Annotated in this window: 35 protein-coding genes and 2 pseudogenes (2 of these 37 running past the window's edge); 8 read left to right on the plus strand and 29 right to left on the minus strand. The window is 37.9% G+C overall.

Annotated features, from left to right (window positions below; genetic code table 11):
• From M3610_RS08405 to M3610_RS08425, 5 genes are all read right to left on the minus strand, one after another.
• Nucleotides 1-69, minus strand: partial view of an ATP-dependent helicase ComFA gene (locus tag M3610_RS08405; protein ID WP_251458238.1) — the 5' portion only. 1,419 nt of this gene lie to the left of the window's left edge; 69 of the gene's 1,488 nt are visible here — the first part of the coding sequence; it begins with the start codon at nucleotides 67-69; the stop codon falls past the left edge of the window.
• A complete protein-coding gene (locus tag M3610_RS08410) occupies nucleotides 39-1,046 on the minus strand; it encodes a nuclease-related domain-containing protein (RefSeq protein ID WP_251458375.1) in 1,008 nt (335 codons plus the stop codon). The genes M3610_RS08405 and M3610_RS08410 overlap by 31 nt, the downstream gene beginning before the upstream one ends.
• A 365-nt stretch (nucleotides 1,047-1,411) precedes the next feature.
• The gene (locus tag M3610_RS08415) at nucleotides 1,412-2,260 is read right to left on the minus strand and encodes a DegV family protein (protein WP_251458240.1); all 849 of its coding nucleotides are present in this window, start codon (nucleotides 2,258-2,260) and stop codon (nucleotides 1,412-1,414) included.
• A gap of 121 nt (nucleotides 2,261-2,381) precedes the next feature.
• Nucleotides 2,382-3,068, minus strand: a complete 687-nt coding sequence (locus tag M3610_RS08420; protein WP_251458243.1) for a response regulator — start codon at nucleotides 3,066-3,068, stop codon at nucleotides 2,382-2,384.
• A gap of 64 nt (nucleotides 3,069-3,132) precedes the next feature.
• On the minus strand, nucleotides 3,133-4,275 hold the full coding sequence (locus M3610_RS08425; RefSeq protein WP_251458245.1) for a sensor histidine kinase: 1,143 nt from the start codon (nucleotides 4,273-4,275) through the stop codon (nucleotides 3,133-3,135).
• 324 nt (nucleotides 4,276-4,599) lie between these two features.
• Between M3610_RS08425 and M3610_RS08430 the strand changes: the two genes are divergently transcribed.
• Complete coding sequence (locus M3610_RS08430; protein ID WP_098576376.1) at nucleotides 4,600-5,232, plus strand: YigZ family protein; 633 nt, start codon at nucleotides 4,600-4,602, stop codon at nucleotides 5,230-5,232.
• 144 nt (nucleotides 5,233-5,376) lie between these two features.
• Entirely contained in the window at nucleotides 5,377-6,381 is a 1,005-nt protein-coding gene (locus tag M3610_RS08435) for an LCP family protein (protein WP_251458247.1), read from the plus strand.
• Between the two features lie 120 nt (nucleotides 6,382-6,501).
• On the opposite strand, the gene M3610_RS08440 is transcribed toward M3610_RS08435, so the two are convergent.
• From M3610_RS08440 to M3610_RS08490, 11 genes and pseudogenes are all read right to left on the minus strand, one after another.
• Nucleotides 6,502-7,551, minus strand: coding sequence for a glycosyltransferase family 4 protein (locus tag M3610_RS08440; protein WP_098576374.1), 1,050 nt, complete (start codon nucleotides 7,549-7,551; stop codon nucleotides 6,502-6,504).
• Between the two features lie 227 nt (nucleotides 7,552-7,778).
• Entirely contained in the window at nucleotides 7,779-8,525 is a 747-nt protein-coding gene (locus tag M3610_RS08445; protein ID WP_098576373.1) for a WecB/TagA/CpsF family glycosyltransferase, read from the minus strand.
• Nucleotides 8,526-8,609: 84 nt separating this feature from the next.
• A pseudogene (gene tagH, locus M3610_RS08450) lies at nucleotides 8,610-9,395 on the minus strand (teichoic acids export ABC transporter ATP-binding subunit TagH); the annotation flags it as partial.
• A gap of 17 nt (nucleotides 9,396-9,412) precedes the next feature.
• Nucleotides 9,413-10,243, minus strand: a complete 831-nt coding sequence (locus M3610_RS08455; RefSeq protein WP_251458250.1) for an ABC transporter permease — start codon at nucleotides 10,241-10,243, stop codon at nucleotides 9,413-9,415.
• Between the two features lie 152 nt (nucleotides 10,244-10,395).
• Nucleotides 10,396-10,551, minus strand: coding sequence for a hypothetical protein (locus M3610_RS08460; RefSeq protein WP_251458252.1), 156 nt, complete (start codon nucleotides 10,549-10,551; stop codon nucleotides 10,396-10,398).
• A gap of 4 nt (nucleotides 10,552-10,555) precedes the next feature.
• Nucleotides 10,556-11,764 carry a CDP-glycerol glycerophosphotransferase family protein gene (locus M3610_RS08465; protein ID WP_251458254.1) on the minus strand — a complete coding sequence of 403 codons (1,209 nt, stop codon included), beginning with the start codon at nucleotides 11,762-11,764 and terminating at the stop codon, nucleotides 10,556-10,558.
• Nucleotides 11,745-12,143 (minus strand): glycerol-3-phosphate cytidylyltransferase, encoded by a 399-nt coding sequence (gene tagD, locus M3610_RS08470; protein WP_098576370.1) that lies wholly within the window; start codon nucleotides 12,141-12,143, stop codon nucleotides 11,745-11,747. The genes M3610_RS08465 and tagD overlap by 20 nt, the downstream gene beginning before the upstream one ends.
• 216 nt (nucleotides 12,144-12,359) lie before the next feature.
• On the minus strand, nucleotides 12,360-14,684 hold the full coding sequence (locus M3610_RS08475) for an SH3 domain-containing protein (protein ID WP_251458255.1): 2,325 nt from the start codon (nucleotides 14,682-14,684) through the stop codon (nucleotides 12,360-12,362).
• A 322-nt stretch (nucleotides 14,685-15,006) separates the two neighbouring features.
• A pseudogene (locus tag M3610_RS08480) lies at nucleotides 15,007-16,182 on the minus strand (CDP-glycerol glycerophosphotransferase family protein); the annotation flags it as partial.
• Nucleotides 16,183-16,263: 81 nt separating this feature from the next.
• Nucleotides 16,264-17,148: a UTP--glucose-1-phosphate uridylyltransferase GalU gene (gene galU / locus M3610_RS08485; RefSeq protein ID WP_251458257.1), complete on the minus strand. Its 885-nt coding sequence runs from the start codon at nucleotides 17,146-17,148 to the stop codon at nucleotides 16,264-16,266.
• Between the two features lie 53 nt (nucleotides 17,149-17,201).
• A complete protein-coding gene (locus tag M3610_RS08490) occupies nucleotides 17,202-20,327 on the minus strand; it encodes a CDP-glycerol glycerophosphotransferase family protein (protein ID WP_251458261.1) in 3,126 nt (1,041 codons plus the stop codon).
• 314 nt (nucleotides 20,328-20,641) lie between these two features.
• Between M3610_RS08490 and M3610_RS08495 the strand changes: the two genes are divergently transcribed.
• Nucleotides 20,642-21,979, plus strand: a complete 1,338-nt coding sequence (locus M3610_RS08495) for a glycosyltransferase family 2 protein (RefSeq protein WP_251458264.1) — start codon at nucleotides 20,642-20,644, stop codon at nucleotides 21,977-21,979.
• 44 nt (nucleotides 21,980-22,023) lie between these two features.
• Here the strand turns inward: M3610_RS08495 and M3610_RS08500 are convergent, their stop codons facing one another.
• The 6 genes from M3610_RS08500 to M3610_RS08525 form a co-directional block, all read right to left on the minus strand.
• The gene (locus tag M3610_RS08500) at nucleotides 22,024-24,384 is read right to left on the minus strand and encodes a glucosaminidase domain-containing protein (RefSeq protein WP_251458268.1); all 2,361 of its coding nucleotides are present in this window, start codon (nucleotides 24,382-24,384) and stop codon (nucleotides 22,024-22,026) included.
• Between the two features lie 314 nt (nucleotides 24,385-24,698).
• Nucleotides 24,699-27,404, minus strand: coding sequence for a bifunctional glycosyltransferase/CDP-glycerol:glycerophosphate glycerophosphotransferase (locus tag M3610_RS08505; RefSeq protein WP_251458271.1), 2,706 nt, complete (start codon nucleotides 27,402-27,404; stop codon nucleotides 24,699-24,701).
• Nucleotides 27,405-27,452: 48 nt separating this feature from the next.
• On the minus strand, nucleotides 27,453-28,655 hold the full coding sequence (locus M3610_RS08510; protein WP_251458274.1) for a DHHW family protein: 1,203 nt from the start codon (nucleotides 28,653-28,655) through the stop codon (nucleotides 27,453-27,455).
• A gap of 17 nt (nucleotides 28,656-28,672) precedes the next feature.
• Nucleotides 28,673-30,091 (minus strand): MBOAT family O-acyltransferase, encoded by a 1,419-nt coding sequence (locus tag M3610_RS08515; protein ID WP_251458277.1) that lies wholly within the window; start codon nucleotides 30,089-30,091, stop codon nucleotides 28,673-28,675.
• A 5-nt stretch (nucleotides 30,092-30,096) separates the two neighbouring features.
• Nucleotides 30,097-32,271: a bifunctional glycosyltransferase/CDP-glycerol:glycerophosphate glycerophosphotransferase gene (locus M3610_RS08520; RefSeq protein ID WP_251458280.1), complete on the minus strand. Its 2,175-nt coding sequence runs from the start codon at nucleotides 32,269-32,271 to the stop codon at nucleotides 30,097-30,099.
• A gap of 412 nt (nucleotides 32,272-32,683) precedes the next feature.
• The gene (locus tag M3610_RS08525; RefSeq protein WP_251458282.1) at nucleotides 32,684-33,400 is read right to left on the minus strand and encodes a polysaccharide deacetylase family protein; all 717 of its coding nucleotides are present in this window, start codon (nucleotides 33,398-33,400) and stop codon (nucleotides 32,684-32,686) included.
• Between the two features lie 171 nt (nucleotides 33,401-33,571).
• Here M3610_RS08525 and M3610_RS08530 point away from each other — a divergent pair, with 171 nt between their 5' ends.
• A complete protein-coding gene (locus M3610_RS08530) occupies nucleotides 33,572-34,696 on the plus strand; it encodes an acyltransferase family protein (protein ID WP_251458285.1) in 1,125 nt (374 codons plus the stop codon).
• Here M3610_RS08530 and M3610_RS08535 read toward each other — a convergent pair.
• The 3 genes from M3610_RS08535 to M3610_RS08545 form a co-directional block, all read right to left on the minus strand.
• Nucleotides 34,693-35,646 carry a C39 family peptidase gene (locus M3610_RS08535; protein ID WP_251458288.1) on the minus strand — a complete coding sequence of 318 codons (954 nt, stop codon included), beginning with the start codon at nucleotides 35,644-35,646 and terminating at the stop codon, nucleotides 34,693-34,695. The genes M3610_RS08530 and M3610_RS08535 overlap by 4 nt on opposite strands.
• A gap of 71 nt (nucleotides 35,647-35,717) precedes the next feature.
• Complete coding sequence (locus M3610_RS08540) at nucleotides 35,718-36,989, minus strand: serine hydrolase (RefSeq protein WP_251458293.1); 1,272 nt, start codon at nucleotides 36,987-36,989, stop codon at nucleotides 35,718-35,720.
• A 213-nt stretch (nucleotides 36,990-37,202) separates the two neighbouring features.
• Nucleotides 37,203-43,034, minus strand: coding sequence for a DUF4350 domain-containing protein (locus tag M3610_RS08545; RefSeq protein ID WP_251458296.1), 5,832 nt, complete (start codon nucleotides 43,032-43,034; stop codon nucleotides 37,203-37,205).
• A 274-nt stretch (nucleotides 43,035-43,308) separates the two neighbouring features.
• Here M3610_RS08545 and M3610_RS28315 point away from each other — a divergent pair, with 274 nt between their 5' ends.
• On the plus strand, nucleotides 43,309-44,523 hold the full coding sequence (locus M3610_RS28315; protein WP_251458299.1) for a HupE/UreJ family protein: 1,215 nt from the start codon (nucleotides 43,309-43,311) through the stop codon (nucleotides 44,521-44,523).
• A 58-nt stretch (nucleotides 44,524-44,581) separates the two neighbouring features.
• On the opposite strand, the gene M3610_RS08555 is transcribed toward M3610_RS28315, so the two are convergent.
• Nucleotides 44,582-49,489, minus strand: a complete 4,908-nt coding sequence (locus M3610_RS08555) for a bifunctional 2',3'-cyclic-nucleotide 2'-phosphodiesterase/3'-nucleotidase (RefSeq protein WP_251458302.1) — start codon at nucleotides 49,487-49,489, stop codon at nucleotides 44,582-44,584.
• A 302-nt stretch (nucleotides 49,490-49,791) separates the two neighbouring features.
• On the opposite strand from M3610_RS08555, the gene tagU reads away from it, so the two are divergent.
• Nucleotides 49,792-50,715 carry a polyisoprenyl-teichoic acid--peptidoglycan teichoic acid transferase TagU gene (gene tagU / locus M3610_RS08560; RefSeq protein ID WP_251458305.1) on the plus strand — a complete coding sequence of 308 codons (924 nt, stop codon included), beginning with the start codon at nucleotides 49,792-49,794 and terminating at the stop codon, nucleotides 50,713-50,715.
• A 42-nt stretch (nucleotides 50,716-50,757) separates the two neighbouring features.
• Here the strand turns inward: tagU and M3610_RS08565 are convergent, their stop codons facing one another.
• Nucleotides 50,758-53,748, minus strand: a complete 2,991-nt coding sequence (locus tag M3610_RS08565; RefSeq protein ID WP_251458308.1) for a S8 family serine peptidase — start codon at nucleotides 53,746-53,748, stop codon at nucleotides 50,758-50,760.
• A 350-nt stretch (nucleotides 53,749-54,098) separates the two neighbouring features.
• On the opposite strand from M3610_RS08565, the gene M3610_RS08570 reads away from it, so the two are divergent.
• The gene (locus M3610_RS08570; RefSeq protein WP_251458311.1) at nucleotides 54,099-54,671 is read left to right on the plus strand and encodes a 3D domain-containing protein; all 573 of its coding nucleotides are present in this window, start codon (nucleotides 54,099-54,101) and stop codon (nucleotides 54,669-54,671) included.
• A gap of 137 nt (nucleotides 54,672-54,808) precedes the next feature.
• On the opposite strand, the gene M3610_RS08575 is transcribed toward M3610_RS08570, so the two are convergent.
• Nucleotides 54,809-56,197 (minus strand): L,D-transpeptidase family protein, encoded by a 1,389-nt coding sequence (locus M3610_RS08575; protein ID WP_251458314.1) that lies wholly within the window; start codon nucleotides 56,195-56,197, stop codon nucleotides 54,809-54,811.
• Nucleotides 56,198-56,518: 321 nt separating this feature from the next.
• Between M3610_RS08575 and M3610_RS08580 the strand changes: the two genes are divergently transcribed.
• Complete coding sequence (locus M3610_RS08580) at nucleotides 56,519-57,130, plus strand: hypothetical protein (RefSeq protein ID WP_251458317.1); 612 nt, start codon at nucleotides 56,519-56,521, stop codon at nucleotides 57,128-57,130.
• Between the two features lie 39 nt (nucleotides 57,131-57,169).
• On the opposite strand, the gene M3610_RS08585 is transcribed toward M3610_RS08580, so the two are convergent.
• Nucleotides 57,170-57,671 carry the 3' portion of a CPBP family intramembrane glutamic endopeptidase gene (locus M3610_RS08585; protein WP_251458320.1) on the minus strand. 431 nt of this gene lie beyond the right edge of the window, so the window shows 502 of its 933 coding nt (coding positions 432-933); the start codon falls outside the window, past its right edge — the gene reads right to left on this strand; it ends in the stop codon at nucleotides 57,170-57,172.

A 57,671-nucleotide genomic window follows, 5' to 3' on the forward strand; every position in this document is an offset into this window, starting at 1 on the left:
AGAGATTGGGAATGAGTCTTCTTGTATGGCCGCTGGTATTAATAGGTTGTTTTTAATGATAAAACGCACGGGGGCACCTTCTCTGGATTGAGATAATAAAGACGATCTTTTGTTTTCCCTGACTTTTTTAGATCCAGTTTATGAAGTAGTTTTTGTGTGGTATGAATGGTTGGGAGATGCAGGAAGCCTCTTGCCTCTTGGTTGGTGATTGTTGGCTTGTAGAGGTAGAAATAGTGACTGAGGGTTCTTAGAATGACATCCTTCGAGATCATATGACAGGCAGGGCAGATCCAAACCCCTCTTTTGTAATTCATCGGAATATAATTGCATTCGTTATTCGGACAGCAAACACCACTGCGTATATCCTTTTCTGTTAGATTGTATTCTTTTAGAATGTCAATTGGTTTTAGGCTGTGTTGGCTTAGAAGCAGGTTGCCGATTTGGGACATGGTCTCAATATCGATTCGTTCATGCTTATATCGTTGGTCCATGCCATCAATCTTATTAAAGATGTCTCTTCCTTTGCATATTTTGGAAAAATCCATTTTGTCTTCAGAGTTCGTTTTCAAAATAGTACTTGTGCTTTTGAAAAAAATTAGAGTATCAACAGGGAGTAAATGGCAATGGTTTTTGATCATCCAATTCCTTAGGAGTGATTGAAGTCGTTGACATTGAACACGCGGGTCCTCAAAGGATTCTTCTGTTCCATCTTCATTTTTCCGGATGAGTTGTTTAAAGGTATTATCGAATGTCAATGTGCCTGCTATATTTTTGGCTTCAATAATCAGGATGGATTTTTGCGAAAGTAGAAGGGTATCGATCTGGAAGTGTATGCTGTTGTATTGGAGTTGGAGGTCATGGAAGATGAGGTATATATCTTGTGGAAGTTCTTTAACGTAGTTTGCTAAGGCAACTTCGCCCCAGTAACCAGCCCATCGTTTGGCTAGGTCCTTTTCAATTTCTTGATATTTTCTATGGCCGATAATGAGACGTAGTTTTAGGATTTCTGTTAAAAATAGTCTTTGGGGTGGGGTTAAATCTTTCATGATCAAGTTAATCGTCAGCTCCCTTACCTTTTTTGAGAAATTTCTACAAAGTTTGTATTATTTCCTGCTTAATCATGGGAATTTTTTATGGCTATGTGTCAGATTGATGTCTTTTCTATTGTGGCTGGAAGGATTTCGCCAGATTGGACCTGGATTTCGCCGACTATTGGTGTTATTTCGCCAAACTGGGGGTGAATTTCGCCGTCCCCCGAGCTTATTTCGCCGAATCCTCAATTAATTTCGCCATACCTCATTTTAATACTTTTCAAAACCCATTCCTCCACCACCCCCAAAATTAAAAAACCATTCCGGCCCAAAGGACGGAATGGCAACTAACTTACTAACTTACTAATTTACTAACTTGCTTACCTATCTAATTTTTTCATCCAGCCCAGGCCCATGGCTCCTTCGCCGAGATGGGTACCGATGACGGCGCCGAAGTAACTGATTGTAAATTCGACATTAGGATACGCGGCTGCCAGCTCGTCGCGCCATTCCCTGGCTTCTTCCTCACGATTGGCGTGGATAATGACGGCTTGATAGCTGTTACCACTGGACGCATCCTCATCAAGAAGGTCAACGATTCGTTTCATCGCTTTCTTACGGGTGCGGATTTTTTCAAATGGAACAATGACTTTGTTTTCAAAATGAAGCAGTGGTTTCACTTGAAGAATGCTGCCGATAAAGGCCTGGGCACTCGAGAGACGCCCCCCTCGTTGCAAATGAGCTAAATCGTCCACCATGAAATAGGCACGGGCCGTCATTTTTAATGCTTCTAAATGAGCTACAATCGTTCCTGGATCCTCGCCCTCAGAAGCCAATTTTGCTGCCTCTATTGCATAAAACCCCTGCACCATGCAGCTGATTTCAGAGTCATAGGGGTGCACTGCAATGCCCTCTACCATCGAACTGGCCGCGACTGCCCCTTGAAAGGTGCCGCTGATACCACTGGAAAGATGGATGCTAATGACCGCATCATACTCCTTTGCAAGGCTCTCAAAAAGCTCAACAAACTGGCCGATGGGTGGCTGGGAAGTGGTTGGCAGCTCTTTCATCTTAACCTCTTCGTAAAACTGCCTCCAAGTAATATCCACTTCTTCGTGGTAAACCTCGTTACCAAAGATGACATGTAACGGGATCATATGTATATTCCATTTATCGCGTAGATCCTTTGGGATGTACGCAGTACTATCCGTGACGACGGCTGTCTTCATAAAAAATACCATCCTTATCTTTTTAACTCTATATGGTATTTTATATGAAATTTGGAGAAATTGCATTAATTCCCCAAATAAAAAAGGACATGCTCTTCAGCATGCCCCAAACTAACTCTACTTACTTAACCTCGACCCAGCCATTCTTAATGGCGACAACAACAGCTTGGGTGCGGTCATTGACGTTCATTTTTTGTAAAATGTTGGAGACGTGGTTTTTAACTGTTTTTTCACTGATGAATAAAGCTTCGCCAATACCACGGTTGCTTTTACCATCGGCAAGCATTTGAAGTACTTCACATTCACGGCGTGTCAATAAATGCAATGGACGGCGAATTTCCATTGTTTGGAGGTAAGCCCCGCCACTGCGGGCGACACCCGCTGCCAGCTTGCGGTACTCGTTTACTAAATTATGAGTAACCTTCGGATGTAAATACGATCCGCCGTCAGCGACAACTTTGACCGCTTCAATTAAGGCATCTGCATCCATCTCTTTTAATAAGTAACCAATGGCCCCGGTTTGTAAGGCATGGGTCACATAGTTCTCATCATCGTGAATGGATAAGATAATAATCTTCGTGTCAGGGTATTTGTCGACCAATTCACGCGTAGCTTCGACACCATTCACTTGTGGCATATTGATATCCATAATCACCACATCAGGTTGGAATTCTTCTACTAATCTTAACGCTTCGCTGCCATCCTCACCTTCTGCGACAACTTGGAACGATTTTTCAAACTCTAGTATTCTTTTAACGCCTTCTCTAAATAGTTGGTGATCGTCTATAATGACAATTTTCGTAGTCAATTTTAACGCCTCCTAAGCCTTCTAATTTCGAAATTTTCTCCATTGACGGTAGGTTCATAGTTTTCTAGTTAATTAGTGGGACTCGAATCAGCACAGCGGTCCCCTTACCTATTTTTGAATCAAAGGTAAGCTCACCTTCAAGCAGGTCAACCCGCTCTCGCATTCCAATCATGCCAAATGACTCAGGTTTCTTTTCTGTGATATCAAAACCGATACCATTGTCCTTAATTAAGACGGTAATGGATGCATTGGTTATTTCTAACCGTACTTTGATTTCACAGGCATTCGCATGTTTTAATGCATTTTGCACTGATTCCTGTATCATCCGAAAGAGCGCGACTTCATACTTAGTCGGAAGCCTGCGTTCTAGTCCGATATTCACAAAATCAATTTTTGATTGGTTATGATATTCTTCGATGGTTCGCAAGTATTTTCTGAGGGTAGGGACGAGACCTAAATCATCTAATGCCATCGGACGAAGGTCATAGATAATTCGCCGGACTTCATAAAGTGCCGAACGAACCATTTTTTTAAAGCTACTAACCTCAGAAAAAGCCTCATCCGCGCCTTTTTCCCTATAGACACGTTCAATTAAATCCGAACGCATAATTACATTGGCAAGCATTTGGGCGGGGCCATCGTGAATATCCCTTGAAAGCCGTTTGCGTTCCTCTTCTTGTGCTTCAATGATCTTTAATCCAAAATCTTGCTTGGCTTTGGCATGTTCAAGTACCTCGCCAACCTGCTTCAGATCACTGGTCAAGTAATTCATTACGACTGAAATTTGCGATATCAACTGGTCGGCACGATCAATCGTTTCGTCCAACCCTACTAGACGATTTTCAAGGTCGGATCTTTTATCCAAAAGCTGCTTTTTGTATTGCCAATTAATAGATAGGTCCATTTGCAGTTGATGGGCTTTTTCATAGGCATCACGGACCTCTTCTTCAGAGTAATTTTTAAAATTCATACTGACTTCTGACAGTATGCTCCGCGCTTCAAGGACCTGTTTTTCAAGTTCCTCGCCTTCATTTGTGAGTTTTACCATCATCTGCTTAATATTATCTAATTCATTGATCATATTTTCATAATCCTGACGGCATTGTTCACCGATCCGGAAGATGTCAGTTTTACTGCAAGTAACGGTTTCAATCATTTCTTCACGAATTTCATCAATTGATTTCATATTGATTTGCTTAATCTTCATACCCATTCCTCCGATAAGAAAAGCAATAATCGCTTGGACGCTATCATTAAACAATATTTTAATTTCAAACAAATGATTTCATTATCTTTGGATTTTTACCTACATTCCTTGTAACATATAATACAATGGTTTGAATCAATTTGCTATTCTTAACATACACGTTACCATTAATTTCAGTAAATAGTAGTAGTATAATAGGAGTGGCACTATTTCCCCATAACACAGGTATTTACTACTTTTATCTGTTTTATTATAACATGTATATTTTACTGCCATATTAAAGTTATATTACACCATTATGAAATTTAGGAAGGAGCTCACTGAATGCTGCCTCGATATCATACAGTCAAAAAAGCTGGTGAACATGAAATTATTATTCAAAAATCACGATTTATTGCCCACGTCAAAAGAACGGAAACTGAATTGGAAGCACAAGAATTCATTCAAGCCTTGAAAAAAAAGTATTGGGATGCCACCCATAACTGTTCTGCCTATCTCATTGGTGAGAATGATCAAATTCAAAAAGCCAATGATGATGGAGAACCAAGCGGTACAGCTGGCGTGCCGATTCTTGAGGTTTTGAAAAAAAGAAAACTAAAGGATACTGCCGTGGTCGTTACCCGTTATTTTGGCGGCATCAAATTAGGGGCCGGCGGTCTAATCCGCGCTTATGGGAAATCTACATCGGAAGGACTAGATGCTGTCGGAATCGTCGAAAGAAAGTTGATGCAGGTCTTCCATATTACAATTGATTATTCTTGGCTTGGAAAGATTGAAAACGAATTAAGATCGTCCATTTATATTCTAAAGAATATTCAATACCAAGAAAATGTCGAATTTGAAGTATTTGTGGAAGAGGAACAGCAGCAGACATTTATAGAATGGATCACTGAATTAACAAATGGACAAGCCGAAATGGCAAAAGGAGAAATGACCTATCTGGAAACCGATATTTAGGCTTTCTCTGCTTTCACTTTGTCCAAATGAAGGAAATTTAAATTTACAAAAAATTTCATTTTACCAATCTCTATAAATATTATAAAATAGAATAGATTTTCAACAAAAGCTGACATTTTTCTACTTTATACTAGGAGGCAATCTATGTCTATCAATAGACAGGTTTATAAGAATAAGAAAAAAGGTAAGAAAAAACGAAAACGAATTTTGTTATGGATTATCATGCCGATTCTATTATTGATTGTCGGTGCAACAGCATACGGTGGATTTCTATATAACAAAGCAGAATCTGTTATGAATAAATCCTATAAGCCGATTGAACGCGATAGCAAGCAGGCGAAGAATGTGGAACTTGAAAATACGTCAATCCTATTTATTGGTGTCGATGATAGTGAAAAAAGAAAGGGAAGCGGCAGTTCTCGTTCCGATGCGTTAATGCTGGCTACTTTTAACAAAGAAGATAAATCTATTAAACTATTAAGTATCCCACGTGATTCCTATGTTCATATTCCCGAGAAGGATATTTATACAAAAATTAATCACGCTCACGCGTACGGCGGCGTAAAACTGACGCTTGAAACAGTCGAAGAATTACTTGATGTTCCTGTCGATTATTATGTAAAAATGAACTTTAACGCGTTTATTGATGTCATTGATGCTCTTGATGGTGTCAAAGTAGACGTCCCATTCACCTTCTCTGAACAGGATTCCAAGGACCATGCCAAAGCTATTACCTTGAAAAAAGGTTTACAAGAACTAGATGGTGAAGAAGCTCTGGCATTTGCACGGACCAGAAAAATTGATAATGATATTCAAAGAGGTCTTCGCCAGCAGCAAATCTTTAAGGCGATTCTCGCCAAAGGTGCTTCCATTAAGTCCATTACCAATTACACCGATGTCATGGAAGCGGTCGGGAAAAACATGTCGACAGACTTAACGTTTGATCAAATGAAATCATTTATCAGCTATGTCCAGGCTGGATCTGGAATTGATGTTGAATCGATGTCACTAAAAGGATCTGACTCCTATATTGATCGTGTTTATTATTATCAACTTGACGAAGCAGCTTTAGAAGAAACAAAATCTAAACTGAAAGCACATCTAAACTCAACGGCAACAGCAAGTACAACAGAAACAGAAACAGAATAAACCAAAGAACCCGGATCTTTAAAGAATCCGGGTTCTATTTTTTGCATAACTTTCGAGAAAAAGAAAACAATAAAAGGGTAATCCAGTTGAGATTTACCATTTTTAACTATTCTATTAGATTTATCTGTTTTTGTTCAGTAACCCCATAATACGGAGAAGCGGCCGATAATTTTTATTAATTAATCCAATCGTTTCAACGAATAGTTCAATCGCTAGCACAATAATGGTCATGATTAAGATTGAACCCCAAACGGTTGTGATGGTAAAAATAAAGGCTGCAAGGCCAAACATGGCGCTCATTGCATAAATTAACAGAACCGTTTCACGATGTGTAAACCCTAGTTCTAGTAAGCAATGGTGTAAATGGGATTTGTCTGGAGCTGCTAATGATTTCTTGTTGTAAATTCGACGAATGATAGCAAAGAATGTATCTGAAATGGGAACACCTAAAATAATGATTGGAACAACAAACGAGATTAATGTTACATTTTTAAAACCGAGCAATGAAAGGACCGAGATCATATATCCAAGAAAAAGAGCACCAGAATCACCCATAAAAATTTTAGCTGGATGAAAATTATAAATCAAAAATCCTAACGTGCTTGCTAGAAGGATTGTCCCCATTGCGACTACATAGCCATTCCCCATCACAATCGCCATTCCAGAAATAGTGATAAAGGCGATTGAGGATACACCAGCGGCCAAACCATCCAAACCATCAATCAAATTGATGGCATTCGTAACACCAACAATCCAAATGACAGTAATCGGGATACTGAAGATCCCAAATTCTAAGTAGCCGTTAAACGGTAAGTTAATAAATTCAACTTCCACGCCGCCCCACATAACAACAATCAGAGCTGCAATGATTTGTAAAGCAAATTTTACTTTGGCTGATAATTCATAGATATCATCTAACATACCAGTAGCCAATATAATGACTCCCCCAGCAATAATGGCTGCATGGTAGGGGCTATATGGTTGGAGAATTAGTATACCGAAAAGGAAACTAATATAAATCGCTAACCCGCCTAAACGCGGCATAATTTTAGAATGTACTTTGCGTTGATTAGGACTGTCCGTTGCTCCTAATTTAAAAGCCAATTTTTTCACAATTGGAGTAATTAAAATGGAGCATAAAAAACATAATATTAAGGTCAGATATAACATGAAGACCCTCCCTATTAGTATAATGCCCCATTAATAAATTTTAGAAACAGGCACATATTTCTAAGTACACTACAACGAACATATTATAGCACACCCAATTTTACTTTGGTATAAGTTAATAAATTGTCGAAAAATTACGACTATAACAAAATAATTAGACCTATTAATGCCAATATATTCTCTTATAATGTAAGACATAAGAATGCTACAAAAAGTTACATTTTTTATTAACCTTCAGTTCTTTTTCTCGTTAATTTTACTTTAAAAATTTGTGATAAAAATTTAGGGATGGCAAGCATTCTTCTCCACCTTGAAGGCTGAGTAATCAAACGATAAAACCATTCGAGGTTTATTTTCTGCCAGATTCGCGGGGCCCGTTGGACTTCGCCAGCGAGCACGTCGATGCTTCCCCCCACCCCCATAAATAATCCCTTTGAAAAATGCGGAAGATTTTCTTTAATCCATTTTTCTTGTCTAGGAAAACCCAAAGCAACAAAAATAATATCCGGACCTTTGGCTTTAATCTCAGAGGTTATTGTGTTTTTCTGCCAATCAAAAAAACCATGATGGCTGCCTGCAATATGTATCTGGTTAAATTGCCTTTGGATAGTTGCTACAGCTTTTTGATTTGTTTCTTCCTTTCCACCCAAGAGGTAGATGCTCCATTTGTTCTTATTCGCCTCCTCTAGAAGTCGAATAGTTAAGTCATATCCAGTGACACGCTCATAAATAGGTTGATTCAATATTTTCGAAGCAATAATAATCCCAGCACCATCAGGGACAATCATATCAGCGGATTGAACAATCGTCAGATACTCTGGATGATCATTTGCATACATAACAATTTCTGGATTTGCCGTTACGATGAAGTACTTTTTTTGGTCGTGAATGGCTTTAATAAGTATTTCCACTACTTCATTAAATCTTTTATTTAAAAAGTTAATCCCTAATATATTAACCAAATTAGTTTTCATATTTAGAATCCTCTTAACATTTTTCCTCAAAATTATTTATGTAAGAAAACTCGCCCACTGGCGAGTTATTTAAATTGTAGCTAAGCCTCTTTGTTTTTCCATTACTGCTTCACGGAATTTTTTCTGTTCCACATCAGTCATTGATTTATATTTCTTTAAGAAGGTTTCGTATTTTGGAATAACCTCTTTAACAGGACCAAATTCTTTTATTTCGCCGTACTCAAGCCAAACTGCCTTTTCACAAAATTCCTTTATCTGTCTCATGGAGTGACTAACAAAGAAAATCGTTTTTCCCTTTTCTTTAAAGTCAAACATCTTTTTCTTGGATTTTTCTGCAAAAACCTGATCTCCTACTGACAAAGCTTCATCAACGATGAGAATATCAGGGTTCACGGTAACAGAGATTGCAAAACCAAGACGAGATTTCATCCCGCTTGAGTACTTCTTAACCGGCTGGTCAATAAATTTGCCTATATCGGCAAAATCAATGATTTCCTGTTCCATATCTTTAATCTCTTTCTTTTTGAAACCAAGCATTAAACATTTTAATTCTATATTTTCCCTGCCTGTTAATTGATTATCAAGCCCCGAGGAAATGGCAATAATTGAGGTTGTACCTTTTGTGATGACCTCGCCGGAAGTAGGGGGAATTACCCCTGCAATAATATTAGACAAAGTCGACTTACCAGAACCATTAACCCCAACAAGACCAATTACATCACCGCGATTGGCAGTAAAGGATATATCCTGAAGTGCATAAAAATCCTCCCCATACCCCCCTGGTAAAATTACGTCGAGAAGTTTTTCTTTTGGTGACCTATGCATCTTATACTTTTTAAAAACATTTTTGACATTTACTGTTTCATTCATTTGGATTCACCACCTATTTACAAGTAATCCACAAAGCGATTTCTAAATTTTAAATGCAAGACAGCTCCAATCATGAATAATCCAATGACAGTTATCCAGAAATATAAAGTATATTCCGGGTATTCAAGCGGATACCACGTTGTACCAAGTAAGGCTGCCCTGTAGCCCTCTACAATATAGTATAAAGGATTTATTTTTAATAAAAAGGCATAATCAATTCCATTTATCACTAAATCATCAACATGCCATAAAAAAGGAGTAACATACAACAGCATTTTTAATATGGACTGGACCACCTGCTGTACATCCCTGACAATTGTTGAGAGAGTGGATGTCACTAGTGCAAGTCCTAATAAAAATAGTAAGGTTGCCAGCATAAAATATGGTAATTGAACAAAATATACCGTTAGTTTAAAATCGGTAAATTGTAAAAAAATAGTAACTACAACCACTAACATTAGGTGGGTATAAAAATTTGCCATAATCACAAATGATGGAATGGCACTCATGGGAAAACTCATTTTCGAGATCAATTGTATTCTAGAATAGATAGACCTAGAAGAAGCAGAAATAGCTGGATTCACAAAGAACCAGACAATCATTCCTGTGACCATCCAAATAAAAAACGGAACATCGATACCATTTTCCATCGGAACCTCTCGGCCTTTCCGAATTCCGGCTCCAAATACAAACCAATATATGGTCAACTGAATCATTGGATTCAGTATTTCCCAAAATCTGCCGAGATAATTATTCGTATTCGCACTCTTTAGTTCAAAGGCAGATAACCTCAGGATCAGGTAAAAGGAACTGATTTGTTCCTTTACAATAGCAATCATCGATTTCATGAAAATTGTCCTTCCTATAGCTAATAATAACCTTGTTCATTATACATTAATTTCTCCAAAGGGACATAATAAAAACAAAGCTTCGACATGAAAATATCGAAGCTTGTCATATTTATTAAATTGGCTGTGTTAAATTTGTCTGTTGATTTCCGTTACAGGCACATCGCTTTCCGCGGGCGTGCCGGGGAGCCTCCTCGTCGCTTTGCTCCTGCGGGGTCTCCCCTGCCCCGTACTCCCGCAGGAGTCTTCGTGCCTTCCACTGCAATCAACAGATTGCCAAAATCGACATTATTCTTTAACACAGCCATTAAATTAATACCCAGTACTCTTTGCCTTAAAACTCTCTTCAGCAAATATGTACTGCACAAGGTTTTGGCTTGAACAGCCTTTAGAATATTGGTTCCATTTTTCTGCATAATATTCGACAAGGCTAAGGTCGAAGCGGTTGTTTTGAATAAGGTCAATAATTGATTGGGTATCTTTGACAAGCGGTCCTGGTAAGTTGTCTTCAAATCCTTCCATTAGACCACGATGTTCTTTATACTCATCTAAATCGTAGGCGAAAAAGATGATCGGTTTATGTAAGATTGAAAAATCGTAGGGAATCGACGAATAATCAGTAATCAAATAATCAGCGGCAACCAGTAGTTCATTAATATCATACTGACTTGAGGAAAGGTCAACAACGAAATCTGAGTATCGCAGGACATACTCATCCTTGTGAACAATTGCCGGATGTAACCTGAGAATTAACCGATAGTCTTGTCCTAACTCATGTGCCATTTTTTCAACCTCTAAGACAAGGTTAAAGTGTTCTAACTCATGGTCTCGATAAGTAGGAGCATAGAGAATAATTTTTTTAGCTCTCAAGCTAGGATGTTGATGTAGTAAGGTGTCGATTGCCTTTCGTTTTGCCTCTTCATTATAGAAGAAATCAGTTCTTGGGACGCCTGTCGGCAGGATATTCTCCTTTTTGAGGTTAAAAGACTTCATAAAAATCTCTGTCATCACATCCGAGCCGGCTATTACTCGATCAAATTTCCTGTATACCTGTAAAAAACGCTCTCTCGCACGATCGGTTCTCGTTTTAATCGATTCATCTTCCAGACCGAACTTTTTCATCGCCCCCGAGGCATGCCATAACTGAATACACTTGACTTCTTTTTTAAAGGTTACGGCAGCTAGAAAGCCAAAGTAGTTATCAATAAAAATATGGCGGGAAGTGGCTATATGAAATACCGCTTTCAGCCAATTCATGATATGTTTCGCTTCAAAGAGAATAGTTGTGGCCTCTTGAACATCCTTAAATTTAGGGAACACCTTTTGTTCGCAGAGAAACACCACATCAGTTAAAATGTGCTGCCTGCGAATTTCTTCATACACATACTGGGTGTTATCACCAAAACTAACCACAAACGTGGTTTTGTTTCTTAGCGGCCACAGACTAAATATGGAAAACAGGCACTTAAAGACAAATAAATAAAAACAAATGGCTAGTTCCCTAACCATTTGTGACAGCATTTAAATCTTCTTTTATTTGTGAAGTAGAAATCCCGATTGTTCTTGGCAGGTAAACCACTTCACAATATTCTTTAAGAAAGTCAAATTTGCCTTTCCAATCATCACCCATCACAAAAACATCAATTTCATGTTTGATCACGTCTTGAATTTTTTGGTCCCAAGTATTTTCAGGAATCACTTCATCCACAAAACGAATGGATTCTAAAATTAACTTTCTGTTTTCAAAGCTGTGGTAAGCTTGTTTATTCTTGCCTTTATTGAATTCATCTGTGGATAGACCAACAACTAAATAATCTCCTAAGTCTTTGGCACGGCTAAGTAAATTTATATGACCAAAATGTAATAAATCAAATGTTCCATATGTTAACACTTTTTTCATAAGAGTAACTCCTCCTGCTATTAGTATTCGGAAAACGCGGCAATATTTATTCAAAATCAAAAATTATTTTTCATTTTTAATGTAGTTGACTTCACCAAATCATTATAAGACTATCAAACTTAAAATTCAAATAAGAACTGAATAATTTCCATCAAAATACCATTAATTACTTAAGTTTATTGAAAAAGCTGACTTGGTGAACAAGTCAGCCCCTAACTATTTCAGTTCTTGAGTAATATACATTTTACTAACCCAGCCTTTGCTTCCATTGGCTGTTTTCACTTGATACCATGTTTTCGTCCCATCCATCGTTACTGTGCCATCTGCTTTCATGATAAGAGAAACATAATCATTTAACGGCAGCTTTCCTAGCGAGGAATTGGATGTGGATGGCCCGGTTCGGATATTTAACTCCGAAACTGTCACTCTCCCTAGATTTTGAACAGATATGTAGTTTTTATAGTTGCTGAAGTCTACATCATTGGTCCAGTATTCTTTATTGTCCACTTTCACCCGCAGCCAAAAGTCATTAGTTTTTTCCAGGACAGTAAAGGAGGTTCCTCTTTTCATCGTTTTCACTGCATCATATACGCCCTTTTTACTATTTAGAACAATTTGTTTATTTGCAGGGATGGTAGCAATGGCGACGATATCAGCGGGAAACTTATCTCCGCCAGCAGGAATTAACGGCCTTTGAGGGATATTGGCATCGGGATCTGCCTTTGCATAATAGGCTTTATCATAGGAAAGAATCTTTTCCATATGCTGGCTGATTGCTTTACCCCAATACGGATCAGTAGCATAAAAGAAGTTCATGCCCTCACTACTAGCATCAATTCTTGCATTCGTTAATGATGTGGTACCAAAACCCAGATATGCCCCTTGAAACTTCCAATTAGCTGGATTTAAGTACGTAGATTTCATTTCACGGGCAATAAAGTCAATACACAACTCTACACTAGCAAAACGATAGGCAGCTACAAATGGCGCTGCATCATAGGCACCAAAGCCAAATAAGTTGTTCTTGGTAATCGAAATGCTAGAGGTTCCATAGGCACTCTCATGAATGGCATGGGCTGCCAAGTAAATTGGATTGACCCCATACTTTCGCCCGGCATCAATAAATACCTGTCCTTTATTCGTCAAAATACTCGGCTTCCCCGTATTTTTTACATAGCCAGCAATATAATTATTAATCTGACTTGCGTTAACAGGAGATTGAGTCCTTAAATCAATAAACTGATAGGTATCCCTCGTGCCCATTGGATCACCCGTTATCACCTGTTGAAGGTACGTGCCAAAAACATAGCCGCTTTTCCCGGCATAGCTGACCTTATACCAGCCATTAGACGTCTTGCTGGTTGGAATAATGATTGTTCCTTTAGGAATCGAGGTTAAAATGGCAGCTGTTGTCGCCGCAGCTTGTCTAACATTTAATTGATCCATAACCGCATAAGTTGTCTTCGTTATGGCTTGCTCGGCAATGGTATCGGTTGGAGGAATGTTTTCCCCATCGTTGTCAGTTCCTCCCTTGTCGGGTGTCTCGGCAGGCTTAGCATATTTCGAAATATCGCCGCCATAGACATAGCCAGATTTCCCGTTATAGGAGACTTTATACCAATCTCCGATTCTTTGCTTAGAAGAAATAATTGCTTGTTTTGGTATTTTTACTAGTTTTGTATAGGTTTTTCCATAGGATGCGTACAAATAGGTATCTAGTTTGGCTTGATAGTCCGCGGCCGCAAAGGATGTTATCGTGGCCTTGCTTACATCCCCGCTATAAACATAAAGTGTTTTTCCATTATAAGAGACCCGATACCAGACCTGGCCGACGCTATTTACTACTTGATAAGCAGAATAAAGTCCGTTTCCGCTTGCGAGGCTGTATACCGCACTCTTCTTTGTATCTGGAGTAGAGTATAGCTTTACGGTTTTTTTTGTAAAATAATAGCCTCCGCTTATTGCACTATATTTATAGTATTCCTTTAAAAAAGTTCCTTTTACCCATCCAGTAGTTGTTACATTTTTACCTTTAGAGGAATAGGTGTAGGTCACCTTATACCAATCCGTTATTTTCTCCGCGCTTGTGATGGTCTTGCCCTTTGGAATTAAAAGCAATGTTTTATATCTCGTGCTGGCTCCTGAGCGGATGTTAACATTATCGGTGGTCTGATACGTTGTTTTTGCAAATTTAACCGTTTTTGGTGCTGTAGAAATTTTCTTGATATAGGAGGCGCTAACCCAACCTATTTGGACGACTTTCTTCCCTTTTAGGGTATATTGGTACGAAACCTTTACCCAGGTGCCTTTTTGTTCAGTGGCAGTGATCGTTTTTGATTTAGGGACCTGAAGGATTGCTTTATATTTTGTCGAAGGACCCGTTCGCAAATTAACATTGTCAGTCGTTTGGTAACTGATATTTGCTAATTTTATAGTGCTGGCGGCATAGGCAAGTTGCACCTTTGATGGAATAATTGGGGTGACAACCTCTCCTACTAATAAACTAGTAGATAAGAGAAGAACTTTCCCGATATTTCTCATTGACACACCTCCCTGTCGGATTTTGAATGCTGCATTTACGATTTTTCTACAAAAATATAAAAAAACTCAAATTATGCCGAAAGTTGCATCCTCCCATTAAATCTGGGAAAATATAACGTTATCAAATTCTATTATCGCTGATATCCTCTTAATTTTAAATAGTTTCCAATAAATACTTGTTGCAATCTGAAAAAATAGGTCAATTTACTCATGAGAATTAGGGAAATTCTTCGGAGAATTTGTCACCAATCACTGCTCTATGTGGGATAAAATGACAAAAACACCCAAATTTCTACCTTGGGTGTTTTCGATCCGTTTATTTTCAATTCTTTAAAATGACTTCATTGACCACTCTTTCTGCCGCATGCCCATCTTCTAGGTAACAAAACTGTTGATAAAAATCATTCATCCGTTCATTTGAAACCGTAGGATTGACTTGGTCTTTAATAGCAGCAATCACTTCTTCAGTTGTTTCGACGAGCGGTCCTGGTGCTTTTTCTTCAAAATTAAAGTAAAAACCTCTTATATCGTCCTTATATTCCTCAAGATCGTAGGTAAAGAATATCATCGGCCGTTTCAAATTCGCATAATCAAAAAATACAGACGAATAATCCGTAATCAGTAAATCACTGATTAAATATAGTTCTCGGATGTCCTCATGCTTGGAAAAATCCCAAGCAAAGCCTTTATACGCCTCCAAGTCAAAGTTTTCAGCGACTAGATAATGCATCCGGAGAATGATAATATATTCATCCCCGAGGTCTTGTTTAAGTTTTTCCAAATCCAACTGCAAATCAAGCTTATATTTACCTTCTTGATGAAATTGATTGTCGCGCCACGTCGGCGCATAAAGGATCACCTTTTTATCCTCAGGAAGCTGATGCTTCTGCTTAAATTCCTTGGCACGATCGTCACGATCATCTTTATAAAAAATATCATTTCGTGGATAACCCGATTCAATCATTTCTTTATCGAATTTAAAGGCACGCTTAAATATTTCTGTTGAATACCGATTGGGAGAAATTAAATAATCCCAGTTCCGTGATTCAAGATAAAATTCTTGCTTATACTGCTCCGTCGTTGTCCCTGCCATGAGCACTTCTTTCATATCATGGGCCAGCTTTTTCAAGGGGGTCCCATGCCATGTTTGCAAGTAAATGGTCTGCTTTGGCTTCGGAATCCACAGGGGCATCCGGCTATTCGTTACCCAAAACCTTGCCCTCGCCATCAAAAACAGCCATTTTACCGAAAAGCGTCGGGCATACGGAATTCCTTTCTCAACAAAGCCTTTTTCAAACCGGGGATCGACACTCCAAATAAGTTCATATTCAGGATGATTTCTTTGCAGGTATTCGTAAATCGCCCGAGGATTACAACTGTATTGCTTGCCAAGAAAGCTTTCAAACATAATTAATTTTTTCTGTGGCGGGAAAAGTGAAACCAACTGAAATAACCATTTGTATCCTGCTATTACTAACTTTTTCACGGATGATACCAATAAAACCGCGCTCCTAACCGTTGAAGAAGAAACACTGAAAGGGCTGCATAAAAAAAAGCAGCCTCGTGTTTACTCAAAAAACTATTTATTCATTTTCACTTCTTGATTAACCAGTTTCACTAGGTACTCAAGCAATTGCTCCCTTAGTTCCTCTCTGCTTAAAGCCATTTCAATCGTTGTCTTAATAAAACCAAATTTCTCACCCACGTCATAGCGGATTCCTTCAAAGTCATAGGCAAAAACATCCTGGATACTATTCAAGCGTTGAATCGCATCTGTCAGTTGAATTTCACCGCCTGATCCTGTTTCTTGATTTTCAAGGAGATCAAAAATCTCAGGTGTTAAAATATATCTTCCCAAAATGGCAAGATTTGATGGCGCTAACTCGACGGGCGGCTTTTCAACAAAATTTCTTACCTCATACATGCGTCCATCTTGCCGGCTGGGATCAATAATCCCGTAGCGGTTTGTTTCTTCCATTGGAACGGGCTGCACCCCAATAACAGAAGAACCTACTTTATCATATATGTTCATTAACTGTTTTAATGAAGGCACCTTTGCTTGGACAATATCATCCCCTAATAACACCGCAAATGGCTCATTGCCAATGAACTTTCTCGCACACCAAATCGCATGACCTAACCCTCTTGGCTCTTTTTGTCTTATGTAATGTATATCAACATTCCCGGGCTTACGAACTTCTTCGAGGAGCTCGAACTTCTCTTTACGAGCTAAATTTTCTTCCAGTTCAAATGCGCTGTCAAAGTGATCTTCGATGGCTCTTTTCCCTTTACCGGTTACGATGATAATATCTTCAATTCCTGATTCGATTGCTTCTTCCACAATATATTGAATCGTTGGTTTATCAACGATTGGCAGCATTTCCTTCGGCATTGCTTTCGTAGCAGGTAAAAACCTTGTGCCCAATCCCGCTGCTGGAATAATCGCCTTTTTGACTTTACTCATTTTTATGTCTCCTTATTTCGTATTCAAATTATGATCCATTCTAAATTTCTGCATCAATCTAATATTTGATAAAACGATGCCATTGCCTTTTTATTGTATTCTTCTGGAATAAATTCATCAAGCTTAATATCCAGCTCATTTCCCGCCAATTGAGTGAGACCTTTTTCCAGCCCTTCAATGCTATTTTCAACTAATAACCCATACCGCCCATTTTCCAATACATTTCGATTCGCAACAATATCTGTCGCAATGATTTTCATCCCATGGGTCATCGCCTCTAGTAACACCATTGGCTGGCCCTCATAATGGGAGGAAAGAACAAAACAATCGCATTTCTTCATTAATATAAATGGGTTCTCTAATTGGCCCATCAAGTATACAGAATCTGATAGCTCCAATTCCGCAATCAAATTCTCCAAGTCATTCCTTAACGGACCTTCACCTAGAATAAACAACTTTGAATTGGGGAATTTCTGCTGAAATTGACTGAAGGCCTTAATCAAGTTATCCTGGCCTTTTTCAGGAGATAATCGTCCCATCGTAATGAAATTATAATTTTCTGCAAGCGGCTGAGGAGGGATCACTGTTTCTTCAATCGTTTCAAGTTTTTCTTCTATTTTAGTTGGAACCACTAGTTTGTATTTTTTCGAATGGAGCATTTTATACAACGGAGGATGGATCTTGGAATGAAGTTGCTTCCTTCCATCATATTCCCGAACAATCGTCAATGCCGACGAATCAATCCAGCCAATCATGGTTCCCTTGATAGAAAGCCGGCTATAGATTCCTTGCTGTGTTCTTGCTTCTTCATCTACATCGACTAATCGACCTTTATAATCCTTGCCAGAAGCGACTTTCTCTGTTCCTTCTAGATTATAGGGCATACTCCAAATGTCATATCTATTTCCATGAGAAATAATCGCTAATTTCTGCACGGGCGTATGGAATAAGACACGATCTGGAAGCAATTCAAAACAGCCTTGGTCAAGCCAGCCAACGATCCGGTCATCGATACTAAATTTATAATAATTAGTAGACTTTGTTTGCACCTCTCGTAAAATGGCGACTTCCTCGTTTAGGTATTTCAGAGCTGGTGCCACTTCAGCTGCTCCGCTTACGACAGGTGGTCTGTTCCAGATTACCTCGCTTTTTGGATTCGTGATCCTTGCACTTGCTTTAAAGACCGTATTACTGATGATTTGGTCTTCAGCGATAACCTCATTGATTATCGATTTCGTTATACTTTCTGTCCATTCTTCATTCCCTAGTCTCAGAATTTTCTCTGGATTAATCGAGTTCATGACAAAATCAAATTTAAATTCCTCAGCAAATTCCGCTAAATTACTTCTGTTTAGCTCCATTGTTGCTGGTGATACACTTACCAGTTTGTCAAACCGATCATAGACGGAAAAGAGACCCCGTAAATTTATTCGATGGGGACGACGCCCATTAATGACCTTTTCACTATCCGAACGGATGTCATTATGCATATAACAGATTTTTTTCTTTGCATCGGAAGCAAGCAAATATTTGGCCCAATACAAGCTGTAACCACTAAAATCGATGGCATAATCAAATTGTGCCCGACCTGATAATCTGTTGTATTCCCGCTTATAGGCGTTCTCTGGGTAAAGTTTTTTGGTCACTTTACTATGTGCTCCTCGATTATGAACAAATTTATCCCGATACACTTCAAAAAGACTATGTACTTCTAATCCATTTCGAAACAAGAACCTAGCATTCTTATTTACCTTTGCGATATTATTTAAGGTTTCTTTCGATTTTGGTGATTTCATGAAAATACTAACATCAAACTTACTAAAGTCAATATTGTCGACTAGATTGATAAAGGATGAGGTAATGCCATTGTTTTGCAACCCGCCCGGATAAATAAGGATTTTCTTTTTTTCCCGGTCCAATTGATTAATGATATTGATTGGAGTCTTTTCCTGGTTAAAGACGTATTGGACGATTCTAGCCGTCACCTTTCCATCATCATGTGATGTGAATTTGTTTTTTGCTGCCTGATAGACAGAGCGATAGCTATCACTTATTTTTTTAATATCTTGAACGGCGTCAGCTACTTCTTCGATGGTAAAGAGCGTAGGTCCTGGTAGTTCATCCTCGGATAAATACATACCTCTTTCTTCCTGGTAATCGTCATAATCCCAAATATAGAATAATATTGGTTTTTCAGTTACAAGGTAATCAAAAAAGATACTCGAGTAATCGGTGATTAAAAGATCCACAGTACTTAACAGCTCGTTAGTATCTACAAAGTCCGGAACTAAGATCTCTTTAATTTCAGTAAATTTCTTCGCTTGATTATACAAAAAGGGATGAACTTTGATTAAAAGGTTATACTCGTTTCCTACCTTTTGCCTCAAATAGGTCATTTCACTAATGATTTGGAACATATCATTTTTTGCTTTTGATACATTTGTCCCTTTCCATGTAGGTGCATACAGAATCGTCTGTTTATTTTTATCGATTTCTAGCCCTAATCGAGTGAGTAAAGAATGAAATCTATCTGCATCAGTATGATAGGTTAGATCTATTCTTGGATAGCCTTCTTGAATAATTTCTCCATTATATAGTCCGTTTAGTTTATAACTTTTAAGAAACATTTTGGTTGTATGGTCATTGGGACTTAAGAGATAATCCGCACTAAGAAAATTCCTCACTACATTCTGCGAGTGGGCTGGATTTCCAGGGATATCAAATCCCATTCTTTTTAACGGAGTCCCATGCCAGGTATTAATATAGACTTGCTCTTTTTTGGGAATAAAAAAAGGCTGAAAGGTAGAATTATTAATCAAGTACTTGCTCGTGGCTAACCACTTAAGATATTCCTTTGAATTCCGTTTCACAAATATCACATTTTTCAAGTCTTTATAGTTGGCGATCACGCTTTCTAACTCTTTCTCATGATGGATTGACCAAATATGTTTGAAATGCTGAAATTCGGGGTGATGTAAGAGGTATTTAAAAATAGCATATGGGCTATCGGTTACACTTTTTCCGTCCCTGCTTTCATAAAGTATAGTATGGTCCCTCACCTTTGATTTTTCATAAAATCTTCTATACTGAAAATTTCTGCGATGATTGGCCTTTCTAACATAATTATAGAGGGGTCCGAAAATAAATTTAATTCTTCTTTTTAAAACCTTTTTATTCATGAACATCTACAGCTCCCTTACCAGTTCACTTTCTTCTAATTTTTTATTAGTTATTCTTACCATTTTTGATGCATTATATGTACGGAGCTGACCATCTACTTTTTCTAAACGACAAAAAAGCAAATGGATATCAGGATTTCCCGGTCATCCATTTGCTTGATAAAGAACTTCCAATATTGTTCGTAGTGTAATAATAACTAGCAGTTGTTGCGAGATTGTTGAATTCTGATTACAAGGAATATTGTACTCATCCAGACACTCTACTATAATGAATACAATACCTACCACAAATACAGTTAAGGGGCAGTTACCGCATGCTTTTTTCGATGATCATTCCTGTCTATAATGCAGAGAAATATGTACAAGAAGCGATTGAAAGCCTTATCCATCAAACAGTTGACTTTAAACAAAATGTCGAAATAATTCTTGTTGATGACGGAAGTACCGATCAATCAAAAGATATCTGTCAAAACTACGTCAACCAATATCCTAGTAATATTAAATATGTTTACCGTGAAAATGCCGGTCCTGGCAGTGCAAGGAATACCGGCTTTGATCATGTATCACCACATTCAGATTATATTGGTTTTCTAGATGCCGATGACCTTCTGTCTGAGGATACACTTGAAAAAGTGGGTTCTTTTTTTTCGCGGAATTCTGAAATACAACTAGCTGTGATTCCTCTCTACCATTTTGAACGAATCGATACTCCGCACAGATTGAACTATCGTTTTGAGCAAGGAGACCGTGTTATCCATATTCTCGAGGAGTATACGGCGATTCATTTTCATATTGGCGGATGCTTTTTTAAAGCGAAACATTTCCTAACTAATCCGGATTTGCGATTTCAAACCGACATCAAATTTTGGGAGGATGCCCTCTTTATCAATACCTTTTTATTAGAGCACAAGCAATATGGGGTAGTCTCGGAAGCAAAATATCATTACCGCCGACGTGTCGATGAGGATTCACTTGTTAGTAATGCTTGGTATCAAAAATCACGATACACGGAAATGATTAGACGCTGTTATTTAACGTTGATTAACGAATCAAAGAGCCGTTATAACGAGATCCTCCCTTATGTGCAGTTTTTAATCACGTACCATATTCGGTTGTATCTTTTTCCAAAGAACAACCCGATAATCTTTGAAGTATTAACCAAAGAAGAACAAGATGAGTTTTTCGAGGAATTTGTGAAGTTAATTCAACTGTTTGATCAGAAATACATCAAGGAACAGGACATGCCTTTTTATTATAAAACCTATTTGTTAAACCTAAGTGAAAATGGCTGGCCGTACAAAGAAAATATAAGTCCCAAGAAGATTGAAAAACAGAAAGTAGTCATAACTGAATGTCATCACCGTGCATTAAAGTGGACAATAAAAGGTCACTTCATGAATAAAGTCTATTTTATGAAGGAAAATGATCGGCTGTTTATCCAGGCGAAAGACAAGATCACGTATTTGCCAAAAGTCGAAATTCCAGGAAAACTGCGGATCATCTGGGGAACCGTCGTCCGAAACTACGAGCATGCTGGTTTTGAAACCACTTTGCCCTTCTATCGGAGTAAATTCCAATTCGGCCTAGAAACCGAATCCGGCAGGAAATACATGTTAAACAAAGTAAACTTGAAAGAAGTAGAGTTGAATTAATTGAACAAAAAGGGTGAATCCAAAATGGATTCACCCTTTATTCTTTATTGATAAACCGGAACATCGTATAGCAGCGAGAATTGTGTTAACGTACTTAACATCTGCGCCATTCTAGTCGTTTGTTTTGCAGCCCAGCCGATATCTGTTGCATATTGATGGGAGGCATAACCATAGGTATCCATCGCTTCTGGATTCCAGCGCATTTTATAAAGCGTATCTTGTCCTGCATGAATATAATTTTCAGCAGCAAATTTGGCACCGCCAATGATCGCTTTCTCGACAGTTGTCCATCCTTGTTCATAGGCAAACTTGGCACCATAGTAATCAGGGTTGCTATCATAGGCACCTACGCCGTAGACATTATAAACCGTTACGCCATTTACTTTTATCCCAGTGGCAAGCTTACTTGAACCATTACCAGTTTCTAAAAGTGAATGACTGATGAGGTAGATCTCATTGACATGGTAAGTTTGGGCTGCATTTATATAGGAATTCCCCTTACCTGCAAGAACACCTTTTCCATAAAGAATCCGGTTATTCAACTCAGTTGCGTTTGTCCCTGCCGGATGCGACAAGATTAAGAATTGCAAATACGTATCCGAATTAGATCGGAAGTTTAGAGGGTCCAGATAATATTCAACTTGTTCACTTGTAGCGGATAACCACTCTGCGTCTTTATCGGTTACTGGCGAAGCATTCTTTTGCATATTTACCGCTTGATCTAAAGTCAAATCATAGACCGTTCTTCGCTGTTCACCAATATCTGACTTGTTAATATAGCAGATCACAACTTTTCCATTTACAGTAGCATAGGATTTATACCAGTGTTCACTATAGTTATAAAATTTTAGTATCATATTTTTCGGATAATCTCTTAGAATCTTCGAATCTCTTGAAGGCAATGAATAAACATGAGTAGATGATCTTAATGACAGACCTTGTAAAGTAGTATTCGAGAAGTTAGATTGCTCGAGATCATCCTTATGAATATAAATCGTCTGAACAGTCCCATTTACTGTTACATACGACTTTTTCCAATGAGTTGTATACGAATAATATTTTAAAATGGATCCGGGTTTATAGCTTTTCAATACTTTCGCATCCCTAGTTGGAGAAGCGTATAATTTGGTAGGATTTAAAAGCGCAATTCCTTCCTCTTTTTCCGATTGATTAACCAGCTGGTCCACTTCATCCTTTGCAATATAGACAACAGTTGGGACCCCATTATAAGTCACAGTTGACTTATACCATTGTGATGAAAACGTGTAATACAATAACTTTGCACCGGGACGATAGGTTTTTAAAACCTTTGACCCCTTTACTGGAGCAGAGTACATGTTTGTTGGGTTTGATACCGCGATCCCGGATTGTTTCACAGGATTGGTTGTTGGTTTATCAACATCGTCTTTATGAATATAAATCGTACGGATCTGTCCATTCACAGATACGGCCGATTTATACCAATCAGATGTATAGGTATAAAAAGAAAGATAGGAATTTTCTGCAAAGGTTCGTAATACTTGAGCATTTCTTGATGGTGAGGCATATAAATTAGTTGGGTTCTTTGCAGCAAAACCATCTTGTTTAACTGGATTAGCGATAATCTGCTCGACATCATCCTTGTTAATGTAGACGGATTGCAGCACACCATTAACATTCACGCTTGATTTATACCAACCGGATGTATAGGTATAATATTTTAATAGAGAGCCTTCGCTATAAATTCTTACAACTTTTGAACTTCTCATTGGTGAGGTGTATAAATTAGTCGGATCCTTCAACGCAATCCCTTCAGACTTAACCGGTGTTGAGGTGATTAAATCTATCTCACTTTTTTGGATATAACCTAACTGATTGGTGCCTTCAACATTGGCTGTGGTAACATACCAATCAGCTGAAAAATCATACACTTTTACAGAAGTACCTTCCGTAAACGTCTTAATAGGGGCAGAATCTGTAGATGCTTCTCCATACACAACAGTCTCAGGCTGAATGGTTATCCCGGCAAGCTCGACCTCAACAGTCGCCATTTTAGCAGCCTTAGTCATATTGTTTTTTTCGACCGCAGCGTTTGAGTCTAACTGTTCTTTCTCAACTGTAGGTGGTGTTTCTTCAGTAACTGCTTCGTTCTCAACAGCCGCAGGTGATTCCTCAGCTTCTGTTTTCTGTTCAACATCCGCCGTAGATGATTTTTCAGCTTCTGTCTTCTGTTCAACATCCGCCGTATTTTCCTCGGCAGCTTGAACCTTATCATCCGAAGCCGTTGAATCTTGTTCCGTATCGACAGCAGTTATTGCTGCCTCAGTCGCACTCCCCTCTGCAAACGCAGGTAAAGGACTCATTGTTGTTGTGAACAATAAGCCTGCGACAGCGGCATGTCCAACTATTTTTCTAACCTTTTCCATAATACCTCCCTAAAAAGTGATTATTAATTTGTATAGAAGTCAATTACGACCCTCAAGTCCTCTACAAAGTTTGACCTTGAAATGAGAATCAACGTGTTCTCTATAAATCTAGCAATATTTCAAGAACATATTTCAGTAGACGAACTATTTTCTATTGTAACAATATAGTCATAGAATTTTAATCTATTTTTACAAATTACGACAAATTACATATACCAAAATCGACAAATTATGGGACTTTTCTACCAAAAACACAAAAAAAACAAAGAGCTATTCTCTGTTGGAAAATAGCTCTTTTGCACCTTGTTCTAGTTTTATTTTTTCGACTTTTTGGGTTGATTTATTTGGCGAATCGCTTCATAAACCCGTTTACAGTTATCTTGATCCGTAAAGGAATAAAATTGATTCACTCGTTCCTGAAACGCGGCTTCCATTTGACAATTTTGATTCATATATTGAATAATTCTGTCTGCCACTTGCTCACTTTCAGTCAAGACATCACCAAACCCCATCGTTTGATAATCAAAATAACCTTCTGCCAAATGGTTCATTCCAAATTGATAATATATTACCGGCTTCTTTAGATAAGCAAAATCAAAGGCGACCGAGGAAAAATCCGTGACCAGTAAACTGGATTGATTAAAATTATCACGATAACTGCTATTCATGTCCGCCACTTCAATCGAATCATCAATCTGATAATCCTTCAACTGCTGCCTGATATTAGGATGTGGGAAAAAGACAAGCTTATAACCTTTTTCTTTTGCTGCTTTTAATAACTTTTCATTGTTCAGCAAATCATTGAAGGCCTTAAAGTATTCTGATTCCTTAAAAACAGGATTATATTCGCGCGTTCCAGTGATTGGATTTAGTTTTGCTACCAAATCGCTGCGCCATGTCGGCATGATAAGAATCCGCTTCTTATCATCATTTTGCAGCTTATCAAAGCGCGGAAACCCTGATAAAAGGACCTCTTTTTCGGTGTAATCATAATGGCCATTTACAATCGAATCGTATTCCTGATTGGCCGCCGTGATAAACAGACGAATATTCTTCTTATATTTATTTAACCAACTCGAAATATCGTCCTTCGTGATGCCGTGCTGCAGGAAAATAAAATCATACGTAAATAAATCCTTAAGATACTTTTTCATTTTCCCAAATGGATTGACAATAAACTCATCGGCATGAGAGGAAATCAACTTGTCGGCAAGTAATAAATACCGTTTGTGCTGGCGCGATCCATATGGAATAACATTGCCAATTTTTTGAAGTCGTTTAAAATCTTCACTATCTTGATTTATAACAAAGTATTTCTGAATGCCATCCTGCTGCTTTGTCGCATATTCAAACAGAACTTCCGCATTGTCATCGGCTTTATTAACCCGGTCCATAAATAACCAAATACGCTTCTTTTGAAAGAAGTGCTTTTGGAAAAAATGATCTAATCTGATCAATAACGCCTTTCTGGAGCCTGGTTTATTCAATTTATATAAAGTCTTAAGTACGGCAATTTCTTTCCCACGAATTAATTTAAATTCACTTTTTCTAATCAAAAATTGCTTCTTCTTTTTCTGGTAAATAACCATGTAGCCGTTCTTATTAAAATAAGAATAACTATTATCTTTTAAGTGGCTTTGCCCGCTAAATAGCATATCTAACTTTACTTTACTCTCTTTGACGATTACATAAAAAGTAACTTTTAGAGATTTACTCTGTTTTCCTATTTTATCTAAAGGAAAGTTGAATTTAATCCCTAGCGCCTTTTTTATGTTTTTCCCAAAGACATTCGTATCTTTATAAAAACGTTCGACGATTTGTGTTTCAATCATTTCACCATTAACGTCAGCAACAATTTTCGTATCACTATTTTCAAAAAGGGAAGTAAAATGACCTTCAATGAAAAGCTGCTTATTCTCAATATTGATTAACTCTACTGCCAATTGATGCTGGTCCAAAGCATCCATGACCCGATTGCCATGTAATAAGACAGCATTATTAGGTGAATGGAATGGTTGGTAAAAATCAGCATAATTCTGGTCGTACTTAATTCGTAACAAATAATTCTTCCGATACATATTTAAATGCTTCTGTTCCAGAATAATATCCTCATCGATAAAACTTAATAACTCTTTAAGTTTTTTCAGGAAATTTTCTGTTTCCTCTGCTGTCATAAGTACATTTAAATCATTATTATTAAGACGCCACTGCAAATCATACATAATCATATATTGGAAGTATTTCGGAACAAATCCCAAAATCTCCAGTGACATATTAATGAACGTAAATGAAAAGTTCTTTAGACTGTGCAAATAATAATCCTTATCCTGTAAGGCTTGCTGGGTCGCCGAAGTATTAGTACTTCGTTTACGGTAATGATATTTAGCTTTTTTTACAACACCATATTCACACTTTTTTAAAATAATCCGATTTAACCATTCTGCATCTTCCCCATATTTAAGGGTTTCTTTAAATCTTTGCTCGCCAATTGCCGTCCTTCGAACAAACGAACTAGATGCAGACATTTGAATAAAGCGATGGTCCTTTAGTATATTGATGATTCTATTGGATGCGTATTTGTAATTTAGTAGATGCTCACCTTTAGCCTGGTCAAACCAATAGATTGGAATGGAAACAACATCGATATCTTTTCCTTGCTTTTCAAAAAAGTTATAGACTTTTTCTAAAGCATTTAATGATAATTTATCATCTGGATCGAGGAAGTTAACATATTTCCCCTTTGCTGCCTCTAACCCGGCATTACGGGCACTACTTACCCCTTGGTTTTCTTGATCAATAAAGACGATATTATTCGGATACTTTTTTTGAAACTTTTTACATAGTTTCCCGCTTTCATCTATGCTTCCATCGTTAATCAAAATCAATTGAATATGCTTGTCGAAATTTAACGTTTGATTAATGATGCTCTCGACAGCTTCTTTTAAATAGTCTTCAACATTATACACCGCCATAATGATTGAAAAATAAAAATCATTATAGGACCGATTTTCTGGCTCCAAATTTACTACCTCCGAAAGAATAGATTAGAAAAAGGGCAAGCATCATGTTTACTGATTTTCACCCTGCCCTGGATGATTAAAATTTGTTAATGCAGGGGTTACAAATATTGAGTTAATATTATTAAGTAGGATAACTTGGTCAATATTGTTTTTCTCCACATATTTTTCGATGGGCATTTTGTTGTAATGGCGGAGATCTAATACATGCGTCTCTTTATAGTGTGGAACAAGAAATTGAATAAATGCATTTGCATAAGAATCCTTAATCACTAATACCTTTTTTCCATTTGATTTATTAGGATTGGTTATTAGCAGGTGGGCATAATCCCCGCCTAAGTAGGCTTGATAACGATTGGTGTACGGATCTTCCATCGTTAAGAAATCCATATTATATAATCCGTTTTTTGTCCGATTTCCCCATTTCATTGTAAATGGCTGATGTTTTTCTTTTAGCTCTGCTACAAGAATCGCATCTGTCATTTTGGCATTGGCACTTGTTGTTTTCCGCGCATCGGAACCATAAAATGGTTTTCCTGATATTTTCCAATCATAATCGCTGTATTGGTAAACTTGATCATCGATTGGCTCATTTGCATTTATTTCAGACATGACATTTTGATAGGCATAAAAGGCAGCCTTTGCTTGCCAATGGTGGTCTGTATAGAAAAACATATAGTCTTCATTCATATGCTTATTTAGTGCAGCCCTGGAGTCAATCGGATGGGACGCTTTTTCAAGCTCCTTATAAAGTAGGTTCATATTTTTTTGACCATAGCTTGGAAAATAGGCAGGAAATTTATTCTCCATCATGGTTGATTTATTGGGCATTAATGCGGTATACACACTGACGTTCTTTTTTGAAAGATGAGCAGCAAGTTCATTAATTCTGCCTGCTGTTTGTTTCGCATCGGCAGGAGTAACCTCAGCAATTTGTGATAACAAATAACCATCATCCGCCACATAGACATCCTCAATAATATTTTGGCGGAAGAAATTCTTATTAATTAAGGCATTTGTTTCAATAAATGAATCACGCATTGGAAATTGATCATTATAATATTGCTCAAACCGCTTGGAGTACTCCCCAGTAAGTAAATTATCCTTATTTAAATCGGGCCTTTGCGCCAGCTTTCGATTTTCTAGTAACGACATGGACTTCGATGGGGTCACAAATGTAAAGATAAAGAAACCGAAGATCGTTAATAGAAAAATAGCTATAACGGCAATGCCTTGTACATTAGCTTTTTTCATAATTCCCTCCATACTCATTAAAACCGGAAATAAATAAATGGATTGAAGGTGGACGATACCACGCTAACAAGCGTTAAAAAGAAAATAACAGCATAACTTGCTGTAACCACAAAATCTCTGCCGCTTGCGATGCCCGTTGTCCCCGGTTTAATAACTTTGTCTTTGAGAACTTGGAATACAGGTGTAGCAGCAATGATAGCAATCAATAGAACGATTCCATATTGGGAAAGGTAAAAGCTTGCCTGCTGGTCCCAAATCGGGTTGCCATTCGCAAAAAACATCACTTTCAAATAATTAAACCCATACGTGAATGTCTCTGCTCGAAAGAATACCCAGCCAATCAGCACAGCAATAAGGGCGTAAAGATGCTGGAATACCCTCGGAATACGTTTGATCCATTTCAGTAAAAATGCTTTTTCTAACATGATTAACACTCCGTAATAAACTCCCCACGCGATGAACGTCCAGGCGGCACCATGCCAAATCCCAGTTGCAAGCCAGACAATGAACAAATTTCGGTAGGTTTTATATGTTCCACCACGGTTTCCGCCTAAAGGAATATATAAATAATCCTTGAACCAGGTACTTAAGGAGATATGCCATCTTCTCCAGAATTCCGTTGCAGAACGCGAAATATACGGATAATTAAAGTTCTCAAGAAAATCAAAGCCAAACATTCTTCCTAAACCGATGGCCATATCGGAGTATCCCGAAAAGTCAAAGTAGATTTGTAATGAATAAGCTATGATTCCAATCCATGCCATGCCCACGGACATTTCACCTGCAGGCATGGAAAAAACTTGGTCAGCGACCCAGCCGCAATTATTGGCTAGAATCATTTTCTTGGCAAGGCCAATGATAAATCGTTTCGTCCCATACGCAAATTTCGATATCGATTCTTTCCGTTCATCGATTTGGTGTGCCACTGTGACATAGCGGACAATCGGTCCAGCAATCAGCTGCGGAAACAACGCTTTATACATCGCCATATTGATTAGGTTTTTTTGTGCTTTCGCATCTTTTCTGTACACATCAATTACATAGCTTAGTCCTTGAAAGGTAAAAAAGGAGATCCCTAACGGAAACGGAATATTTCCCAATTCAATCGTGGTTCCAAACAGTTCATTAATGTTATCGACAATAAAATTTGCGTATTTGAAAACAATCAAAATGGACAAATTCGCAAAAATAGTTACCCCCATTATCCACTTAATCAAGACATGTTTTTCCCTATTTTGATCAACTAATAGTGCAAAAACATAATTGAGAACAATAGAAAGAAACAAAAATAAAACAAACTTTGGTTCGCCCCATGCGTAAAAAAACAAACTAGCCAAAAGTAAAACGGTGTTCCTTAACTTTCGGGGGGCTAAAAAATATAAAGTTAGTGTAAGAGGCAAAAATAAAAATAAAAATACGGTTGAACTAAATAGCACGATTTTTATCCTCCGTGATTCTCTGATTGTTTTTGAAAGCTTGGGTCCTCACCCAGCAATACTTTTTTAACGACCTTCTCCGTGGATTTTCCATCATGCCAGCTGCAGAACCGTTCATAGAATGCAGCGTATCTATCTGAGTACTGCTCACTTATCACATCAATGTTTGCAATCGCATCTATGACGGCATCACTTGTCCGCAGTAATGGTCCTGGGCCTTCATTTTCAAAATCCAGATAGAACCCTCTTAATTGGTCCCGATACTTATCCAGGTCATACGTAAAGAATAAAATAGGGCGCTTAAGATTGGCGTAATCAAAAAATACTGAAGAATAATCAGTGATAAGAATATCCGAAATCAGGTATAATTCAGCAATATCATCATACTTTGAAAGATTGAACGCAAAGCCATCCAAACCTTCCACATTAATATCATCCGCAATAAAATAGTGCATCCTTAGTGCGACTACATAGTCACCTCCAAGAGTTTCCTTCATTTTATGTAAATCCAACTGCAGTTGAAATTTATATTTTCCTGGCTCATAGAAGTCATCATCCCGCCAGGTTGGTGCATATAATACCACCTTTTTATGGTCAGGAATCCCTATGGTTTTCTTGACACGAGCCACAATTTCTTCTTTTTGCGGTGAATAAAGAATGTCATTGCGGGGGTAGCCAAACTCCAGCATTTCGTTATCAAACTTAAAGGCACTTCGAAAAATTTCAGAAGAATAGCGGTTTGGTGATAATAAATAATCCCACGCCCGTGACTGCATATAGAAATCCCGCTTATATCTTGGATTGGCCGAATAGACGTCCTTCATATCAAATACCAATTTTTTTAGCGGAGTCCCATGCCACGTTTCTAAAAAAACATTTCCCTCTCGTTTGACAAGATGGAGCGGTTGCCGCATATTATTGATCCAGTATTTCGATACCGCAAAATAATAATAGTAGGCAAGACTGAATCGTTTTACGATTTTCGCATTTCCAGGAATTTGACGATTTTTATCATTGAAAACCCAGATACACTGATACTCAAGATTGTTTTCAATAATATATTCGTAAATATTTCGAGGACTATCCGAGTAGTTTTTTCCTAAGAAGCTCTCAAAAATAATGTAATTCTCCTTCATCGGAAATCTCAAGAAAAACTTATTGTAGATGTACCTTTTAAGCCTAGTAAACCCTTTTATCGCATTCTTAAAATCCCTTGCTTCTACATGAAGTTTATATCCTTTAATGAATTTGTCTTTATTTCCAGCCCGTAACTGATTGACTTCCCTTTTAATATGACTAGGCTGCGAAGCAATACTAGCTGGGTTGAGAATACTCATTGCTGAAGACAATAAGTCAAAGAACTCATCCATGTGTTTTTGGTCGTTAAAAATATTTATAACCTGTCGTCGATAGAACCTGAGAAGCAGCCCGTCCAAATATTCCTTCACTGATTGAGACGTTCCATACTGTTGATTCATTTCCATATAGACTTTGATAAAATCACGAGTTCTCTCTTGGATTGAACGTTGGACCAGACTTGGATTGGAAATGGGGTCATTACGAACCCGTTGAAAATATGTATGGATATTCAAGCTGGGTAAACTCTTTACGTATAAGAGAAACGGGATGATCCCCGATATATCTGTGGCTCCTTCCGTGCCCTCATAAAAGCGAACCTTATGTTCCTTGATGAAACTGCTCCGAATCAATACATTTAAAATACTTCCGCTATGGAATATTTTTTGAGTTGGTTTAGAGGTCACGATGACTTCTGGAGGCTGTGGAACCTCTAAATCATTAGGTCTTAATAATCGTTTAGTTTTCCCTGCAATCGCGGGTGCATCTTCAATAGATGATAGAAGAATTTCAATCGCTTTTTCTGCTAGGATGTCCTCACTATCTAGAAAAAGCACAAACTCTCCAGTTGCGGAACTCAAGCCTTTATTCCGTGAGTAGGCTACTCCCTTTTTTGATTCATTTTTTATATAGACCATTCTTTTGTCGTGTTGCAACGTTTCAATGTATCCAGAATTTTCTGCATCCGAACCATCATTTATGATGATAATCTCCAGATTCGTATAGGTTTGTGATAATACGGAATTTAAACAATCTCCGATGAATTCCATGGAGTTATAATATGGGATGATGATTGATACCGTCGCTTTTTGTTTAATATTCATGCTTTTTCTGTCACACTCCCTGAAATTTCGACAATATTCCTATTAGATTTTAACAATTAATCATTGTTATGTATAGATTTTGTTAATTTATACAATTTTATAGGTTTATTAGACGATTTGTGTTAATGAAAATCAAATAAAATGACTGGGGACATAATTGATAGACAAGAATACATCAAAAGGGGAAGGATTGAACAGATGAAAAAGTAGTATTTTATTAGCTTTTTTCTAGCTGTTATTATTTATACAAAGTATCGGGGAATCCCTTGAATTTTCAGATCTAAATATGCCTATAATTTAACCACAACAAAAAGAGCTGCCTCTCTTGCAGCCCTTTTTGTGTTTTATTATTGTAAGTAAATCTTAATAGTATCGTGGTCAAACACCATTTAATCTTTAGTCAATGGTCTGATTAAAATCGCTTATCATTCCAAAAATTCTTCACAATATGTTTTTGCGGGTTATAGACCTCTAGTGTATAACCTTTTTTGCGCAGGTAATCAATAATAATCGGAAGCTGCTGTGCTGTTCCTTTTGAATCATGGAATAGAATCACGATTGGTCCTTTTTTACCTTTAAGTCCGGATTTCACTCTTGATGTAATCGTCTTCGGACTGGTCCGATTATATTTCCAATCAAGTGTATCAATGTCCCAATCCCACATTTTAAAGCCCTTTTTCGCTAATGCATCCCTTAAGGGTTTCTTCATATAGGGTTTGCTTCCATACGGCGCGCGGATTAACATACTATTAAACTTCGAAACTCTTAACAAAGTTTGCCGTGTCTTCTCCATTTCGACTGCAACGTTCTTTGAACTTCCTCGATATAATTTTTTAACACTGTGGGAAACACTGTGTAATGCTGGATAATTGCCTTCTTTAATCATTCTCTTAACCGTTTTAGGATTTCGTTTGATATTTCCTTCGATCATAAAAAAGGTTGCATGTGCTTGTTTCTTTTTCAAAATATCAAGTATTTTAGGCGTGTATTGATTCGGGCCATCATCAAAGGTCAAATAAACAACCTTACTAGCTGTTTTCTCGCTCGCATACGTTTTATTTGTTGAAAAAAAACAGGTACTTAGCAGAAGCAGCATCGCAAAAATAACTGTGGTTGTTTTTTTTAACATATCTTTTTCCCCCTCTAAAATAAAAAACTCTAAATCTTCTATTCTAAGATATGCAATTGACGCTTTTCCTCAATTCTCGTACAAAAGATAAATCCTCAATGATGAATAATCCTGCATGATTCCAAACAACCTATGGATAAAACGGGATTTTTTTCCTGAGGTGAATGATATATGGAAGATAAACCATTTATTTTTTCTAGAAATATGACCGCGATTTCCAAGGGACTTGCCATCGTCTTAATGGTTTATCACCATTTATTTGCTTTTCCCAACCGTATTGAGGCTGTCCATTACAAGCCGATTATGATGGTTGATAACTTACCTTTAGACCAGCTCATTGGTCAGTTTGGTAAACTATGTGTAGCTATTTTCCTGTTCCTCAGCGGATTGGGTCTTTATAAAAGCTTCGAATCAAAACACAAGTTTACCTTCCGCCAGGGGCTGATAAGGGTATTTAACTTTTTTACTATTTACTGGCTTGTCTTTTTTATTTTTATTCCGATTGGACTCAAATATTTTGATGACACGGTAAGGTATGCGTGGAACCCTAAACTGTTTATTTATAATTTATTTGCTCTGATTCATACCTATAATGGCGAGTGGTGGTTCATCTCTGTTTACATTGAATTGGTACTGCTTTTCCCATTGATTATAAAATTGATTGAAAAATGGCCTACTTTGACAAGCTACCTCTCATTTATTTTTTTGTTTCTTTCTGCTTTCTTTTTACACATTGACGAATTTTTTTCTAACCTGGAACTAGTTCAGATTGGAATCAATCATTTAGGGACGTTATTTCAGTGGCAAATCATGTTCATTACTGGGATCTACTTTTCCAAATATTCTTTATTTGAAAAAATGGATGCATTTTTCTCTAAAATACACCTAAATAATAAGATTGTGTTTTTGCTGCTTCTTGTTCTCTACTTTTATTTTAGACAGTACTCTTTCAAATTTATTATTGGAACAAGAGGGCCTGAAATAGAAGGAATCTATAACTACTCAGATTTTATTCTTGCCCCTATGGTGATTTTCTCGTTTGTGAAACTAGTTCAAAATATCACCATACTGGAGAGGTTATTTCTTCTATTAGGAAAACACTCAACGATTATTTGGCTGACACATACCTTTTTTATCTATTACTTTTTTCAAGAAATCAGCTTTGCTCCATACTATTCGACCCTAATCGTGATTTGGGTGTTTATCCTAACCATCATGGTTTCGATCGGAATTAACTTCCTAATCGATCTGGTTCATATTCCTTTTTTCAGAAAAACAAGGATGGGAACGTCTTAAAAATAACTAATCGCTTGGCTTCCAAATTGTTTCCATCCCTCAACAAATGTTTTGATCGGGCGCTTTTTATTCTTCGTTCCATCCAACGGATCATTGAAATAAACATATTTAGAATCGTAGCCAGTGATCACAACTGAATGTTCCTTATAGGTAATCCGAACCGTTCCATGTGAAGTGTACCATGTCTGCCAATAAGAATTAGGAACACGGCTGAACCAGCTCGTATTAATAATCCAGACCGGATGGCCGGCACTTACGTAACTTAAAATCGTTTCGAACGGCTTTCCAGTTAAATTTTTAATCCGATTCGGTTTATATCGTTCTGCTAAAGCTTCAATCGGTTTATTAAAAACACCTAACCCTGGTTTATTGAAGGTATACATATTGCCGACAAACCCATAATTAGGATGGCCGAAATAGATTTTGCCGTTTTTCCGTTGCATGACAGCTGGGTTCTTTTTCACTTGTTTGGCCAGTGTCATTTTATTTGCCTTTGTACCTGAATAATTCAACATCATCGCTAAACTCGTCACTTCACACCCACGCGGCAGCTCAGGCATTTGGCGAATGACGGACACATTCAATTTCTGCTTTTTTAGCTTGGGCTTTGACTTAACAATCACTTTTCTTGCTAAACTTTTATTTTTTGCTTGATCGACAGCATAAACCTCGATGACCGTTTGTTTTTTTTGCTGCGGAATCGGAAAAGAATAATTTCCGTTTTTGTCTGCAGCCTTCTTTAAATAATACTTTGAGTTTCTATTTACATAAACGATGGCATTTGCCTCAGCCTTACCTGAGATCGTAAAGGACTTATTGGTCAGATTATTTACCGTAGGCATTTTCGGCGGCGTTTTATCAATCACACTAGTGGCTGCCTCTGCCTTACCTGTGTTTGCTGCCAATAGCAGTAAACTCAGCAATGGTACCATCCATTTTATTCTCTTCATCTCTCGTCAACCCCTCCATAGAATGATGTAAAAAAGCTAGGGGTGAATTCTCCCTAGCTAAGACGGAAAATTTACATGCTTATACTAAGATCAGTAATATATTTACTAGCGACATAGCCAACTCTTCCACCTAAATCAACAACATAGTAATCTTTGTCTATTTTGAAAAAATAGTAATCTTGGTCTTTATTAATATAGGCAATGACTCTACCTGAAATAGTTTTGTCGACCACTGGGGTTTTCTCCTTCATTTTAATGATGCCGATTTGGGGAAGGGTTGCAGCCCAGCCGCTTACGGTCGTTTTCTTTAGGGCAACCACTGATTTCTTTTCAATATATCCGGTTCCTTTTCCAAATTTGACTCCAAACCAAGTACCCTTGGTTGAGATAATTTTCAGAGTTTGGTACTTTTTCAATGTTCCAATCGCAGCTGTTTTGCTGTTATTTTGATAGATGGTTACATCTGCTTTACTCTTAAAATATGGTGCTGACGCCTTCGCTTTATGATATTTATTAACTATAGCCGCAACCCCGGCAATGACCTTTTGAGACTTCTCATAGGAAATACCTCTTGTCATGATTGCTAAGACGTAAGGGTTTTTGTCATACACAATCGCTGCATCGTTATAGATTCGGTCCATTGGAATCATCCCAACCTTGTGGGCCACGGGGGTCCCCTTAATTCCGCGTGGAATGGTCGTATTATAAACGGTTTTTTTCAAATAGCCGACTAGTTCTTTGCCTAACGGGCTTCTATTCGAGAATTGATAGAGCCTTTTCGCATAGATTGTTAAATCTTTTGCAGAAGTTAAATTTCTCCCATTCGGATAGGCATACTTGCCGCCAACGCTTTTCATATATTTAATAAAATTTTGTTGTCCGACTCGTTCCTTTAACATGATAAAGGCAATATTATCACTATAAATCATCGCTTTTTTAACCAAATCACGAATGGTGTAGTACGTCCCAACTTTATCCTTTTGAATGACGCCGCTGCCGCCATAATAATGATAACTCTTGTATTTCAGCTTCTGATTCAAATTGATCTTGCCTTTAGCTGCTTGCTCCATAATATAGAGGGCTAGCGGCAATTTAATCGTGCTTGCCGCACTGGTAGAGGTTTTCCCTTTTATTTGAAAGCTCTCACCTGTTACTAAATCCTGGTACTGCAGCATAACTACACCGCCAGATTTTTTTATGTACTTGTTTAGTTCAACAGATACCTTTTTAGTAAAATCCTGATGCGCTGTTAATTCTGCAGCATTTGCCTGTTGGCTAGGGATAATCATGGAAAATACTAAAAAAGCACTAATTATTCCTAGTAAAAAACGTCCTGCCTTCAACCCTTTCCCCATCCTTCTTACATTTTATCTTTCTTAAATTTTAACAAAATTCACAATTTATGAATATAGGATTCTACTATAAAAAGGAAATAGATAGTGGAAAAGGATATCCAATGTGGATACCCACAAAAAAAAGACTATCGGCAAACCCCAATTTTTAGGATTTGTCGACAGTCTGAGGCGGAAAGAGGATGTCCTATTCATTCCACTTTTTTAATTTTTTACTTTACCTTTACCTGCTTCTACATCAAAGGTTAATTCCGTTCGCGCTTCATAATAATATGAAGATAATCCAGAATTATATTTGTCTTTTGCTTCTACAAAAATAGTATAGGTACCTGGATTTTTTGCTGTCCATTTCAAAGTATTGCTGACACCGTAATCTTGTAATACGATTACTGCTCCCTTTTTATCAAGAATATAGAAGCGATATTCAGGGCCCCTGCTTCCTTGTGAAGTAGCTGTAAACTGAATTGGATCTTTAAATACCTGTGTTCCAGGCTTGTCTGTTGCGACACTCACAGTTGTAACTTTTTCGTCTTGGACTGTTTTTTCAGTCTCTAAACTTACATTGCCCGCTTTGTCAGCAGCTGTTACAACAATTTTCACGCCTGCTGCTTGTTTAGCTATGGTCATTGTAAATTGACCTTCAGCATTAACTGTTGCTGTACCTATTTCTTGACCTTCTACTTTTGCGACAACTTTAGAGCCCGTTTCTGCTGTTCCACTGATTACTTCATCAGCATCAGTCACAGCATTTACAAACGGCTTTTCTGGAGCAGTAGTATCTGCCGTTCCTATTAGTTCTCTTGTATCTCTTACACGGATACGTGTACCCTGTGCAAAAGCACCAGATAAACCAACTGCCTCTAGGGTGTCACCCGTTTTAAGAACTGGTACCTGAACATTGCTTTGGTTCACAATGTATCCATCCGTGAACACTAACACATCACCAGAACCATCATTGATGACATAAGAATTTTCATCAAACTTGGATACGACTTGACCTTTAACTTTCACTAGGAATCCTTGGTTGGCAGCAGATGTTGCTTCCCCAGTCGGTACTAGTTTCGGTTGGACAGGATCACCTGATCCAAGTTTAATAACATCTTTTGCAAAGCTAGTAAACTCTAACTCAATATTATTATCAAATCTCTTAATGTGACCATAAACACGTACTTTATCGCCTGGTTTTAATGAACCATCTGGAACTTCAAGGTATGCCATGATACCGCCAGTCTCATCTTGTAAGTTGAACGCATCAAAGAAGACGCCTGCACCAGTGGTAACCGTTCCTTCAACCACTACATCTGTATCATCAGCCAGTTTACGCACATCTGCAATATTTTGCACTTGCATTTCACGATGTGCCAACCAATTGACTGAGTTAAAAATTAATTCGTCATTGCCCTTTGGTTCATAAGATTCATCCATCTGTTTATCATTAAAGATGTTCATCCCTGAAACAATGATTCTTCCATTTTCGCCAATTTCTTCAGAAGCGATTAATGGAATGGCTGATCCGCCTGATGCATCAGAAACGGCATCATAGGTGTATCCGCCTTTAATATTTCCTTGGTACGTTGTTTCATTTCCTTTGGCAAGGATCGTTACCTTACTTGTTTCAGTTAATGCCTGATTATCAGCGCCAGATAGGCTTGTTCCGCTATAGTAATCGACAAACGATACGCGGTCAGTTATATGGTTGGCTACTAATCCTGGATGTACTCTGACTGCATATGGGCTGACAGCTGGGTCGCTCCAGAAGTTCCCACTCTTACTATCATCAAATACGCCATCATTCCCCATACGGATGGCAGAACCAAGGTCACTTAATAATCCGTTATTAACGGTTGGATCTGTGGAACCATTATTGCTTTTACCAGCCATTAATAAAGACCCACCATTTTTCACAAACTTTGTTACGGCTGCTCTTTCATCAGTTGTAAGAGCTGTTCTTGCATGTGTTAACACTAATACTTTTGCACTGCTTAACACTTCATCTGTTAAAGCTGCTTTATTTTCAGCAACCGTGTATCCTTCTTTTTGAAGCATAAGTGTAAAGGCTTTTAAGTTATCCTTATACGTTCCACTGTCACCACTTGTATTTTCGTTAGAATGGTTCGCATCAATTAATACTTTAATGCCAAGCGGCTCTTTGATTTTTACAGGTAATGTGTATTGAACATCACCAAGATCAAGTCCGTCTAAGGATGTAACCACCGCAATGATTTTATGGTCCCCTTTAATCGGGCTATCCCATGTGGCTGTTGCTGTGGCGGAAGCTTTAGATAAAATGGAAGAGATATTATTTGTACCAATAAAATTCTCAGTCTTTACTTCATCATAATAGAAATCTACTTTTAGATTTTTAACGACTTCTGTACCATTGTTTGCAACTGCTGCCTTTAATGTAGAAGGGTTGCCGCCAACGATAACTCCGCCATCAATATCAATTCCATTTACTTTTACATCTACTGATTCTTCTTTTGACCAGATTGGAGAAGAATAAATACGTTCGCCATCCATTTGAGTAACTTTCACGACAAACCATTGCTGGCCGCCTGTTACCGTATATTCTGGTTTCCAAGCAAACTCATTTTTCATTGGTGTAATTGAATCGACTACTTTGCTGCCATTTGAGATTAATTCAACTTTTGCAATTCTATCATCTGATTTATATGATGCTGGAAGATAATCATAGTCTGTGCTATTTTTCGCTTCCGCTACTAAGTCGCTTCCCTTAATATCAAATGTTAGGTTCTTACTATCAACCGTTGAACCCATATAGTAGCCATTAGCTGATACATCTAATGTGAAGTTTGGATCTTCTTCCATGTAGACGCGCATATTACGCATCGAGTTCATTAAAGAATCCTGAGAAAGATCGTCTGCTACGATTACGGTACGAGCATTGATTTGCCCCCATGTTCCTTCGTGATTATCTTCACCATACGTAGGAGCAAGGTGCCAGCCTAAATCTAATGTAGAGAAGTATTTTGCTTCGGCATTGGCGTAGCCATAGTGACCAGAACCATTACCGACTTCAAGCATGGTAAATAATTTATCAACATCGCTATTGTAAGGCTTAAAGTTGTTAAAAGCATTGGCTGACATATCAGGATGGTTAAATTGACCAACGATATTGTCGTATGTTAATACCCATGCATAATACTGATTTAAGTCTTGGTATTGCTTCCCGTTAATGTTACGGTCGATAAAATTATCTGTACCAAAGATATTGGAGTGGCCCCATGTAGTTGAAGTCATTTCAAATGCAGGGAATACAACATATTCACCGTTCTTTGTATATTCTTTCGCTAGGTCTTTCGTTGTTTGCCACTGTGTTCCACCTGAACGTTCCTGCATTACAGTTTTACCATCTTTTGCAGTACGGTTGACTGTATCAGTTCCTAATTTTTCAGGATCAATATCATGTGAGTGGTCAGAGAAAGCAAACCAATCGTAATTATATTTTTGACCAGCTTTTAAGGCATCTTCTGGCGTTCCCGCACCATCATGTGAAATGTTGGTGTGATTGTGTGTGGTACCACGGTAGTGGTTTCCGCCATCAAAACGTGGAACGATTTCAAACGTCCATTCCGTTGTATTCTCGTTGCCTTTTGTATCTGTTGCAGACACCTTTACCGTATGGACCCCAATTGTAAGATCCTCTGTTGGTGTGTATTTAACCTGCGTTTTAGTAATTGTAGCTTCTGGAGCCTTCAGTTCTTTGTCATCAAGCCACATTTGAACAGATGACTCATCAACTCCGCTTGGATCATTAATTAGAGCTGTAATTTCAGGACGTGGAGTTTCCACTTTTGCATCTTTTTGCGGTGTCTCTCCGCTGAAGGCAGGACCCGTTGTATCTTCAATCACCGCTACCGAATTTGGTGCTGCACCTGTTCCAACTGATTGTACCTTCGTGCCTGCTATAGCTTCGATATAGTAATCAAAACCGTTTGGTGGAACGTTTGCTGCTTCCAATGTTGCTGTATAACGACCTGTGTCGTCATTGCCCATTGTCAATGGAATATACTCAGTTGTTTCTCCTTTAGCACGATAGTAAACAGTTACACTTTCTGCACCATCGGCATTGGCTACAAATTCAACATTTGTATCTTTGTATACTTCTGTTAATGGTGTGTGTGTAATTCCTAAGATAGAAGCTATATCTTTTACGTCACGAGGGAATACTTGGTATCCATTAACGTGTGTAGCATTTGAAGTGTATTGACCGACAATTCCTGTGATGGAGTAGCTTTTACCAATCACAAGATCGGTATCTGGATTGATGCCAGTCTTCTCCATAACTCTTAGAATAGTAGTTTTATTGTTTTCATCAACAATTGTTACGTTATAATTTGGTGCAGTTACTTCTACTGCAGAAATTTTTCCTGTTACTTTTACAAGGCTTCCTTCAAGAGGTTCAGCTGATGCAAATGTAGTTACTTCTGGAATGGTTACTTCCTTAACCGTTGGAAGTGCTAGGCCTTCATCCAATTTCTGAATAGCAGTAGGCTCAAACTCAGTCATTCCCTTATAAACGATGACTTTACCTGTAACTCGTAACTTGTCACCGCGTTGTACAGTTAGACCTGAATCAAGGCTTCCAAAAACATTGATTCCGCCTGTTGCATCTTGGATATAGAAGTTGTTCTTCTGTGTACCTAAAATACCATTTTGAATGGTTACAATACCTTCAACTGTGAAGAACCCGTTTAGGTTTGTTAGAATCCCTTTCGAGTCAGTTGCTTTCACTTCGTTAAGTGGTGTGATGGTATTCAACACAGCCTTTTCAATCGCTACAGGAGCACTTGGAAGCATGATCCCCTTAGCTGAAGCGGTTTGTTGTGTTACATACACTTTATCAGGAGCATTGCTGTTAATTTTAATGTTAAAATCTCCAGTTGTTCCTGCTGTTGCCGTTGCAAGTGCTTCAGTTGCACTTTCTGTGGCATATACATTTATAATGGAATCTTTAGCAGCTGCGCCTGCATTACCAATTAATGTACCTGTACCACCTGATACCATGTAGTTTAATTTATCAACAGTAACATTTGCTGATGCTTTGGCTGCATCAATTTGAATAGCCGCACTTTCGTCCATATCTCCTTGTTTAGCAGACACATAAACAGTTGGAAGTGCTTTAGATGCTGTGAAGCTGATTTCAAAGGAACCGTCAGCAGCTGCCTTTGCTGTGCCAAATGCTGTTCCTTTAGCTGCTGTTTCATAGATACTCACGGTTGAGTTAGGTTCAGCTGAACCAGCACCACCCTTTAAGGTAGCTGAATTATCTTGTTGTTGTAAAAATTGAATTGTATTTCCTTTTGGCTGCAAGCTGATTACTGGAACCATCGGGGCTTCAGTTGGGCTCTGTGAGTTCCTAGGATTAGGAGTAATAGTAACAAAATCTGCTGCATTATCATTAGTATCCCACGCATTACCTAGATTGGCTGCTGGTGCAGTATTCGCATAAGGAATACGTACTGCACTAAGGGTTGCTGATGGGGTTTTTGTAGGACCTGTTGTCCCTTCATAACCAACGGTTCCTGAGCCATAACCAACAAAATCGACTACATTATTAGGATATTGCCCAGTAACTGTTGTAGTATTATCGACTAGTACAACTTTTCCTGACCCTGCTCCCATTGTAAAAGGACCTGTAGTATCAGGTGTTGGTAAAGGTTTGTCCTTAACAGTAGTTCCTGCCGCTTCTTGAATTAAGTAATATCCATGAGATTTAATGGTTCCAGTTAAAGTGTTAACGGCCCAAGAAGTTCCAGTACCACTTGCCCACTGGACAGACCAACCATCTAATGCAATATCACTATCCGTTGGATTATATAATTCAATAAAGTCATTTGTGTATACAGCACTACCATTACCTCCCCCTCCATAAACTTGAGAGATAACAATGTGATCAGCCTGTTCTGCATGTGCTCTAGTAATTAGACCACTCGGCAAAAAGGTACTGACCAAAAGAAGTGCTGCCGTGACCGTGCTTGTCCAGCGCTTAAACTTCCTATGACTTGCTTTCATCCATCTACCACCCTTTGTAGTAATTTCATTTACCCCAATAAAAAAACGCTTACATTGCTTTCGCACCAAGGTATTATATTGCTCTATAATTCTACAAAATTTTCAGTACTTTGGATATAGAAACATTTTTACAATTTTTTCTAAATAGCTAAAATAATTTTTCATTTCTGTATACAAATATAGATACAATGTGATTATATTAAGGAGGTTTTACATTCATTATTCTAATTGGTAAATTTAGTTAATTTTTTTATAATATACAGGAGGTTCATTAGTGCATCCATTTATCTGCAAAATCCGACAAATTGTGAATTATTTTGACAGAAGCCGCTATTTCTGTAGTTTACTATCCATCCTTCTTATTAGCTTACTTTGTTTCCCTAAACTCACCGATGCCCATGCATATAGTGCTAGTTATACAAAAATAACAATGGACGAAAAGAAAACTGAGTTAGTATTCACCCTTGATACTTTATCCCTTATAGAACTATTACCCGATATTGACCTAAATAAAAACTGGGTACTTGAAAAATCTGAGGTAAAAAAAGAGCAGCATCATATTGAGGAATTAATTACTGAAGGTTTGACCTTGGACAAGAACAACAAAGAAGTGACTCCTAAAGTAGAAACAATGAAGCTAGTAAAAAAAGAAAACAAAGAGTTTCTTTCCACGACGATGACCTTTCCGGCCTTTTCGGCTGGGGATACAATCGTTTATAATGATGGCTTTTATTTTAATGATACGGGGACGAATTATGTTGATTTGATTTCAGCATCTTTTATGGGCCAAACGAGTGAGGCTGTATTACAAGGGAAGGAACGGACTTGGACGATTCTTTTAACTGAGGTACAGCAGGAACAAGGTCAGGACCAAACCACCCAGCCTGCGCCTGGCACGGAACAAGATCAAGCCAAGGCAGCTGCGCCAGAACCACAAACCACCACTTCTTCGTGGTTTTCATTTTTCAAATTAGGGATGCTCCATATTATTACTGGCTATGATCACCTATTATTTCTTTTTGCCTTGTTGTTAAGAAAACAAACCCTCAAACAGTATATTTCTATTGTCACAGCCTTTACATTGGCACACAGCGTCACCCTTAGCCTCGCGGTTTTAGGCTGGATCACGTTACCTTCTCGTTTTGTAGAAGCCACCATCGCCTTTAGTATTTGTTACGTGGCTTTAGAGAATATTTTCCGCAAGGAGATTAGACACCGCTGGAGTATCACTTTTTTGTTTGGTTTAATTCACGGGCTTGGGTTTGCTAGTATTTTAAAGGAAATGGAGATTGCGAAAAGCCACCTTGCTGTTGCATTAGTTAATTTTAACCTGGGGATTGAAGCGGTGCAGTTAGCAATTGTTCTTTTACTATTACCTTTACTTACGTATATTTTCAGATTAAAGATCTCACGTAGATTCGTTCAAATCAGTTCATCGATCATATTTATTTTAGGAGCTATTTGGCTAGTCGAACGAATCATTTCATAGATTTGAAACAGAAAAAACCCCTGAAAAATTTTTTCAGAGGTTTTTTCTGTTTAACTTATTACTTTACGGTTACTTTCTTAGCCTTACTTACATTTCCAGCCTTGTCTACTGCTACGACTTCAACCACTTTGCCAGCTTTTTGTTTTTTGATTGAGATCGAGAACTTGCCATATTTATCAGCTTTTTTAGAACCAATCACCTTGCCGCTCACTTTTACACTGACCGTTGAATAGGCTTCTGCTTTACCAGTTACTTTGGTAGTTTTCACCGTAATTTTATCAACAGATGGTGTGCTTGGAGCTTTTTTATCAATTGCAAACTTGACAGATGTTTTGTTACCAGCTGCATCCATTACCACTAATGTGTAACTTCCGTCAGTTTTCACTACTTTCTTAGTTGGTATAGCTCTATTATTCAATAATGCTTTACCTTCATTAAAGTTGATGGTTACATCTTTTTTGTAAAGTCCGTTATTTACAACACCTGTAACGACTGGCGCCTTTTTATCAATCGTGAACTTTACGGTTGTTTTGTTGCCTGCTTCATCAGTTGCCACTAATGTGTGGACTCCTTCTTTAGCAACAAGTGTGCCATTTCTGAAGGATTTACCATCTAACTTTGCAGTTCCTTCATTAAATTTAACGGTAACGTTTTTATTGTAGATCCCATTATTAACGACTCCGCTTACAACTGGAGAAATTTTATCACCAACTGTAACAGTTGTTGCTTCACTCTTATTGCCTGATGGATCAGTTACCACGACAGTTACTACAGTTTTGGCACCTAGAGCAGATTTTAGAGATATAGAGAATTTACCATCAGCACCAGTTTTTGCAGTGCCTAGAACACCTTTGCTGCTAGATACAGTAACTGTAGAACCAGCCTCAGCAGTTCCAGATACCACTTTATCTTTGTTGCTTACTGCATTTACGACAGCCTTATTCGGAGCAATTACGTCAAGAACGACTGTATAGCCAATTGGACTTAAGTTGAATGATAAATCAACAGAGAATGCGAATATTTGGGTGCCTTCTTTAAGCGGCGCCATTAATGGAACACTGAAATTACCATTAGCATCTGCTGTTAAATGTACCTTCAAATTGAAACCATTTGTAATGTAAACATGTGTACCAGGTTCTGCACCGTGACCTTTAATTACAGTAGACAAATTGGTTACCGGTTCAAGAACAGGAGCATTTGGATCAGTTACGTCTTTAACAGTTAAGCGAACTTCTTTTACGTTTAGAGCTTTATCCGTAATAGAAACAACAACTTCAGTTCCTGCTTTTTGGACTGGAATCTCTACTGAGAAACTTCCATCTTCAGCAGCAGTGGTTGTTTTACTAATTTCACCAGCTGTTACCGCAACAGTTGCACCAGCTTCAGTTTTACCCGTTACAGTAGTCGATTGGTCTGTTACTTCATTAATGTCAGCAGTTACTTCTTTATCAATGATAATTCTTTTTTCAATTTGTGCAGAAACAGGTTGTGGTAAGGATTTGAAATACTGAACAAATCCGTCTAAGTCCGTTACATTTGTTAAGCGATTCTTACCTGACTTAAGGATCTCAAATCCGTCGCCGCCGTCTGCCATAAAGTTATTTACTGTAATCGTGTATTCGGATGTTGGATTTATTAGAGTACCGTTCTCTAGATAGATATCAAGCACTTTGCTTCCATATGGCTTATTATTGCTCCAAGTGTATTTAAGACCTGAAATTGCCATGATTTTATTGTAGCTTGGTGGTGCTTGGAATTGCTGATTTAATAGTGTTCTAATTTGATCACCAGTGATAGTCATTGTTACTAGATCATTACCAAATGGCTGTACCTTGAACAAATCGCCCCAAGTGATCTCTCCTCCTGGAAGTGGGTTACGAATACCGCCAGAATTCATGAATCCTAATTGAGTACCAGTCACTGTGCGCATTCCATCGGCAATTAAGTTACCAAGTGCAGATTCACCTGATTCATTTGCAGTATTTGTGATTGGTGCAGAGGTAGCCCCTACTACTTGGCTGACTACTGGTTTAATATCTTCTTGGTATCCATCAAGCTCAGCTTTAATTTTTGTATCTGCTTTAATCTTGCTGTGAAGTGTATCGACAACTTCAGCTTTAGTTTGATTTTTAATCACATCTCCTGTAGAAGGGTCAATCGTTAAATCAATATCAGAGAAGGCTGTCCCATAAGACCAAGACTGAACTAATACTTTTCCATCAACATTTGTATTGAGATATTTATGGTCATGCGCTCCATAAATAACGTCGACTGCTGGGTCAATGTCTTTAGCCATATCAACAACTTTTCCAGTTGCTGCAGTACCATCTGTTTTTGAAGTTCCAGGATCATGCGCCAATACAACAATTGTTTTAACGCCCTGATCCGTTAATTCTTTTGCATATTTGTTAACAGCTGTAACTTCATCAGTGAATTTCACGCCTGCAACACCGCTTGGAGTAACAATTGTTGGAGTTTCAGTTGTAACAACGCCGATAAAGCCAATCTTAATGCCGTCTACTTCTTTTACAACATATGGGTCTAAAATAGGTTGATTAGTTTTTTCATCCACTACGTTTGCAACAACGTAATCCATTGTTGAACCTGTAAACTTGCCATATTTAGCTTCATATTGCGCGGTTTTCGGATTATCCCCACCGTTAATCAGACGCTTCATTTCTGCTACGCCTTCGTCAAATTCATGGTTACCTATTGTACCAACATCTAAACCAATTTCATTCATCAAACGAATTGTTGGCTCATCTTGTAATAATGCAGATACTGGTGGGCTAGCCCCAACAAGGTCGCCAGCTTGGATCATTAAGGTATTTGCTGGGTTAGTTGCTTCTCTGTCTTTTAAATAACCTGCTAACCATTCAATACCACCAGAGTAATCGACAACATTACCTGTGGAGTCCTTAATAGATCGCCAAGTATCTAATTGTCCATGGAAGTCATTGATTCCTAATAATTGAACGTGTACATTTTGGTCTAATTCATATAGTTGGTAGCCTGGTTTTGTTGTTGATGGACCAAGGTCTTTAACATCTGGTTGTTGACCAAGGTATGCATTAGCATCCGGATTAGAGTGGAAGACAACCTTCGCTGTGCCGCCAACCGGAGCAATTTTCCAGTTGTTATCCGGAACCGGATTGATGGTACCTTGTGCACTGATATAATCCATAAGGATTTGACGATTTTCAAACGGAGAATCCACAACAGGCTTTAAATTCTTCAATTCTGCTAGACCGCCGCTTCCGCCAGCACGATAGTTATTTGTTGCGATGATGAATTTTTGGTCCATCTTAACAAGAGTTCCATCCATCATTCGGAGGTTCACAACACGCTCACCTTTTGGCTTTGTCACGTCAATGTCGTATTTTACCCCATCAATGACATCGTAATTGTAAGGGCGGAAATCATAATCAAGTAAATCTTGCTGCTCCGGATTATTAGGGTCAATTGTATTAAACTGTTTCGCTGATTCTTCGATCCAGCGCTTCACTTGATCACCTGTAATTTCTAGAGCCTTTAAGGTGTTATCAAACAAGTATAAATCAGCTGCACTCTTAATCGTGACATCGCCTTTAGCAATGTTTGTGTAATCTGTTACACCGCCGCGGCCGCCTTTAAATGGTGCTGCAGCTGAAATAACTGGCACATCCTTATATTCTGTGTTCGCAATCGCTTTTTTCACATAATCCATTTGTGCATTGTTTACAATTTGTGTGGAGGCGTCATCCATAACACGTGTGAAGAAGCTGTGCATTGGAATTTCTGTCGTACCAATCTTTCCACGTACATATTCAAGCGTTTTGTTATGAATTTCTTGGGTATCACTAACAATGGTCTCGTCTGAAGCCGTATCAGCACTTACTGGACGGTTAACGGATTTTGAATTAGCTTTATCCACAGACCACTTGCCATTTGTATCTTGTACAAGCGCTAAGTCCATGACACCTAGGTTATTACCCCAGAAGCCTGCTTCAACTGCCGGTGTGCCATTGATTGTACCTTTTGTATTATCGATACTTGGAAGATCTGGATTTTCTACTTTTCCACCTTGATGGAATTCTGGACCATTCGGGAAATTTACATGAGCATGTCCGAATAACATCGCATCAATGCCAGGTACTTTTGTTAAATCATAAACAGCATTCTCTGCGTCCTCTTGCCCTTCAGCAGTGATATCACAGCCAGAGTGGGCAATTGCTACAATAACATCGGCACCTTCAGCCTTCATTTGTGGAATAAATTTATTGGCTTGGGAAACAATATTTTTTGTAATGACTTTACCCGTTAGGTTATCTTTATCCCAATTCATGATTTGCGGTGGAGCAAAACCGATAACCCCGACTTTAATAATATGTTCATTGCCGGCAGCATCCTTAATGGTTTTGTCTACAATTTTATATGGAGTGAAATAGTTTACATCATTGGTTGAGTCGGAATCGTGGTCATCTTTATAAATGTTAGCGTTTACAATCGGAAATTGGACTTCTTCCTGAACATCCTTTAAGTAATCTAAACCATAGTTAAATTCATGGTTCCCAACGATACCTGCATCATATTTTAAATAGTTCATTGCTTTGTAAATAGGATGGGTTTCATTTGGTCCTAGTTTATTTACTTTTGCTACATAGCTTGCTAGTGGATTTCCTTGAATCGTATCACCAGCATCAAATAGCATCGAGTTATCAACTTCTGATCGTGCTTGCTTTATTAGTGTAGCAGTTTTTGCCAAACCATAATTCGGCACTGCAACATCCTTGAAATAATCATACGGTAAAACATTAGAATGTAAGTCTGTAGTTTCCAAGATACGTAGTGTAGCTGTATTCCCTGTTCCTTCAGCTTTTGCAGCCTGTGGGAAAATATTCAAAGGAATTGCTGTAAGCGCTAGCGCAGTTGCTAGAGAACTATTAAGCATCCGTCTCTTCATGCTTCTTTTTATCTGTCTCTTCACACTTTTTCCGCCCTTCGACAAAATAATTTGTATTGCATGACTATTCTACTAATTTTTCCAAAAGAATAATAGACCTTTTTCTATAATTTACGAATTATTCACAATATATTTTTTGAGTTTTCTTCCTTTTAATCTATTGTTTTTAAAGAATCCTCTCCATTTTTTATAGATTATTCATGAAAGAATTATTTCCAATAAATCCAGTAAAAAAATATGTAAGTTTTTGAAATAAATGTATTAAATTTCGATAAGTTCTGATATTCTAAAATATAGTTCAAAATACCGTTGTGGAGGAAAATTTGATGAGAGCTGTAAAAAAGAAAAAGAGAACATGGCTACGCGTAACTGGGATTGTCTTACTTTTATTAATAATCGGGGTGGGAGTTTATGCCTATTCCGTATATAATTCTTTAACAACTGCTGTCGAAACTATGCATCACCCTGTCGAGCGTACATCAGAAAAGCGGACTGAGGAAGTATCCTTACAAAACAAACAGCCATTTTCCGTATTACTTTTAGGGGTCGACCAGCGTAAAGGGGATAGAGGCCGTTCAGACACCATGATTGTTTTATCCATTAATCCGAAGCTTAATTCGGTTAAGATGCTAAGTATCCCTCGGGATACACGTACGGAAATTGTTGGAAAAGGAACAGAGGATAAAATAAATCATGCCTACGCATTTGGCGGCGAAGAAATGGCGATGAACACGGTTGAACACTTCTTAGATATCCCGATTGATTACTTTGTAAGAGTGAACATGGAAGGTTTTAAGGATATCGTCGATGCTGTTGGCGGTATAACGGTGAATAATGATCTGGATTTTTCTTATGGAGGCTATCATTTTCCTAAAGGGGAAGTGACCTTGAATGGCAAAAAGGCTCTTGCCTATACTCGAATGAGGAAAGAAGACCCGCGCGGTGATTTTGGCCGCCAAATCCGCCAGCGTCAAATTATCCAAGGGGTCATCAAAGAGGGAGCAAGTCTATCTTCACTGGCCAATTATAGTGATATTTTCTCTGCACTCGGGAAAAATGTAAAAACAAATCTCACCTTTGATCAAATGATTGCTATTCAAAAGAACTACAAAAGTGTAGTTGGTAACATCGACCAAATGACCATCGAAGGAAAAGGAACAAGAATGAACGGCATCTATTACTACGTCGTTCCCGCTGACGAAAAAGAACGGCTTCAAACAGAAATGAAAACACAATTGGAAACTACTTGAAGATAAAAACAGTCCGCCCAAGATTTGGCAGACTGTTTTTTATTATTCATTAATTTCATACCAATATTCATTTCCTAATGAATCACGATATTCGATCAAATAGTAATACCAGGAATATTTTGAAGGCTTGGTATAGACAAGCGTATTAGAACCTGCCTTCACCGTATATTGCTTTTGGGCAATTTGCGAACTGCCCTCATCATTATAAACATGAACGATAGCCGTTATCTGCTGTTTTGTGTTAATTTTCATCTGTAATTGGTCGTTATAAATTTGATCAGAAGCTAAGTGAAAGCTAAAACTATGTGAAACTAACCACGCTGGGTTACCTGTTGAAGTCATTTTCCCCTTAACAGACTTTTGTCCGTAAGCATTCTTTGCGGTAATGACATAATAATACGTGTCACCTTTCTCATCGCCGCTAAGCCAGCTAAAAGATTGGATTCCTTCACTTAATGCTTTATCTTGTGCTATGGTTTTAATCTTTTGATTCGCTTGATTCAAAATTTCTATCGTCACATTCGCTGGCCGTGAGAGTTTGTAATGGACCTCACTGCCTTCACCTGGATAGAACATGACCACTGCAGGATAACTTATTTCAATTGTATTCAGCTCGACATGGACATTTCCTGAGTAGATTTGAGTGATATTATACTTATCAACGACTTTAATTTTAAACTGATAGAGACCGTCGTTAAGCTGGTTGTTGACATCATCCGTCCCATTCCATGTAAACGAGTGCTGCCCCGCTAATTCGGCTGCATCTGTTTTAATAGTAGATAGGCGTTTTCCGTTTTGATAAATTCCAATTGTCACCTTTCCAGGTTTGTTTAAGGTATAGCCGATGGTCATGGCTCCTTTTGTTTTTAAATAATAATCTTTTCCCGACGTGATTACAGGTACACGCCAGTCCTGCAGGATCAGTGAAGGGCTGTTTATCTTGGTTAAATTTCCAGCCATATCTTTAAACTGAACGAAATAACGGTACGTGCCTTCAGGAACCAGTTGATTTTTATCATTTTTCCCATTCCAGTTGGCGGTGAGAGTACCAGGGTTAGCTTTTTTGTTAATTACTTTCTTAATGATTGTCCCTTGTTCATTGACAACATAAACGATTACATATGAGGTTTCTTTTAAATTCATTTTCAAGGTGTTCGTGCTTTTGGTGTCCATTTTAAACAGGGTGGATGATAGTGTTATTGTTCCAGTTGGCCGGACACTGTCCACTGTTAGTTGAACTTTTTTGGTTTTCACTTTTTTATTGTGACTATCTGTCAATGTCCAAGCGATCTGGTATGTCCCATCCTTCACTAGACGACCTTTGGTTGTTTTCCCATTCCATACGATTGAATGCTTTCCGGCTGAGATGGTTTTTTTAGATAGAATTTTCTTAACCGTTTTACCGTTTTTATCCATCACAACAGCAGTTACCTTCACTTTTTGCGTTAACTCATAAGGGATTGTAACCTTCCTACTTACATTCGGAGAATAGGAGTAGGTGCCTGACACCAAAATGGCAGGTTTCGTATGATTAACAACCTTAATCATCGTACTTTTATAGTAGCTTTCGGACCCTTTGGTGATTTTCACTTCTATTTTATAGGTACCCGTTGTAACAAACTTTTTACTTGTTGATTTTCCATCCCACGAAGCGGAGATTTTCGCTCCTGTAGAGGTTTTATTAGATAGTACCTTTCTTACTGTTTTTCCGTGTGCATCTTTGATTGATAAAGAAACCTTGGTTTTACTTGTTGTTTTAAATGAAAATGCAGCTTTGTTTTTCCCTGTCATGGTATAGGTTTTCGGAGCCGTTATGGTTGAAATCGGTGCAGGTGTATTCGAAACTGCCTTATACGCATCAATTCTTCCATATCCGAAATCTTCATCCCATCCCCTGCTGCCGAGATCAATTGTTGATTTTTTCAGAATGGTTTCTACCTGGCTTGGACTTAAAAATGGGTTCTTCGTACGGACAAGCGCAGCAATTCCTGAAACCATCGGTGCAGCCATTGATGTGCCGTCATACGAAGCATATGTACTTCCAGCTATGGATGAATAAATATCCACCCCTGGAGCAGCAAGATCTATATAATTTCCATAGTTTGAAAAGCTGGCAATTCGATCGTTTCGGTCAGTGGCACTAACCCCTATCACACCCTCAGATGCGGCAGGATACATCGGCAAAAACGTACTAGAATTACCGGCCGCAGCCACGAGGACCACACCTTTTGATTTGGCATACTTTGTAGCAGACTCTAGTAAATAACTATAACTATCATCCCCAAGGCTCATATTAATAACATCCGCATGGTGAGCTACGGCATAATAGATGGCTCGGATGACCGTATCACTACTTGCCAGGTCTCCTTGAAAAACATTAATTGGCATGATTTTTACATCTGGAGCAATCCCAGCAATCCCATACTTATTAAAACTTCCTGCGATAATGCCAGCAACATGTGTAGCATGTTCATCAGGAGCATAACTGGAAGAACCATTTACGGCATTATAAGGGCTGACAATTTTTCCTTTTATGTCTGGGTGATCCTTCTGAACCCCGCCATCAATAATTGCAACGGTAATTTTCGAAGACCCCTTTGTTTTGTCCCATGCTTTAGGCAGTTGGAGTTTAGGAAGGTACCATTGCCGGCTATAGCCAGGCTCTTTCGGAAGGTATGCTTTTTTGAACTTGTAATTTGGTTCGACTAAAAGCACTTGCTTACTCATTAATAACTGTTTCGCAATCGTGGTTAAATTCGTACCGGGCGTGACTTTAACTAAGGAGAAATCCTGGTCATCTAATGGAGTTTCTTCTTCTACATCCACTTGTTTCAGTAAATCCTCCCGTTCCGTTTGTGTTGTATCTGGCGCAAATTTGACGATTAGTTCTTCGGCAATGTATTCCGCCTTCTCCTTAAATAACACATCTGGATCAATTTTCTTTGGATGGGCATTAATCCCATCAGCACTGGCGTCCGAAGACATAAAAAGTAAGCTGAGAACCATCAGACTCAGAGACCAAATATATTTCACTAGTAAACCTCCATTATGATTATTTCACATAATATGCCATTCTATTTATTAATCATTTTATCATTTCGTTGATAGATTAGGTGCAATAGAAGAATATTATTTCTCCTCTAGTTAACCTAAGTAGAGAAAATAATATTGTAAAATAATTCCAAATTAAATAATACATGCACTCCACACAGACAAAAACGTAGTTTTTGTCCACAAACGGTGCCTGACACCAAATTAATAACTCATTATTACTAAATGACACCTTAATATAACGAATTTGTCATGAAACTAGTAAGCTATTGAAATATTTGTGTAATATTATTGTGGTAACTTTTATATAACAGTAGAAAGGGGTTTTAGTTATGAAGAAATTCCTCGTCATGTTTGGTTTGGCAGGTATGATATTATTTGGAAGTAATCACGACGCATCCGCAGCATCCAATACATATAAAGTTAAGAGTGGCGATTCACTTTATCGTATTGCAAAAAAATATAAAGTCTCAGTAAATACATTAAAAAAATGGAATAACCTTAAATCAAATACGATTCACCCAAATCAAAAGCTAAAGGTGTCTGGCACAACGGCTAGTAAACCTGCTAAGAAGGCCACAACTACTACAACGGGCTCAAAGAAGCAAAAAGTAGTAAAAACAATTACTGTTAGCGCTACTGCTTATACAGCAAATTGTAAAAGATGTTCTGGTATCACTGCTTTAGGTTTAAATTTAAAGAAAAATCCAAAACTTAAAGTTATCTCTGTTGACCCTAAAGTCATCAAATTAGGCACAAAGGTTTATGTTGAAGGGTATGGCTATGCGATCGCCGGTGACACGGGCGGTGCGATAAAAGGGAAAAAGATTGATCTCTTCGTTCCTTCTTATAAGAAAGCTATTCAATGGGGAAGAAAAACAGTGAAAGTTCAAATTCTAAAATAAAAAAAGTTACGTCCCAGGTGAGTTCATTCACTTGGGACTTTTTATATTAATCTTTAATAAAGGAACAGCACCCGAATCACGAATGATCGAGTGCTGTCTTCCTTTTCAGCGCCATTTATTTCTCGGCACTTAAAATATTAAACTGGCATCGGCACCTTTGTAATAGTGAATTTCACTGTTGTCTTATTTCCAGCTGCATCAGTTACAACTAAAGTATGTGGTCCCTCTGTAGAAACCACCGTTCCTGATGTAAATGCATTCCCATCTAATGTTGCTTTTCCTTCATTAAATGAGATGGTAACATTCTTATCATAAGTTACGTTATTCTCTACTCCCGTAACTACTGGTGTTGTTTTATCAATGATAAATACCACCGTTCTCTTGTTCCCAACTGCATCTTTTAGAACTAAAGTGTATTTTCCAGCTGTTTTAACAACATAGCCTGTTTTAACTGCTTTTCCATTCAATGTTGCCGTTCCTTCTTTAAAAGTGAGCGTTACATCTTTATTATAAATAGCATTATGGTTTACTCCACTAACCACTGGTGCTGTTTTATCAATGGTAAACACAATAGTTGTTTTATTACCAGCCGCATCTTTTACCACTAAAGTACGTTTTCCTTCTGTTTTAACTACATATTTTGAACTAATTGCTTTCCCATTTAATGTGGCCTTTCCTTCATTGAAGGTAATCTTAACATCTTTATTGTAAGTTTTATTGTTGATTACGCCACTTACCACTGGAGCTGTTTTGTCTTTTACAACTATGGTTTTAGTTTTACTGATGTTACCTGACAGATCCTTCGCTGATAAGTATAGTTTTTTCCCAGCTTTTTGTTTAGGGATTTTCACCTTGAATTTCCCTTTTGAATCTGCTTTTTTAGTATATTTTTTAGAGCCAATTTTAACTGTAACTGTTGCACTCTTTTCTGTTACGCCCGACACTTCACTTGATTTATCAGAAACAGCAGCTACTGATGGGAACGTTGGAGCTTTGATGTCGATGTTTTTAAAATACGGTTTTGCTAGTTGATTAAAGGTTTTTTTCGAAGTAGTAATACGGACTTTCGCCCCGATCTTTACCTTGCTGAATAGTTCGATTACCTCTTTATTATGCATCCGGATACATCCACCCGAGATATATTTTCCAATCGAACTTTCATCACTATTTCCATGAATTGCATATGGATAGCCGCCATTTTCTTGTTTGCTTATACCCAACCAGCGTTTTCCAAGTGGATTACGAGGATCGCCGCCAGGAATATTATGTTTATAATAAGGTCTATTTTTAATCTTTTCCCTTATGTAAAAAGTTCCTTCTGGTGTTAGTTTAGATGTTCTGCCTGTTGCAACATTGTATGTTTTTACTAATTTACCATTCTCATAAAATGCTAGTTTATTGATCTTTTTATTAACAATAATCAGTTGCTTCTTTGATACGGTGCTAGCCTCAGCTTGTTGAGCTTGAGGAAAAACAGAAAAACCTAAAAATAAGATAATAAATCCAATCAAAATACGCCTTAACACAAGTGAACCCCCCTGTAATTTCCATTTATATTACTACAATATTACAATATTACTACAATACCATAATTAATGTTTTAATAGAAACAGATTAACCTTATATTTATTTCGGCAAAATCCAACAAACTTTTCACATCTATAGAAGTAACAAACTATGATGTAAATGATGGTGCCTGACACCATTGCAGAAATATCGCCATTTCTCGGGAAATACCCTTCAAAATATAGAATAATTGGAGAAATTATGGATTTTTTGTCGCTCCATGTAGTAGGATAGTAATAGACTCTCAACAAACCATACTAGGTAAATTGGAGGGCAGAAAGATGCTCACAACCGCCCAACAAAAAGTAAAGCAAGAACTAGAAGAATTGCATATTTATGCCCTTGCCCATCCAAACAATAAACCAGTGATTTCCCGCAAAAGGCGTTCTAATAAAAAGTGGATGCTAACGATAACGGCGATCATTCTGTTGATAATGACTTGTATTCTTTTATTTAAAGTAGATTGGAATCAAAACGAAATAAGCGTAACATCCTACTTAACTAATATTCATGATTACAACGAACAAAGTGAACAGATACTAACCGGCTTCCTCACAGGTAATAGTGAAAATCTAGAGCAAAGTAAAGTCCAACAAGAGAAACTATTAATAAAAGTAACAAACCTAAAGTCGGCAGATAACTTTCATGAATACCATCAGGATATTATCACTGTTTTCAAACACCGCCTCGACATGATGACCTCCTATAAGGACCCCAGCCATTCCGACCAAGTGCAAATAAAAAGATCATTAATCGAGCTAAGTGTGATGCAGGAATTAGCAGCGGATAGTTTAATCAAAGGTTTGGAGCAGGAAAAAATCAAGTATAAACAAATAGAGAATGGGACCATTCAATATTGGATAAACTCCAAATCCTATTCCCTAAAAAATTAAAAGAAAAGAGGCCGCCGCATTACGGGAGCCTCTTTCCTTTTATTCTACCTTTTGCGACAACCCTTCCAACTGTTCTTCCTGAACTGTGACACTCTGTTGCAAAGATCGTTTTTGATGTATTTTTCCAAAAATAACAAGACACACATGAACCAGTAAAATACCCAACGTAAAATATTCCACGGCATAATCGATATAGGACCATGAGAGTGTAGCCGTTATGTCATATACCGCATGGACAATAACCGTCAACCAAAGGTTCCGCGTCCATAAAAGAATCACCCCAAACAAAAAGCCCATATTGGCGAAGGTTACGATCGCCCCGATGCGATTCGCCCATGGCTGTTCAGTATCGAGTGTATGATCAATCCCGAAAAGAATAGAAGTGATAAACAATGCTGCCATAAGGAAAACATCCCTTGATCCCCTCTCCCAGCGCCGTGGAAACACCTGTTTAAAAACAAAAAGCAATAGAATCATATAAGCAAGCCGCCAAACTTCTTCCAGGCCAGCTAATAGATCATTATAAATATCCGTACCAATC

The sequence above is a fragment of the Neobacillus sp. MER 74 genome (genome assembly GCF_023714155.1).

Bases quoted from the DNA above. Each gene is read 5' to 3' on its own strand.
- M3610_RS08500 (WP_251458268.1), bottom strand. From the start codon at position 24,384: ATGGAAAAGGTTAGAAAAATAGTTGGACATGCCGCTGTCGCAGGCTTA.
- M3610_RS08430 (WP_098576376.1), top strand. From the start codon at position 4,600: ATGCTGCCTCGATATCATACAGTCAAAAAAGCTGGTGAACATGAAATT.
- tagD (WP_098576370.1), bottom strand. From the start codon at position 12,143: ATGAAAAAAGTGTTAACATATGGAACATTTGATTTATTACATTTTGGT.
- M3610_RS08570 (WP_251458311.1), top strand. From the start codon at position 54,099: ATGAAGAAATTCCTCGTCATGTTTGGTTTGGCAGGTATGATATTATTT.
- M3610_RS08455 (WP_251458250.1), bottom strand. From the start codon at position 10,243: ATGAAATCGATGATTGCTATTGTAAAGGAACAAATCAGTTCCTTTTAC.
- M3610_RS08525 (WP_251458282.1), bottom strand. From the start codon at position 33,400: ATGTTAAAAAAAACAACCACAGTTATTTTTGCGATGCTGCTTCTGCTA.
- M3610_RS08465 (WP_251458254.1), bottom strand. From the start codon at position 11,764: ATGCTGTCACAAATGGTTAGGGAACTAGCCATTTGTTTTTATTTATTT.
- M3610_RS08440 (WP_098576374.1), bottom strand. From the start codon at position 7,551: ATGTTATATCTGACCTTAATATTATGTTTTTTATGCTCCATTTTAATT.
- M3610_RS08490 (WP_251458261.1), bottom strand. From the start codon at position 20,327: ATGAATAAAAAGGTTTTAAAAAGAAGAATTAAATTTATTTTCGGACCC.
- M3610_RS08415 (WP_251458240.1), bottom strand. From the start codon at position 2,260: ATGAAGACAGCCGTCGTCACGGATAGTACTGCGTACATCCCAAAGGAT.
- galU (WP_251458257.1), bottom strand. From the start codon at position 17,148: ATGAGTAAAGTCAAAAAGGCGATTATTCCAGCAGCGGGATTGGGCACA.
- M3610_RS08435 (WP_251458247.1), top strand. From the start codon at position 5,377: ATGTCTATCAATAGACAGGTTTATAAGAATAAGAAAAAAGGTAAGAAA.
- M3610_RS08425 (WP_251458245.1), bottom strand. From the start codon at position 4,275: ATGAAGATTAAGCAAATCAATATGAAATCAATTGATGAAATTCGTGAA.
- M3610_RS08545 (WP_251458296.1), bottom strand. From the start codon at position 43,034: ATGAAAGCAAGTCATAGGAAGTTTAAGCGCTGGACAAGCACGGTCACG.
- M3610_RS08460 (WP_251458252.1), bottom strand. From the start codon at position 10,551: ATGGCTGTGTTAAAGAATAATGTCGATTTTGGCAATCTGTTGATTGCA.
- M3610_RS08580 (WP_251458317.1), top strand. From the start codon at position 56,519: ATGCTCACAACCGCCCAACAAAAAGTAAAGCAAGAACTAGAAGAATTG.
- tagU (WP_251458305.1), top strand. From the start codon at position 49,792: ATGAGAGCTGTAAAAAAGAAAAAGAGAACATGGCTACGCGTAACTGGG.
- M3610_RS08410 (WP_251458375.1), bottom strand. From the start codon at position 1,046: ATGAAAGATTTAACCCCACCCCAAAGACTATTTTTAACAGAAATCCTA.
- M3610_RS08495 (WP_251458264.1), top strand. From the start codon at position 20,642: ATGCTTTTTTCGATGATCATTCCTGTCTATAATGCAGAGAAATATGTA.
- M3610_RS08530 (WP_251458285.1), top strand. From the start codon at position 33,572: ATGGAAGATAAACCATTTATTTTTTCTAGAAATATGACCGCGATTTCC.
- M3610_RS08510 (WP_251458274.1), bottom strand. From the start codon at position 28,655: ATGAAAAAAGCTAATGTACAAGGCATTGCCGTTATAGCTATTTTTCTA.
- M3610_RS08520 (WP_251458280.1), bottom strand. From the start codon at position 32,271: ATGAATATTAAACAAAAAGCGACGGTATCAATCATCATCCCATATTAT.
- M3610_RS08535 (WP_251458288.1), bottom strand. From the start codon at position 35,646: ATGAAGAGAATAAAATGGATGGTACCATTGCTGAGTTTACTGCTATTG.
- M3610_RS08445 (WP_098576373.1), bottom strand. From the start codon at position 8,525: ATGAAAACTAATTTGGTTAATATATTAGGGATTAACTTTTTAAATAAA.
- M3610_RS08475 (WP_251458255.1), bottom strand. From the start codon at position 14,684: ATGAGAAATATCGGGAAAGTTCTTCTCTTATCTACTAGTTTATTAGTA.